We start from the raw sequence: 55474 nt of genomic DNA, 5'->3' as shown, positions 1-55474 counted from the left end.
GTGTCGAGGCGCTGCTGCGGCGGGGGGCCGGGCCGATCGTCGCGATCGTCCGGGATCCTTCGAAGGTGGCCGATCTGGCCGAGCAAGGGGTGCAGGTGAGGCAGGCGTCCTACGACGACGCCGAATCGTACGATCGCGCCCTGGTCGGGGTGGACCGGCTGCTACTGGTGTCCGGGACCGACTTCGGCTCACGGGTCGCGCAGCACACCACCGTGATCCGGGCCGCCGAGCAGGCAGGCATTCAGTTGATCGCCTACACCAGCATTCCCTACGCGACCGACAATCCGATGATCCTGGCGCAGGAGTATCGGGGCACCGAGGCGATACTGGCCGAATCCGCTGTGCCGCACACCCTGCTGCGTAACGGCTGGTACTGGGAGAACTATCTGGACCGTGCGGCCTCGGCCGTCGAGGCCGGGGTCCTCTACGGCTCCGGTGGCGACGGCCTGATCTCGGCCGCCGCCCGCGCCGACTACGCCGAGGCGGCCGCGGTCGTGCTCAGCACCGACGGGCACGCCGGGCAGGTCTATGAGCTGGGCGGTGACGAGCACGTCACGTATTCCGGTCTGGCCCAGTCCTTTTCGCAGATCTCGGGCAGGCCGGTTCGATATCGGGACGTCCCGGAGGCCGATTACGCCCGGACTCTGCGGCAGGCCGGGTTGCCCACCCCTATGGCCCAGGCCATGGCCGATGTCGACACCGGAGTCCGCAAGGGACTACTGCATGTCGACACGGGCGACCTCGCCAAACTTCTGGGCCGCCCCGCCGCCTCGCCCGCCGACGTACTGCGCACAGCCCTCGCGCGGTAGGCGGCTTTCGACGCGCCCTGCCGAGGTGCGGTGGCGATCGATCGACTCCAACACCCGAGACGCCCTCCGGATCCGAACGGAGGGTGCCCACTGTCCGCTCGCCCTCGCACAGGAATTCAGGGTGTCAGCCAATCAGCGGGCGAACCCGTTCGGCGACGAAGCGGACGAACTCGACAGGATCGGCGTCGGCGGTAGGTTGCAGGACGACCGTATGGGCGCCGGCCGCGGCGTATTGCATGACGGTCTCGGCGATCACCGAGGCATCACCCGCGACGCCGACACCGTCGAGGTCCTCGCGGCCGACGCGCCGCAGATCCGCGCGAAGGCGTTCGGCCGCATCGGGACCCGTCGCGGTGACCACGTTGACCACCACGCGATGGTTGCCGGGACGGCCGACACCGGCGCGGCCCTCCCGGATCCGGGCGACCGCCTCGTGTACCCCGTGCACCGAGGTCGAAGAGGTGAGAATGACGCCGTCGGCGAGCTCGCCGACCAGCCGCAGCGTGCGCGGACCGGTGGCCGCGGACAGCAGGTCCGGAGCCGCGACGGGCGGCCAGTCCAGCGCCACATCGTGTAACTGGATATAGCGGCCCTGCACGGTGATTCGCTGGCCCGCCAGCAGCGCGCGCAGCGCCTCGGTATATTCGCTCAGCAGGGTGATGGGTGAGGCGACGCGCGCGCCGACCTGCGCCATCCAATCCTGCACGCCGTGTCCGACGCCCCAGATCGTGCGGCCGCCGAACAGCCGCTCCACGGTCGCGATCTCCATCGCCGTGACCGCGACATTGCGCAGCGGAACCGGCAGCACGCCGACACCGACGCGCAGGCGCTCGGACCACGCGAGGGCGGCGGTGGCCATGGAGATACCGCCCTCCAGGAAACAGTCCTCCCAGATCCACAGCTCCTCGAGCCCCGCCTCCTCGGCCACGCGCACCACCGCGCGCAGGTGCTCGGGAGGGCTTTGTGGCAGCAAGACCGCACCCAGGATCGTCATGAACAATGGTTACCAGAACCTGCCGACAGGTTGTGAGACATCGTCGACCGCGCCGGGCGCGGCATTTCGCTCAGTGGTCGGTCTGGATGCGCAGGGTGGTGATGGTGCTGGCCAGGCCCTCATACTGGTTCGCCAGCAGGACGATCTCGATGAGACGGCGCTCGTCGTAATACTCGGCCAGGGCCGACCAGGTGTCGTCGTCGATATCGCGGGTGCGCACGAGCTGATCGACCGCGGTCAGCAGGGTGCGTTCCGCATCGGACCAGCCGGGCGCGTCCGGCCCCGCGCGCAGCCGGTCCAGGATGTCCGGTGTCACCCCGGCGCGCTTGCCCAGGCGGATGTGATGGTCTGTCTCGTATTCGCAGTCGCGCAGATGCGCCACCCGCAGGATCACCAACTCGGTCTCGTAGCGCCGCAGCTTGCCGCCGGGCATCAGCCGGCCGGAGAAATGCAGCCAGCCGCGGAACAGGCCGCCGGTGCGGCCGAGGGTACTGAACAGGTGCGCGTCCGGCGTGCCCGCCGCACGCGAAATCACCTGCCAGACAGTCCAGTTCACCGGACCGAGCTCCCGTAGTCGACCTGGGGCGATGCGCGGCTTCGTCGACACCATGACCTCTCCGTCAGCGGATCTGCTCGCGGTGCCGCAGTGGCACCGTGCCTCACGGTAACAGCTGGTGGATACGGTCGCTCATCGCTGAAGAACGACGCTGTTCGCAGACTCGAAGCATTCCAGCGGTTGCAGTTCGTACTACGAACTAATATGGTTCGTAGTACGAATTGAGATGGGTGAAATATGGATAGAGGGAAAGCGGATTCAGCGCTCGCTGAATACCACCGGCACGTGGTTGTCCTCGACCACCCGTGTGAGCAGCGCGGCGAGCTGTTCACGTTCCCGAGCGTCGAGCCCACCGGGCAGTTCCTCGATCCGCCGACAGGTTTCGTCGTAGAACGACTCGACGACCCCCCGCCCGGCGGGCGTCAATTCGATCCGGACGGCCCGCGCGTCGTCGGGATCGGGGACGCGTCGCAGAAAGCCGCGCTGCGCTGTCCGGTCCACCAGCCCGGTGAGGCTGGATTTCGCCAAGCCCAGCACCGCGCCCAGGTCGCTCATGCCGTAAGGCCGCGGCATCAATACGCACAGCAACTGTCCCTGCTGCGCGGTGATGCCATACTCCCGTGCCGACTCCGCGTAGACCGCGTTGACCAGAAAGGACGACCGCACCAATGCGACGACGACGTCCATCCCCCCGTCGTTACTCCTGCCCATACTGCCAGGGTAACTGATTCGCATCACGAACTAATCGGCAAGGAGTACGGCGCATGGTGAAATATGACATTCGATTCGGCGTCGGTCTGAGCACCGCGGTCGGCGACGCCGCCGAGACCCTGCGCAAGGCGGTCCAGGCCGACCGTCAGGGTTTGGACCTGGTGACCGTCTCGGATCATCCCTATTTCGCCGAGCGACTCGACGCCTATTCGATCATCGGTATGGCTCTCGGCGCGACGTCGTCGATCTCCGGCCTGGTGAGCGTCACCAACCTGCCTACCCGTCCCGCGCCGATGCTGGCCCGGACGGTGACCTCGTTGTCCACGCTGTCGGGCGGCCGGATCGTCCTGGGCATCGGTGCGGGCGGATTATGGGACGATATCGCGAAATTGGGTGTGCCGAGGTTGGGTCCCGGTGCGGCCGTGCGCGCTATGGCCGAGGCGATGCGGCTGGTGCGGGAGCTGTCCGGGGGCGGTGCGCCGGTCACCTTCGAGGGCGAGTTCTACTCCGTGCGGGATCTGGAACCGGCGGCGTCGGCCGCCGTGCCGATCTGGACCGGCGCGGTCGGCCCGAAATCCCTCGCGGTGACAGGGACATGGGCCGACGGGTGGATTCCGGGGCATGCCGCGGATTGGCTCAGCCCCCGCTTTCGCGAGTCCCGCCCGATCATCGACGAGGCCGCCGCGGCCGCGGGCCGCGCGCCGGAGGACGTAGTCACCATCTACAACCTGCCGGGAAGTATCACCGCCGCACCAGCGGCCCGCACCCGTGACGCGGACGGGCGATGGCTCGGGGGTTCGGTGCGGCAGTGGATCGACGAGCTCACCGGCGCCGTACTCGACCACGGCGCAGCGGGTTTCGTGCTGTTCGCTCCGGGCGGATCCGAACAGGACGAGACGGGGCTGGCCCGGTGGGCGCAGGAGATCGTTCCCGCGGTGCGCGAGGCGGTCGGGTAGACCGCATTCGGCGAGTTCGGGAGCGGATTTCGCCACAACGGCCGGTAGCGAGAGTGCCACCGATCGCCCCTCACGGGCGAGATCCGGCTTCCGTATGCCGAACAGTAGCCGAGAAGTGTTGCGGCCTAATGTTTCTCGGTGACGACCCGGTTTCGTTTGTTTCGGCGAAGTGAATTTCGCCCGGAATGTCCCCGTTCGGGGACCTATCGCAGCACGTAAGGCGAGATGGAGCTGCGGTGCTCGCTGATGTCCAGCGACTTGCCCAGGGGCGGAAAGGCGCGCTGGGGACAGTTGGCCCGCTCGCACACGCGGCAGCCCGCGCCGATCGGAGTCGCCTTCGGCTCGTTGAGGTCCAGGCCGTCGGCGTAGACGACGCGCCCGGCATGGCGCAGCTCACAGCCCAGGCCGATGGCGAAGGTCTTGCTGGGTTCGCCGTAGCGGGTGGCGCGGCGCTCGACGGTGCGGGCAACCCACAGATATTTGCGGCCGTCGGGCATCTGCGCGATCTGGGTCATGATGCGGCCCGGATAGGCGAAGGTCTCGTAGACGTTCCACAGCGGGCAGGTGCCGCCGGAGGACGAGAAGTGGAATCCGGTCGCGGACTGGCGTTTCGACATATTCCCGGCCCGGTCCACGCGCACGAACGAGAACGGCACTCCGCGCAGCTTGGGACGCTGCAGGGTGGACAGGCGATGGCAGATGGTCTCGTAGCTCTGACTGAAGTACGCCGACAGGCGCTCGATGTCGTAGCGGAAATCCTCGGCGACCTCGTGGAAATGGGTGTACGGCAGCACCGTCGCGGCGGCGAAGTAGTTGGCCAGGCCCAGTTTCGCCAGCACCCGCGTCTCCGCGGAGGCGAAATTGCCCTCCTCGACCAGTTTGTCGATCAGGTCGCCGCATTCCAGATAGGCCAGTTCGGCGGCGAGCTTGAACAGCCGCTGCCCGCCGGACAGATGCGGCGCGATCTCCAACCGCCGGGTCTCGGCGTCGTAGCGGTGCAGCACGCCCTCGCCGAGGTCGATGCGCTCGATGATCTGTACGTCGTGCACGGCACCGAGCCGATTCGCGATCTCACGCTGGAGCGCTCCGCCGTGAAAACGCATGCGGGTCACGAGGTCTTCGGCGGCGGTGTCCAATTCATGGATGTAGTTCTGCCGCTGGTAGAAGAAGTCGCGCACCTCCTCGTGCGGGCGGGAGATGGCGCCGGAACCGCTGCCGTCGGAGAAACGGTCCTCGGTCGCGGCGGCCAGTTGCGCGGTGGTGTTGCGGTAGCGGCGATGCATGTTCACCATCGCCCGCGCCAGGCTGGGATGCGCGGAGACCATGTCGGCGATCTCGTGCGCGTCGGCCTCGATGGCCAGTTCGGTGTCCATCGCGACCTCCTGCAACTCGGCGATCAGCCGGGTGTCGTCCTGCGAGGAGAAGAAACTGGCGTCGACGCCGAAGACCTCGCCGATGCGCAGCAGCACCGGCACGGTGAGCGGGCGCACATCGTGTTCGATCTGGTTGAGGTAGCTCGCCGAGATCTCCAGCTTCTTGGCGAGTGAGACCTGGCTCATACCCCGTTCGGCACGCAGCTGGCGAAGCCGCGCCCCGACGTAAGTCTTGGCCATATGCCCAGTTTAGAAAGGGTTCGCAGCCCTGCCAATAGTCGATTAACACCACCGCTGAGCGATATGTCACATAGTGACCGGTAACGATGCTCTTGTGCCGACTGGTGATCATGTGAACGGAATCGGGCGGGACTTGTCACACCTCGCGGCTACCGTCGGATCCATGCTGCTCGCACAGGTAGTAGACGCCTCGCAGGTCGTGCGCGCCACGTCCGCGCGCAAGCTCAAGGTCGCCGCGGTGGCCGAGCTGCTGGTCAAGGCCGCTCCCGACGAGCTGGCCCAGGTCGTGGCATGGATCTCCGGCGAGCTGACCCAGGGCAAGATCGGCGCGGGCTGGCGCACCCTGGCGGCCGTCTCCGCGGACCCCGCCGCGGCGCCGGGGCTGACGGTCAGCGCGGTGGGCGACGCCCTGGACGAGCTCGCGGCCGCGAACGGGGCCGGCTCCACGGCCCGGCGGCGCGAGCTGCTGGCGGCGCTGCTGAGCGCGGCCACCGCCGACGAACGCGACTTCCTGGTGCGGCTGCTGACAGGCGAGCTGCGCCAGGGCGCGCTGGCCGCGCTGGTGGCCGAGGCCGTGGCGCGGGCCGCGCAGGTGCCGGTCGAGCTGGTGCGCCGGGCGTACATGCTGTCCGGGCGGCTACCGGTGACAGCGGTGGCCGCGATGACGGGCGGTGCGGCGGCGCTGGCCGAGTTCCGGCTCGAGGTCGGTCGGCCGATCCGGCCCATGCTCGCCTCCCCGGGCGCCACGCTCGACGGCGCACTGGCCGAGTTCGACGGCGAGGTGAGTGTGGAGTACAAACTCGATGGCGCACGAATTCAGGTGCACCGCAGCGGATCCCAGGTGTGGGTCTTCACCAGGACGTTACGTGAGATCACCGCGAGTGTGCCCGAGCTGGTCCAGCTCGTCGCCGAATTACCCTGTACGAGCGTGGTTCTCGACGGCGAGACGCTCGCCCTCGACGATGCCGGTCGGCCGCGGCCGTTCCAGCAGACGATGAGCCGCTTCGCCACCTCGCTTCCGGGATCGGACCCAGCCTCGGTGCAGCCGCCCGCGCCATCCCCGGCGGAGGTCGTTTCGACCCGGGATCTGCTGCTGCATCCCTACTTCTTCGACTGCCTGCATCTGGACGGCGTGGATCTGCTGGACGCTCCGCTCGCCGAGCGCCGGGAATCGTTGACCGAGGTCGCTGCCGCACACACCATTCCGGCGCTCGTACGTCCCGGCGCCGAGGCGGCCGCCGACTATTTCGACACCGCGCTCGCCGTCGGGCACGAGGGAATCGTGATCAAATCGCTGTCCGCCCCCTATGCGGCCGGGCGGCGCGGGCGCGCCTGGCAGAAGATCAAGCCCACGCACACCCTGGATCTGATCGTGCTCGGCGCCGAATGGGGATACGGCCGCCGCACCGGCTATCTGTCCAATCTGCATCTGGGTGCGCGCGATCCCGACGGCGGCGAGCCGGTCATGGTCGGCAAGACCTTCAAGGGCCTCACCGATGAGCTGCTGAGATGGCAGACCGAGGAATTCCCGCGGCACGAGCGCGTCCGCGACGACTACGTCGTCTACCTGCGGCCCGAACTGGTCGTCGAGATCGCCCTGGACGGTGTCCAGGTCAGCTCGCGGTATCCGGGTGGCGCGGCGCTGCGCTTCGCCCGGGTGGTCCGGTACCGGCCGGATAAGGAACCGGCCGATGCCGACACGATCGACGCTGTGCGCGCCCTGCTGTAACCACGCGGGAGCGCCCGGCTGACAGCTTGTTCACAGATCTATCGCGGTACTTCTCGAGCTACCGGGCGCAGGATCAATGAAGTCGGGTACGACCGGCGCGGATCAACTGCCCTGATCCGTCATCCCTGCCATCGGCGGCGCTGAAATCCCTCGCCAGCGCCGCCGTTAGGCGTTTTCGGGCACGAATTCGACGAGCCCGAAATATTAGAGTGTTCTCAGGTGAATTCGGTGGTTGTTCGCGCCGTCCGGCGGCAGAATCAGGTGTCAGGGGGACAGGCCATTTTCCCGCTGCCGGTGCCGTTGAACCTTGGACGCGGCACCGGCAGCAATTTCTGTGTCCAATGGTGGTACTTCCGAGGCCGCCGGGCGCACCTCAAGGTTCGTATTCGTGGTGGTCGCTGAGATCGGGCAACCGGCAGCGCCCCGCGACCACCTCGCTGGCGAGATCGTCGTAGGCCAGGGCCAGTTCGGTCAGCCGCCGCCACGCGTCGTTGATCACCCATTCGGGCGAGCTGGTCAGCGCGAGGTAGGCCAGCGCCGAGAACTGCGCGAGCCGATCGACCACGGTGCCCACCGTCTCCGTGTGCAGCCGCACACCCCGGTGGGCGTGCGGTAACTCCCGGGCCACCCACCGATCTATCTCGTGCACCAAGTGCGCTCTGTGCCGATCGATATCGGTGACGGGGGCACCCGGGGTCGCGGCCAGACGCTGCTCGTGCAGCTCGGCCAGACGGCTCGCCGACCGCAACACGGGGTGCTCACCGTGCGACAGTCCTCGACAAGCGTCCAGGAGGAGGTTCTTCGGTGGGAGTGGTTCCACGTCGCACTATCCTGCACGCCGAATATTTCTGATTGGCAACGGGATTGGTCGAACCGGTTTCGGGCGAACCTGGTTGACGTGTCCTCAGACCAGATCCACCCGCACGCCGGCCTCGCGGATCGCCGCCACCGCCTCCGGATTCGCGGCCGTGTCGATCACCAGGATGTCGATGTCCTCGATCGGGCAGATGCGGGCCAGCGCCGTGGTCTCGAGCTTCTCGGCGGTCGCCACGACGATGACCCGCTCGGCGCGGCGCACCATCTCGGCGTTGATCCCCGACTCGTCCAGGTGGCGTCCCTGCGCGCCGCCCGCCGCGCTGATCGCGTTGACTCCGAGAATCAATGTGTCCAAATGCAGTTCGGTCATCGCCCGCTCGGCCAGTGGGCCGTGCAGTTCATAGGACTCCCGGCGCGCCTGCCCGCCGATGCAGATGGTGCGCAGGTGCGGGCGCAGCACCAGCTCGCCGGCGATGTTGAGCGCGTTGGTGACGATGGTCATCGGATTGTCCGCCGAGGTGGGCAGGTCCGGCCGTCCGGCCAGGGCCCGGGCCACCGCCGTGGTGGTGGTGCCGCCGTTGAGTCCCACTACCTCGGTCGGATTCACCAGTGCCGCAGCGTGTTCGGCCACTCGCTGCTTGGCCTCGTCGCCGGTGCCGCGATAGCGGACCGGCAGATCGTAGGAGACCGAGGTGGCCACGATGCCGCCGTGTGTGCGGGTGGCCAGCTGCTGATCGGCCAGGGAGGTGAAGTCGCGACGGATGGTGGCGGGGGAGACCGACAGGCGCTCGGCCGCCTCCTCCACCGTAAGCCGCCCGGATTCAGCCAGTAGTTGCAACAGCAGATTCCAGCGCTGGGACCGGTCGGTCACCGCGGTCATTTCACGCTTCCGGCGGTCAGACCGGCGACGAGGCGCTTCTCGATGAAGGCGAACAGGATCACGACAGGCACGATGCCGACAGTAGAGATGCCGAAGACGTACTGCCAAGCCGTGTCGTATTGCCCGATGAACTTGGTCAGCGCCACCGACAGCGGCTGATTTTCCGGCGTGGTCAGGATGACCAGGCTGGCCGCGAACTCGTTCCAGCAGGAGACGAACGCGAAGATCGTCGCGGTGACGATGCCCGGCCACACCAGCGGCAGGCTCACCCGGGTCAGGATTTGCATCCGGTTGAGCCCGTCCAGCTGGGCGGCCTCTTCGATCTCCACCGGCACGGAGGCGAAGAAGCTGTGCAGGATCCATACCGCGAACGACAGGTTGAACGCGGCGTTGACCAGGATCATCGCCAGCCAGGTGTCGTTGATGCCCAGCGCGAAGAACTCCCGGATCAGGCCGGTGACCAGGACCACCGGTTGCAGCATCTGGGTGATCAGCACGAGCCCGAGGAAGGCCAGCTTGCCCGGGAAGCGCCGCCGCGCGGTGTAGTACCCGGCCGGAATCGCCACCAGCAGCACGATCACCGTCGCGCACACCGAGATCACGATGGTGCTGACCATGTTGAACGGCAGCGGCGTCTCCGGCGTACTCCACATCGAGGAGTAGTTGCCCGGACTCCACTGGTGCGGCAGGTAACTCGGCGGGATGTGCAGGATCTCCGAGCGCGGCTTGAGCGAGCCGAGCACCATCACGACGTAGGGGATCAGGAAGATCACCGCGATGACGAGGCCGACCAGCGTGAGATCCCAGCGTCGCCGGGGCTTGCGCCGGGCGAGGGCCGTAGTGCCCTGTGCCGCAGGGGGATCGGTGACGTCCCGGATCGAGGGCGATGATTCCGGGGTGGTCGCGGAGTGGGTTGTCACCTGGTCTCCTCACCGGCGGGCCGGATCAGCTTCACGTAGATCGCGATGATCACCGCGATCAGCACGAAGTTCAGCACGCTCAGCGACGCCGCGGTGTCCAGCTGCTGGTTCTGCTGAATCAGCTTGAAGGTCAACGTCGTCGTGGTGTCGGCCGAGAATCCGGCGATGCTGCCGGTCAGCACCTGCAGGATGGGCAGGGAGTTGAACACGTTGATGATGTTGATGATGGTCGCGACCGCGATCGCCGGACGCAGTTGCGGCAGTGTGAGATACCGGTAGCGCTGCCAGGTGCCGGCCCCGTCGACCCGGCCCGCCTCGTTCAGCTCGGCCGGAATGGCTTGCAGCCCGGCCAGAATCGTGTACGTGGTGAACGGGATCGAGACGAACACCGCGACGCCGATGGCGGTCACGAACGCCGGACCGGCCTCCTTGGTGAACCCGAAACCCCGGTGCAGTACGCCGATGTCGACCAGGAACTTGTTGGCGATGCCGACATCCGGGTCGAGCATGTACTCGAACACCGTCGTGGTCATCACCACCGAGGCCGCCCACGGCACCAGGATCGCCATGCGCACCGCGGTACGGCCGGGGAAGTTCTTGCTCAGGAACTGTGCCAGCGCCGCCGACAGCACCAGGGTGATCAGCACGACCGCGATCACCCAGACCACGGTGTGCACGAAAACGCTGCCCAGCGCGTCGATTCCGAACAACCGCCGATAGTTGCCGAGCCCCGCCGGGCCCAGATCCTCACCGTAGGGCGTGAGCCTGCGGGTGGAGGTCCAGATCATGTACGCGGCGGGGAAGGCGACGATCGCGGCGATCAGCACCAGCGCCGGGCCGATCCACGGCAGCGCCCGCAGCGTTCCCATGGATCGGCTTCCGGACTTCATCGAGGTGGCTCTCCTCAACTCGCTGCCTGCTGGATCTTGCCCAGAACCGTCGCCGGATCCGCGCCCTGGGTGACCGTGCCCAGCTGCTGCTTCATCGCACCCTCGACCGCGGCCCACTTCGGGTTGTTGCTCGGGTAGAACTTGGCCGTGGGCAGGGTCGCGCCGAACGCCTTGGTGACCGGATCATCGGCCATGGCCTGCGCGCCGGAGGTGGTGACCGGGATGAAGTGCTCGGCCTCCACGAAGGTGGCGTAGGTCTTGGACTGATAGAAGAAGTCCAGGAACTTCTTGATCGCCGCGGTCTTGTCGACCTTCTTCTTGAACGCCATCAGGTGATCGGCCACGCCCAGGGTGACGGGGGCGCCGTCCTGGGTCGGGGTCGGGGAGGTGGCGTACTTCAGGCCCGGGTTCTTCTGCTGGATCATGTTGATCACCGGCGGCAGGCCCTCGATCATGCCGACCTTGCCCTGGATGAACACGTTGATCAGCGGGGTGCGGTCGGTGGAGCCCGGATTCGGTTGCGTCGCACCGGTATCGGACAGGGCCTTCATCGCCGCGACGCCCGCCACGTTCTGTGGGGTGTTCACGGTGATGTTGGTGCCGTCGGACCAGTTGCCGCCCGCGCCGAAGGTCCACAGCGAGGTCTCCGCCTGGGTCTCCTCACTGCCCAGCGGCAGGCCGTAGCCGTAGACACCACCGCCGAGCGCCTCGATCTTCTTGGCGTCGTCGGTCAGCTCGGCCCAGGTCTTCGGGGGTGCGGCGATGCCGGCCTTGGCGAACAGGTCGGTGTTGTAGAACAGGGTGCGGGTGGAGGCGAACAGCGGCAGCGCCCACTGGGTGCCGTTCATCGAGGCGTTCTTGACGAAGCTGGGCTGCAGATCGCTCAGCACCGACTGGTCCACGATCTGGCTGGCCGGGTACAGCTTGCTATCGGAGGCGTAGGTGGAATAGGCGTCGATGTTGAGGATGTCCGGCGTGCTGGACTCCGACTGCAGGTCGGTGCGCACCACGTCCGGGATCTGGGTCCACGACTCCATCTGGAGGTTCACCTTGATGCCCGGATTGGCCTTCTCGAAGTCGGAGATGATCTTGTCCCACTCCGACTTGGTGCCGTCGCTGTAGATCGGTGCGAGGAAGGTCAGGGTGTTCGGGTCGTTCGCGTCGGATTTACTGCCGCCGAACCCGCAGGAGGAGACGGTCAGCGCCAGGCCGGTGAACAGGGCAGCGCAGGAGATCGCGCTGCGGAGTGGACGTTTCACAACAGGAGCCTTTCAATGGTCACACCCCAACGGATGCGGAGCCAGTGATTCGATTGGTCCGAATCTAGCTCACAGGTTGATCGAATGTGACCGTTTTGAATGTAAAGTTGACATGAACGATCATCGGGGTGATTCTGGGTTGCGTGCCGACCTCTGCCGATCGAATCCCTGAGACCCATTTGGCCGCCGAGGTGGCCACCCAACCCGACGACTGGGCCCATGCCGCGTCGATCGCCGCCGAACACGCCGCGCTCCTGCCGCAGCCGGGTGAGCGAGTGGCCGTGATCGGATGCGGCACCTCGTACTTCATGTCCCGCGCGATCGCGTCGCTGCGCGAATCCGCCGGCGGTGGACTCACCGACGCCTGGCCCGCCGGACAGGTGCGCACCCGCGACTACGACCGATACCTGGTGATCTGCCGTTCGGGCACTACCACCGAGGTGATCGAGGCGTTGCGCGCCCTGCCGGCGGGCGTGCCCCGCGCGGTCATCTGTTCGAGTCCGGGCACGCCGGTGCTCGAACTGGCCGATCCGATCCTCATCGACAACGTCGACGAGGAGTCGGTGGTGCAGACCCGCTTCGCCACCACCGCGCTGGCGATCCTGCGCTGGCATTTCGGCGAGGACCTCGCGCCCGTGATCGAGCAGGCTCGCGCGGTATCGGCCGAGGACATCGAAGCCTCACTGGCGGGCGTGCGCTCGGCCGAGCAGATCAGTTTCGTCGGAATGGGTTTCGCAGCGGCCATCGCCGACGAGGCCGGGCTCAAACTGCGCGAATCCTGCCAGTCCTGGACCGAGGGCTATCTGGCCACCGAGTGGCGCCACGGGCCGATCAGCATCGCCGCGCCGGGCCGGGCGGTGTGGGCGTTCGGGCCGCTGCTGCCGGGCCTGGCCGACGACATCAAGTCCACCGGAGCGCATTTCGAGCACCGCGACATCGATCCGATGGCGGATCTGGTGCGCGTGCACCGGCTGTGCCAGCTGCGTTCGGCCGATCTGGGCCTGGACCCGGATCATCCACGCGGCCTGAACCGCTCGGTCATCCTCGGCTGACGGATATGACCTCCGTGGGACCGCGCGATCTGGTCCTGGCCGTCGACGTCGGCGGGACCACGATCAAGGCCGAGATCACCGACGCCGCAGATAATGTGGTGTGCTCCGGTACGGTACCGACGCCGCAGGGTGAGGCGGCCTTCGAGGCCATGGGCGAGCTGGGGGACCGGCTGCTCGCGGAATCGGCTGCATCGTCCATGGCCCAGCGAACCTCGCTGGGGCAGGGACGCCGGGTGGCGCGGGCGGCGGTGGTGCTGCCGGGCATCGTCGATCCGGTGCGCTCGCTGGCGGTGTTCAGCAGCAATATCGGCTGGCGAGATGTCAAGGTGGGCACTCGGTTCGCCGATCGCTGGCGGATGCCGGTGCTGATCGAACACGATGTCGCGGTCGCGGGCTGGGCCGAGTGGCGGTACGGCGCGGGCCGCGGGTATGACGATGTGTGCGTCCTGATCCTCGGGACCGGGATCAGCGGGACGCTGTCGATCGGCGGGCGGCTGGTGCGGGGCGCGGCCGGGCAGGCCGGGGAGTACGGGCATATCCCGGTGCGCCATCGGGACGGATTGCGTTGTCCCTGCGGCAATATCGGCTGCGTGGAGACGGTGGCCTCCGGCGCGAGCATCGCGCGCGCCTATGCCGAGCGGACCGGGCGCGAGATTTCCGGTGCGGAGGCGGTTTTCGCGGTGCTGGATAGCGATCCCGACGCGCGCGCGGTCGTCGACGACGCCGTGGACGCCTTGGCCGAGGGGCTGTTCGGCGTGATTCACGCGACCTGCCCGGAACTCGTCGTGCTCGGCGGCGGCCTGGCCCGTGCGGGCGCGGCGCTGACCGGGGCGTTACAGGATCGGCTCGCCGAACTGCTGTGTGTGGCACCGGTTCCGCGTGTGGTCCTGGGCGAATTCGGCGCTCGTGCGGGGCTGGTCGGCGCGGCTCGCTACGCCCGTGCGGGCGCACTGGAGTGAGTGGTCTGCTGAAAAATTGCTGTCGGATGGAATCTGTGACACGGTGGACGCTTCCTGGCTCGAATGAGCACACCAGGGCCTCGAAGTGAGTGAGGTTTGTCGGAAGGTATAGCGGTTGCGGTGGGTTGGCGGGTACGGTCTACCGGGGGGCTGGTGATCGAGGTGAGGGCATGACACGGGAGACGGGGGCCGACCTGCGGGGACGGATCGTCGCGCCGTCGGCGGAGTTGGACGACGGGGTGGTCACGATGGCGGGGCAGCGGATCGCTGCCGTCCAGCCGATGTCGCGGTGGCGTGCCGGGCATCCGGGCGAACAGGTTCCGGAATTCGCCGGGACGCTGATCCCGGGGCTGGTCGACATACATAATCACGGCGGGTTCGGGCATAGGTTCGACACCGCCGATCCGGATGAGGCGCGCGGCGCCGCCGCCTACCACCGGGGGCAGGGGTCAACGACGATGCTGGCCAGCATCGTCACCGCCGCGCCGGACGATATGGTGGCGCAGACCGCGGCCCTGGCCGAATTGGCCGCCGACGGGACCGTCGCGGGGATTCATGCCGAGGGGCCGTTCCTGTCGCAGGCGCGATGCGGTGCGCAGGACCCGCGGTATCTCCTGGATCCGGACACCGCGCTGATCGAGCGTCTGCTCACCGCAGCTAACGGCTCGCTGCGGGTGATGACCCTCGCCCCGGAGCGCACCGGGTTCGATTCCGCCGCAAAACTTCTCGTCGACAACGGCGTCGTGGTCTCGCTCGGGCACAGCGATGCGCACTACGAGCGATTCCGCGAGGCGCTGGCGCCCGACGGATTCGGCACGTTGGTCACCCACCTGGCCAACGGGATGCCGCCGCTGCATCACCGCGCGCCCGGACCGGTCGCGGCCGCGCTGGTGGCCGCCGCCGACCGGCGGGCCGTGGTGGAGCTCATCGCCGACGGGGTGCATCTCGAATCCGGCTTCGTCGCACTGGCCTTCGCGACCGCACCCGAGCGTGTCGCGCTGATCACCGACGCCATGCAGGCGGCCGGATTGCCCGACGGTGATTACCGGCTGGGCCCGCAGGACGTGCGGGTGCGCGAGGGTGTGGCGCGGATCGCGAACGGTTCGATCGCGGGCGGCACCTCGACCCTGCTGGACTGCCTGCGCCGGGCGGTGGGCGAATGCGGTGTGCCGCTGGCCGACGCGGTGCGCGCCGCGACCGCCACCCCGGCCGCGGCGGTGGGGCTAGCCGAGGTCGGCGACCTCGTACCCGGACGATTCGCCGACATCCTGGTGCTGGACGAGAAACTGGGGTTGCGTCGAATCCTGCGACAGGGACAGTGGTTAACGTGATTCTCACCGTGACGCTCAATCCCGCCTACGACATGACCTACCGCGTAGAGCGTTTCGATCGTGGGCGGGAGCACCGGGTGCTGTCGGTCGAACAGCGCATCGGCGGTAAGGGCATCAACGTGTCCCGGGTGCTCAACCAGCTCGGCAAATATTCGCGGGCAACGGGATTCGCCGACCACATGTTCTCCGCCGCGGCCGAGCTGGAACTGCCGGTGGATTTCGTGCACGCCCTGCCGTGGGTGCGGCGCACCGTGGTGATCAGCGAATCCGGCGACGGCACCGCGACCTCGCTGTGGGAGCCCGGCGCGCGGCTGAACGAACCCTATGCGATCGACCAGCTCAAGGTACGGGTGGCCGGCCTGCTGACCGATTCCGGCGGCATGGTCGTCTCGGGGTCGCTGCCGGGCGGGGTGGCCGATTCGGTCCCGGCCGAGCTGGCCCGCACCGCGCTCGAGTCCGGTGTGCCGACGATCTGCGATGTGGACGGGCGCGCACTCGAGCTGGCCGCCGAGGTGCCCGGTGTGGTGCTGATGCCCAACCGCGACGAGTTGGAACGGCTCACCGGATGCACGGCCGAGAGCCCCGCCGAGGTGGTGGCCGCCGCGCGCCCCCTGCTGAAGGCCGGTGTGCGCGCGGTGATCGCCACCCGAGGCGCCGAGGGCATGATCGTGGTCACCTCCACCGGGGCTTGGTCCGCGGCCTCACCCGAGCCGGTGGCCGGAAACCCCACGGGCGCGGGGGATGCCGCCGCGGCCGCGGTGATCGCCGCGCTGGCCGACGGTGAGCCCGACTGGCCCGCCGTCCTGGCCGACGCCATCGCCACCTCCGCCGCCGCCGTGGTCATTCCGGTCGCCGGAGAAATCGACCGTGCGGTGCGCACCCGGCTGTTACCGGCCATCACCGTCACCGATCTGAATATCGCGTAGGAGAGCAAGTCGTGACCTGGACCGCCGTCCCCGAGCTGATCGCCGGGGCCGCCCCCGGCGCACTGGGCGCGTTCAACGTGATCGCCCTGGAACATGCCGAGGCCATCGCCGCGGCCGCAGAATCGGCGAAACGCCCCGCGATCCTCCAGATCTCGGAGAACACCGTCGCCTATCACGGCGGCCTGAAACCGCTCGCGCGTGCCTGCCTGCAGATCGCGGCCGACAGCAGCGCACCCCTCGCGGTGCACCTCGACCACGCGACCTCGCACGAATTGATCACCACCGCGGTGGAAGTCGGCATCCGATCGGTGATGTACGACGGCTCGACCCTCGACTACGCCGAAAACGTCGCCGAGACAGCCAGAATCGCCCGCTGGTGCCACGACCGCGGCGTCTTCGTCGAGGCGGAACTGGGCAAGATCGGCGGCAAGGACGGCGCACACGCTCCCGGCGTGCGCACCGATCCGGACGAGGCTGTCGCCTTCGTGGCCGCCACCGGCGTCGACGCCCTGGCGGTGGCGGTCGGCTCCTCCCACGCCATGCACACCCGCGACGCGCAACTGGACGACGGCCTGATCGCCCGCCTGGCGCTGAAAGTTCCCGTGCCCCTGGTCCTGCACGGCTCCTCGGGCGTCCCCGACGAGGGCCTGCGCGCGGCCGTTCGGCACGGCATGACAAAGATCAACATCGCGACGCGCCTGAATATCGTTCTGGCCCAGTCCGTCCGGGCAGAGCTCTCCGCGCATCCCGCGCTCTCGGACCCCCGCGGCTATCTCGGTCCCGGCCGCACCGCCGTTCAGCATGAGGTCGAGCACCTCCTGCGCGTCCTCGGCTGAGCAGCGATCCGGCATTTCTGTCAGGGGTCGTGTCTAGCATGACGCCATGGTCAGTGTGAAGGTCGTCGACGAGACCACTTCCGGGGATCGCGACGCGGGGTGGACGTTCGAGGTCACCGAAGAGCGGTTGCCGCTACGAGAACTCATCCGGCAGCGGGTGTTCCAGGAGGCCGCCGAGTACAACGCCGCAGCCGATGGGACTTTTCGCGGTCTGGTGCGGCCGGTCGATGCCGAGCCGGTGCGTGGCGGATTCCGTACCGCCGGTCGCGTCGACCCGGAACGTCAGTGCGCGGCGGCGTTGCAGGCCTTCGAGCGCAACGGGTTCGTGGTCCTGGTAGGCGACCGGCAGATCGAGGGACTGGACCAGGTGGTGGCGCTGCCGCCCGGGGCGGAGGTCACGTTCCTGAAGCTCATCGCATTGGCGGGTGGCTGAATGTCCGATTCGGAGTACATCACCGCGGCGCGGGCCGCCCTCGCCACAGAGGACGTGGTCGCTTTCTACGACGTGTATATGAGGGCCTGTCAGGCGACCGACGACAAGTACGCGTGGCCGGCGTTGCTGGATATGGCATACGTCTTGCCGGACGAGGCCGCCGAGCGATTGGCTCGCGTGTGCGTCACCACGGCCCTACCTGATTCCAAAGACCTCCGGCACATGGTCCATACCCTGAAGGAGACGCTCGCTCCTTCCGAGCGCAAGAGGGCAGTCCTCGATGCAATCGCCGCGGACGATATGGACAGGTTGTGCGCCGAGTTGGTGCGAACGCACCAGATCGCCTGTTCACGCAGGGGCACATCCGATGCGGCACCATGGCGTGAGCTGTTCGCCAGAGTGAGTGATCTGCCGGACGCGACGACTCGGCGGCTGGTTCGCGCGTGCGTGAGCATGTTCCCGACCGCTTCGGAGCGTGAGCGGTATTCGCTGCTGGTCATGGTTTCGGCTCTTGCGCCGACCCAGTCGATCCTGGTCGAAGAACGGCGAGCAGTGCTGGAAACCCTGTCGGATCACTACGGTGGTTATTTCGATGTCGATCCATCTCTGGCTCTGGCCGAGCTGGCGTCGGGACGCACCCTGAGCCCGGAAGTCGTCGCGGCGTACCGCCGCGGGGCTTGCGAGAGGTACCACGACTGGATGGTTTCGGAGATTGCCCAGCAATGCCCTGAACCTGTAGTGAATGTGGGTGAGCAATGGGCCGACCGGGCACTGGAGCTGGCGACCGCGTCGCCGGGGTGGCACGACCTGCTGGCTTTCGCCGTCACCGCGACCATGGCCAAGCCCAACGCCCAATGGGAGAGAACCGGTAGAACGTTGCTGGCGCAGGTGGAGTCCTTCGCCGAAGAGATCGTGCCGATCTTGGCATTGGTGGGCCGACCCAGAACAGTGCCGTTGCACCGTCATAGCAATGAGGAACAACGGATCAACGACGAGTACGACCTGTTCAACGCCAACGCGGTGCGCGGGCTGCTGTGGCTGCTCACCTACCGGCCCGCGCAACCGACGACAGCCCGCGTCCTGGCCGCTCTGGTGGAGACGTCGTTGCGGCGAATCAAGGGACTGGGACCGCGGAATCCGAAGGTGGCCAACGCCGGTGTCCACGCCCTGAGCCAGGTGAGCGGCGACGCGGCGCTGGGTGAGCTGGCGCGTTTGGCGGTCACGGTGACGTACAAGGGCACGTTGAACCAGATCACCGCCGCGCTGGAAACCAAGGCACGCGCGCTCGGACTGACTCGCGCGCAGATCGAGGAGATGGCCGTGCCCGCCTACGGCCTGACGTCGGTGGGGCAGGCCGAATTCACCTTCGGCGGAGCATCGGCGGCGCTGGCCGTGAACGGCGGCAAGGCGGCGCTGAGCTGGTTCACCAACAAGCCAGTGAAAAGCGTTCCGGCCGAGGTGAAACGCGACCACGCCGACGAACTGAAGGAACTCACTGCGGCGGTCAAGGACATCGACAAGATGCTGACCGCCCAGATCGAACGATTGGACCGTCAGTTCCTGCAGCGCCGCACCTGGGATTACCCCTCGTGGCGGGAGTACTACATCGATCACCCCCTGGTGGGCACGATCGCCCGGCGCCTGCTGTGGACTATCGATGGAGTTACGTGCGGCTACTCCGACGGCGCGCTGCGTGACCTCGCCGGCGACACGGTGGACGGTGATGTTGTCGAGCTGTGGCACCCTCTGGGCCGTTCGATCGACGAGATCGTCGCATGGCGAGACTGGTTGGAGCGCAACGCCATCACCCAGCCGTTCAAACAGGCGCATCGTGAGGTCTACCTCCTCACCGACGCCGAACGCCGAACCGGCGTCTATTCGAACCGCTTCGCGGCACATATCTTGCGCCAGAACCAATTCCACGCGTTGGCAACCATCCGGGGGTGGCACAGCAAGCTGCTGTTCAACGCCGATACCGCCGTGCCGCCACCGATTCGCGAACTGCCGGAATGGGGTTTGCGCGCGGAGTATTGGGTGGAGGGCGAGGGTGACGGAGATCCGGACGATATGACGGAATCCGGCTGTTACCTCCGCCTGCGATCCGACCAGGTGCGGTTCTATCCGCTCGACGCACCCCAGAACCTAGCCAACGGCGCCTTCCGTGGTGGCTTCCACGGACCGGCCGATCCGCTGCCCCTGGCGGACGTGCCCGCACCGGTCCTGAGCGAGGTACTGCGCGATGTGGATCTATTCGTCGGGGTGACCAGCATAGGTAACGATCCGACCTGGTACGACGGCGGTCCGGCCGGAAGATTCGCCGAATACTGGAACACTTACAGCTTCGGCGAGCTGAACCAGACCGCGCAGACCCGACGCGACCTGCTCACCAGATTGCTGCCGCGGCTGGCCATCGGCCCCAAATGCACTGTGGAAGGCAAGTTCCTGCGTGTCCACGGCGCCAGACATGTGTATCGGATCCACCTGGGCTCGGGAAACGTTCTCATCGAACCGGACAACCGATACCTGTGCATCGTCCCCGCGGGGCGGGCAACCGAACCGGACTCGTTCCTGGCGTTCGAGGGCGACCGGATGCTGTCGGTGATTCTCAGCAAGGCGCTCCTGCTGGCCGACGACACACGGATCACCGACCCGACCATCCTGCGGCAGCTCGTCTCCTGAACCACCGAACCGTCGTCAGCGGGCGGCCGATATCTGCGGCTGTTCGCCGAACCGGTTGGGCCGCAGGGCGACAAGGGCGATGAGGGCGACCATCGGGATGGTCACCCCCAGGCTTACCCAGCCGGTGCCCCAGCCGAGCCCGTCGGCATGAGTGGAGGCCAGCCAGTCGGTGGTCGATGCGCCCAGCGGGCGGGTGACGATATAGGCGAACCAGAAGGTGGGGATCGGGCCCAGCGCGGACCAGCGGTGGGCGAGTGCGGGGATCGCGATGACGACGGCGAACAGGACTGCCGAGGGGAAGTAGCCCAGGTGCAGGGTGCCCGCGGTGAGGTCGCCCGCGACGGTGCCCAGCGCGAACGTGGTCATCACCGTGGCCCAGTAGAACGCCTCACGGCGAGGCGTGGTGATGCTGTGCACGGACAGCGTCTTCTCCGAGGCGTACCAGAGTCCGAAGACGACCGCGAGCAGGGTGGCGAACAGGATCGTGGACAGGGCTAGGGGGATGCCGACGACGAAGTCGACTACGTCGGCGACCATGGTGCCGCAGATACTCACCATCACCACGGCCGTCCAGTACAGCCACGGGTTGTAGCCGCGGCTGCGGAGCTGCGCGGCCAGGGCGGCGATCAGGGCCAGCCCGGCCAGGCCGACGGCGAGCATCTGGGGTGCGTGGAAGACCAGGAAGTCGGAGAACGTCTCGCCCATACCGGTGGACAGCACCTTGATCACCCAGAACAGCGCGGTGATCTCCGGGACCTTACTGGCTGGCGGGCGGGTCGAGATGTCAACTGGCGCAGGATTGATCACGCGTCCACGATGGCAGCGGACCGCTGAGATTTCGCTGTGATCCGGCGGGCCATGACGGTGACGAGCGCCACGATGACGACGCCCGCCACGAGTGTCACCGGGCCGGTTCCGAGATTCACGCCATCATGGTCGTGCGAGGCGAGCCAATCGCTGATCGACGCGCCCAGCGGCCGGGTGACCACGTAGGCGAACCAGAACGCCGGCACCGCCGCGAGGCCGAACCAGCGGTGCAACACCGCGGGCAGCGCGATGAGCAGGGCGAACAGCAGGATCGACAGCCGGTAGCCGAGGCCGAGCCTGCCCGCGGTCAGGTCACCGGCCGCGGTGCCGAGCATGAAGGTGATGATCACCGCCGCCCAGTAGAACATCTCGCGCCGGCCGGAGGTGATGCTGTGCATCGACAGGGTCTTCTCGGTGGCGTACCAGAGGCCGAACAGGCAGATGAGCAGCGCGAGGAATATGCCGACCGATTCCGGCAGCGGGACGTGCAGGCGGAAGTCGATGAAGTCGGCGGCCATGGTGCCGAAGATGCTGACCATCACCACCGCGAACCAGTACGCCCAGACCGAATATCGGCGCAGGCACAGTTGCACGATCAGGCCGACGACCAGGACCGTACCGGTCAGCGCCAGGGCGAGGTCGCGCGCCAGGAGTTTGGACAGGTAGTCCGAGCAGCTCTCGCCCATCGCGGTGGTCAGCAGCTTGACCACCCAGAACAGCGCGGTCACCTGGGGGACTTTGGTGCGGGCCGGGGAGGTGGCCGAGGCCGTATCGATCACAGTTGACAATATTGTTGGCAACTATGTGAACAATTCTGGTCCAGGCTTCGAATCCGCTGTGAGCGTGCCCATAACAGTCTGTCGGCCGCGACGACCTGTGGGAAGGCGTCTTGCCCTTGATCGAAATCGCGGGGCGACTCCGCGGATATGACATCGAAATCCTCGGTGCGCATCGACCGGTGCGCGCGTCGCCGATGGGTATGTCGGACCGGACGGTAGGGTTTGCTTCGGATTCTCCGCGACCGCGCCGAATCGCCGCCGATCCGGCCCGCTGGATGGGAGAGGTGATGGGCGACGACGGTCGCTGTCGAATGCCGCGTTCGGTGCGCGCGGCGCAGGTGATGGCGTTGGCGATGGCGCTGATCGGGTTGGTCTGCACGGCATCGGCGGGCTGGTTGTTCGGTCCGCACTCCGCCGGCTTCACCGCCTTATACTTCGTACCCAGTTGGCTGCTCGGCCTGCTCGCGCTGGCCTTCGGCGAGATCGGCGGCAGCATCCGGATCACCGCGATATTGCTGTCGGGTCTGGATATGCTCTGGACCGTGCCGTCGATCGCGACCGGACATCCGCCCGGCTGGCTGGGGCCGACCACTGCGGTCGTATTGGTCGTACTGCTGTTCCGTCGCTCCGCCTGCGACTGGTTCGATCAATGAATGCGCCCGTATCCACGTGTTCGAGTCTCGCCGGCGATGACGTGATGCGCTGAAGGATTGCGGTGCGCCCGGCGCGGCGCGATCGATGAGGCGCCCGCATATCGGTCGGCACGCGGTCGTAACATCGGTGAAACCTGGTGTGCCGAATCGCAATATCCGCGCAACCGCCAGCTCTTAGTGTGGCGGCATGAGTACAGCAGACGCGGGTACCGGGATCCATATCAGCGGTCTGAGCAAGACGTTTCGGGTCGGTCGGCGCGTGGTGCCCGCGCTGGATTCGGTGGACCTGCATACCGAGCAGGGCGCGTTCCTGTCGCTGCTGGGGCCCTCCGGCTGCGGGAAGTCCACGGTGCTGCGCATTCTGGCCGGACTGGAGACCCCGACGTCCGGCGCCGCCCGGATCAACGACGCGACACCGGCCGAGCTGCGCCGCGGCCACCGGTTCGGCATCGCCTTCCAGGACTCGGCGCTGTTGCCCTGGCGCAGTGTGGAATCCAATATCAAGCTGCCGTTGCAGGTCGCGGGGCTGCCGGTGGACAAGGATCAGATCGCGGACCTGGTCGCACTGGTCGGCCTGGAGGGCTTCGAGAAGGCCAAGCCCGCGCAGCTCAGCGGCGGTATGCGGCAACGGGTTTCGATCGCGCGGGCGCTGGTGGTCAAGCCCTCGATACTGTTGCTGGACGAACCCTTCGGCGCCCTGGACGATATGACTCGCCAGCGCCTCAATCTCGAGCTGCTGCGCATCTGGACCGAAAAGCCCGCGACCACGCTGATGGTCACGCACGGCATCGCCGAGGCGGTCTTCCTGTCCGACGTCGTCGCGGTGATGAGCCCGCGCCCGGGCCGGGTGGTGGAGATGGTGCCGATCGACCTGCCGCGCCCGCGCACCCCGGAGATGATGCGCACTCCCGAGTTCCACCAGGTGCACGACTACCTGTCCGAATTGCTGTTCGGCCGCAGCGGTCACGGCGGCATCGAGGCGCAGGCCGAAGCGGCCCTGGGTATTTCGGGAGGCACGGAATGAAACGTCTGGGCGGCCTGATCGGCGTCGTACTGCTGGTCGCGGTGTGGTGGCTGCTGGCCGACCTGCGCGTCGCCGGGGGAACGATTCCCAGTCCGTGGACCGTCCTGCACACCATGTATTCCGACGGCTGGGCGCTGTACGGACCGAACTTCCGCGTCACCGCGTGGGGTGCGCTGAAGGGTTTCCTCTGGGGTAACGGACTGGCGATCGCCCTGGCGATTCTGGTCCTGCTCGTGCCGCCGATCGAATCGCTGGCCACCCAGCTGGCGATCCTGAGTTACTGCACGCCGCTGCTGGCACTGGGCCCGATCATCCTGGTGGTCTTCGGCGGGCGCACGCCGACGGTCTTCCTGGCCGCGATGTACTGCTTCTTCACCACGATGGTCGGCACCGTGCAGGGCCTGCGCTCGGCCGACCGCACCGCGCTGGACCTGGTGCGCGCGTACGGCGGCGGCCGGGTGCAGCAGCTGTGGCGGGTGCAGTTGGTGGCGGCGCTGCCGAATACCTTGGCCGCCTTGAAGATCGCCGCGCCATCGGCCGTGCTGGGCGCGATCATCGGTGAGTATCTGGGCGGCGTGGACAGCGGGATCGGGGTCGCGCTCACCGCGGCGCAGACCTCCTACAACGTGCCGAGAACCTGGGGTATGGCACTGGCCGCCGCGGCCCTGGCGGGCGTGGGATATCTGGTGGTCGCGCTGATCGCCCGGCTGGTGGCGCCGTGGACCGGACGGGAGGCGCGCGCGTGAGCATCCTGCGCAGAATCACGAAATTCCTTTTTCCGCTGGTGATCTCGCTCATCCTCATGGTGGTGATCTGGTACGCGTTCCTCGCGTTCTTCCCCCAGGTCGGGCCGCGAGTGGGCAAGACACCGGCGGATGTGTGGGACTACCTGGTCACCGGGTCGAACGCGGCCGCCGCCAGATCGGCCATCTTCTCGGATCTGCGAATCACCCTGCGTGACGCGGCGACCGGATTCGGCGCCGGAATGCTCGCGGCGCTGGTCGCCGCCGCGCTGTTCGTCACACTGCCCCCGGTCGAGCAGACGTTCATGCCGGTGGCGATGCTGCTGAGGTCGGTGCCGCTGGTCGCGTTGACTCCGATCGTCGTGCTGATTTTCGGTCGCGGCGTGCTCGGCGTGACGGTCCTGGCCGCGATCGTGGTGTTCTTCCCGGCGCTGGTCATGATCATCACCGGCCTGCGGTCCGCCTCGGCGCAGGCGATGGAACTCGTTGCCGCATATGGTGGTTCGCGCTGGAAGCGGCTGCGAATGGTGGCGGTGCCCGCCGCGCTGCCCTCGGTGTTCGCCGCCGCGCGGATCTCCGTGCCCGGCGCGCTGATCGGGGCACTGCTGGGCGAATGGCTCGGCAGTGGAACCGGTTTGGGCGCCAGCTTGATCCGGGACATACCCATTTTCCAGTACAACCAGCTGTGGGCCTCGATCGTGTTGGTCACCATCGTGTCGGTGCTGCTGTACGCGATCGTGGGCGTGATAGAGAACCTGGTGCTGGCCCGATTCGGGTCGGAGACCGGATGAGCCGCACGAGTTTACATGTGCGATACATTCGAATCGACGAAAGCAAAGTATCGGCAATGCGAAGCAATTACCGTTCCTGCATGACTCGCGCAATACCCTCGACGGGCTTGGACCGTCGATCCTTTCTTCGTTTCTCGGCCTTCGCCGGTGTCGCGCTCGGCGGCGCCGGAATGCTGGCGGCCTGCGGTAAGAGTTCGTCCTCCGCCGCCAGCGCCAACGGCAGCTCGGCGGACGGCTCGAAATACGGCACGGTCGCCGTGCAGCTGTCCTGGCTCAAGGACATCGAGTTCTCCGGTGAGTACTTCGCCGACAGCAAGGGGTATTACCGCGACGCCGGATTCGGCCACGTCAACCTGATCGCCGGCGGGGCGGCCAGCACCTCGGTGGAGGCCGGCCTGGATACCGGCAAGATCTGGATCGGCACCTCCGCGCCGCAGACCACCGCGCCCGCGGTGCTGGGCGGGCTGCCGGCCAAGATCGTCGCGACGACCTATCAGAAGAATCCGTTCTGCATCGTCAGCGGCACCGCCAAGCCCATTCATTCGCCGCAGGATATGAAGGGCCGCAAGATCGGTGTGCAGGACACCAATCAGCTGATCTTCCAGGCCCTGCTGGCGGCGAACAATATGACCGCCCGCGATGTGCAGATCGTGCCGGCGCAGTTCGATCCGACCCCGCTGGCCAACGGTGAGGTCGACGGCTGGGTGAGCTACCTGACCAACGAGCCGATCCTGCTGGCGGCCAAGGGGTTCCAGAATACGAACTTCCTGTTCGCCGATTTCGGCCTGCCGTTCACGGCCGATACCTTCACCGTCCGGCAGGAGACCATCGACAAGGAGCGGGACAAGCTCAAGGCCTACCTCACCGCCGAGATCAAGGGCTGGAAGGACGCGGTCGCCGACCCCGCGGCCAGCGCCCATCTGGCCACGGACGTGTACGGCAAGGACCAGCGCCTGGACGTCGGCGAACAGACGAAGGAGGCCACGGCCCAGAACAGCCTGGTGGTCTCGCCCGACACCCAGGCCAACGGCCTGCTGACCATGACCGATCAGCTGATCGCCGCGAATATCGAGGCCCTGGGCAAGGCGAAGATCACTGTCAAGGCCGATCAGCTGTTCGACATGTCGGTCCTGCGCGAGGTGTACGCGGAACATCCGGAACTGAAGTGAGCCCTGAACTCACCGCGTGACCGTGCGTTACGGGGTGAGGAAGGCGGGGAACGGCCCGGTGTGGTGCGACGGCGTGCGGGAGCGGACGGCCAGGATTTCCGAGGTGATGGCCACCGCGGTCTCCATCGGAGTGCTCGCACCGAGGTCCAGGCCGGCCGGGCTGTACAGGCGAGCGAGGGATTCGGCGTCGAAACCCGAGTTGTGCAGCACACCCATGCGCTGACTGTGCACCGGTTCGGCGCCCAGCGCGCCCAGGTAGCCGAATTCGGGCAGGCGCAGGGCCGTCGTCAGCAGGGGGATCTCGAATTTGGGGTCCTGCGTGACCGTGACCAGGGCCGTGCGGTAGTCGATCATGCCCGCGGCGGATTGTGTGCTCAGGTAGTGGTGCGGCCAATCGACCACGACCTCGGCGCCCGAGAAGGACTGTTTGGCGAAGGTCTCGCGCGCGTCGCAGATGGTGACCCGATAGCCCAGGAGTTTGCCCTGGGTGGCGAGGGCGGCGGCGAATGCGTTGGCGCCGAAGATGATCAGGCGCGGCGCGGCGGCATAGGAGCAGCAGAACACATCGGATTCGGGCAGGGCGACCAACTCGGTGTTGTGCCGCCGGTCGGTGACCAGGTGCTGGCCGATCACCGTCGGATCCGAATGCCACACCACCGTGAACACCGTCACCGGTTTGTGCCCGTTGAGATCCTGGGCGATCGTGACGAATTCGGGAAATTCGTTGCGGGAGAAGGGCTCCATGAAGACGTCGATGGTGCCGCAGTCGGCGCTGTCCACGCCGGAGGAGGGATCGAAGCGCTGCAACTCCTTGCGACCGGTGCGCGCTGAGTGCACCGCCGCGTCGTAGATCGCGCCCTCGTAGCAGCCGTCGGAGACCGAACCGTGCACACGGCCCTCGGGATCGACCAGCATCGCGGAGCCGATCGGCACCGGAGTGGGCCCGAACGTCCGGACCAACGTGGCCAGGGCTCCGGTCCGACCGCTGTGCCACACCCCCAGCAACTCATCGAGGATTTCGCGCATCAAAACTCCCGATCACCGTGCGCGACTGGGCGGATAGTCGTGGTCACGTCCCGTCGCCAGATCGTCGCACGTCACGGCAACCATATCCGGTCTACTGTCCAGGAACGCCCGCGCTCCGGAATTTCCTCGTGCGGTATCGATCACGGCCGCCCAGTGTTCGTGATGTAGCACAACCGGATGGCCCGGACTGTTGTCGAACCGCGCGCGGGCCAGCCCGCTGGGGGCGTTGTACGCGGCTTCCAGCACGCGCGCGACCACGTCGGCGCCGACGTCGGGGGTATCGACCGGCATGATGGCCGCGTAGTCGGCCCGATCCGGCGCCGCCGCGACGGCGGCGAGCCCGGCGCGCAGCGAGGCGGCCAGCCCCACGGCCCAGTCGGGGGCCCAAACAGGTTGCGCGTCTTCGGGTATCGCGATGGCCGGGGATTCACACACCCACCATCGTCCGGCGGCGTCACGGCGGGCCGGACCGGTGGCGCCGAGCACCACCACTACACGCTCACAGCCACCCTCGCGCAGCGCGGTGGTCGCACCACGCAGCCACGCGCCCTCGTCCACGAGCACTTTCGGATGCCCGTATCGGGTCCCCGCGCCGGCGGCGAGCAATATGCCGTCGCAGCGTCCTTTGTCCATTCCGCCGAGAGTAGCCGCGCGGCGTGATCTTCGCCGTGTCCGTATTCAATGAAAGTTGCCGCTCAGGCATGCTCTCCGGGTGCCTTGGGCACTTCCAGGTGTGTACTTCCCAATGGAGAGCAACAATCCATAGCATCGTAAGCATGTCTGATAGAGAGAGAATGCGGGCCGTGATCGCCCGTGGTTTCGGCGGTCCCGAGGTGCTCGAACTCGTGCGGGTTCCGATCCCCGATCCCGGGGTCGGCCAGGTGCGGATCAGGGTCGAGGCGGCGACCGTCAATCCCGTGGATGTGGCGACCCGATCCGGCGCGCTCGCCGGGGCAGGTCTGATGCTCGCGCGCGAGGTGACGGGCATGGGCTGGGATGTGGCCGGTGTCGTCGATGCGCTGGGTCCCGGCGCCGACTCGTTCACGGTGGGGCAGCGGGTCATCGGGCTGCGGGATCTGCTGGACGTCTCACTGGGCGCATACGCCGAGTACATCGTTCTGGACGCCGGGGCCGTCGCCGCCGGGCCGCAGGGTGTTTCGGCTGTCGCGGCGGCGACCCTGCCGCTCAACGGGCTGACCGCGGCGCAATCGCTGGATCTGCTGAATCCGCATCCCGGCGACACGCTCCTGGTGACCGGGGCCGCGGGCGCCGTCGGCGCCTTCGCGGTCGAACTCGGTGCCCGCCGTGAGCTGCGGGTCATCGCCCAGGCCGGTCGTGGTGACGAGGAATTCCTGCGCGGTCTGGGCGCGCTGTGGTTCGTCCCGCGCGAGGAGCCCGATCTCGCCGCGGCGGTCCGCCGGATCGTGCCGGGCGGAGTTGACGGTGCGCTGCACACCGCCGGATCCGCGCCGGCCACCCTGGCGGCCGTGCGAACCCGCGGCGCTCATGTCTCCGTGGTGGGCGGCGCACCGCAGATTCCGCTGCGGGGCATACGGATTCATCAGGAATGGATCAGTGCGGACGGCCCCGCCCTCGGTGAGCTGGCGCGCCTGGATCTCACCCTGCGGGTGGCCGAGACGATGCCGCTCGAGCAGGCGGCGCGGGCGCAGGAGCTGGTCGGGAAGGGCGGTCTGCGCGGCCGGGTGGTGCTGGTTCCCTGATTACCGGAACAGGTTGTGGACGAATGGGAGGGAGTCCGGTTGGGAGGCCAGGACCGTGCCGTCGTGGTCGGTGGGGTAGGTGTGGAAGGTCAGGGGTTGCCCGTTGGCGGTCAGTACCGCGGCGAAGCGCAGGGTCTCGGGCATGATGATGTCGGTGTCGGTCAGGCCCTGGCCCATGAAGATCGGCCGGTCGTAACCGGATTCGGGGAGACCGAGGTAGTCGTGCAGCAGGCCGTGGAAGTTCGGGATATCCGACAGCGGACGAGCGAACAGTGCGCCGCCCACCACCTTGTGCGCGGAGAGGTCCTCGGCCAGCGGGCCGAGACATTCGGCGGCGGCGCGTTCGAGCCAGTAGCGGCCGGAGTCGGTCAGGTACGACTCGATGTGCAGTTCCGGATAGGTCGTGCGCAGGCCGTTGAGGATGTAGAGAGCGTAAGAGGTGGTGTCACCGCTGAGGGCCACCGGCGGCACGCCGGGACCGAGCGGGCTGATGACATCCTCGATGTACGCGGGTGTTCCGGTGGCGACCACGCCGCGGTAGTCCAGGCCGGGGCCGAGTTCGGTGGCGTACCGGGCGGTGTTGACCGCCGCGCCCGCGCCCTGCGACTGGCCGATCACGGCCCATTTACGCGCCAGGGTCGGATAGTGGCTGGTCGCCGCGCGCACCGCGTCCACCACGTTGTGCGCCTCGACCTTGCCGTCGAGATAGGGATGCCCGCCCGGCGTGCCCAGCCCGGCGTAGTCGGCTGCCACGATCGCGTAGCCCTGCCTCATCCAGGTGCCCAGGTAGTCCCAGTCGCGGTCGACCGCGGCCGGTCCGGCGATGCTGTAGGCGCACTGCTCGGCGATCCCGATGGTGCCGTGTGCCCAGGCGACGACCGGCCAGCCGCCGGCGGGCGGCGCGCCCGGCGGGAAGTAGATCGCGGCGCTGGCGACGGCCGGGCGGTCGTGCACGGTCGTGCTGCCGTAGAGGAATCGCTGCGAACCGACCGAACCGGGCAGTGTCGCGGCTGCCGAAAGCGGCTGCACCGAGTCGAAGATGCCCGAGCCGGGGTCGGCGACGGGTGCGGCCTCGGCGAGCGGCGCCCGGACCAGGCCCGCGATCACGGCGACGACCATTGCGGCGGTGACCGGCAGTGCCCGGATCGGTGATATCCGCAGCGTTCGTGTCCGCATCGTTCTCCTCGGCGGGCTCATATGGACCGGACATTCCGGTCCATCGGTATCGGAGCCAGTGTCGCAGCCGCACGGTCGTTCGGCGGTCCAGGACACAGTGTCTTGCTCGAGTGAGTGACTCCCGTCACCTATTCGTCACTCGATGGTTGTGAAGGTCGTCACAACCGGGAATGCGGACCCGCCGGGTGTCCCGTGGTATGGATCACGCTAACAGTACGGGCGTTATGCAAAAACCGCACGTCAGGCCTACCCGCGAGTAGATCAAGATCGCGCAATCAGCGCGCTAATTTCGCATAGTTAGCAAATGGCGAGGTAAAGCTAGCCAAGATTTACAGTTGCAACAGGTAGACGGCACTTTTTACTTGTGCAATCGTGTTGTAGTACCCCCGATGGGCATAGCAAGCCTGCAAATATCCGCTCCAGCAGAATTCGGACATCGTGCCCGCCGCCGACCCGCTCGGCACGCGAGGAACAGTCCGGAGATGGGGCACCGAAACGAATCGGAGCAGAGATGTCGACCACCGGCACCCCCAAGACCGCCGCGGAAATCCAGCAGGACTGGGACACCAACCCCCGCTGGAAGGGCGTCACGCGCAACTACACCGCCGAGCAGGTGTCGAAGCTGCAGGGCACCGTCGTCGAGGAGGCGACGCTGGCCCGCCGCGGCTCGGAGATCCTCTGGGATCTGGTCACCAACGAGGACTACATCAACTCCCTGGGCGCACTGACCGGCAATATGGCCGTGCAGCAGGTGCGCGCGGGCCTCAAGGCCATCTACCTGTCGGGGTGGCAGGTCGCCGGTGACGCGAACCTGTCCGGCCACACCTACCCTGACCAGTCGCTGTACCCGGCCAACTCGGTCCCGGCCGTGGTCCGGCGGATCAACAACGCGCTGCTGCGCGCCGACGAGATCGCCGCGGTCGAGGGCGACACCTCGGTGAAGAACTGGCTGGCCCCGATCGTCGCCGACGCCGAGGCCGGCTTCGGTGGCGCGCTGAACGCCTACGAGCTGCAGAAGGCCATGATCGCCGCCGGCGCCTCCGGCGTGCACTGGGAGGACCAGCTGGCCTCGGAGAAGAAGTGCGGCCACCTCGGTGGCAAGGTGCTGATCCCCACCCAGCAGCACATCCGCACCCTGACCTCCGCGCGCCTGGCGTCCGACGTCGCCGACGTCCCGTCGGTGATCATCGCCCGCACCGACGCCGAGGCCGCCACCCTGATCACCTCCGACGTGGACGAGCGCGACCGCCAGTTCCTGGACGGCACCCGCACCGCCGAGGGCTTCTACGGCGTCAAGAACGGCATCGAGCCCTGCATCGCCCGCGCCAAGGCATACGCCCCCTACGCGGACCTGATCTGGATGGAGACCGGCACCCCGGACCTGGAGCTGGCCCGCAAGTTCTCCGAGTCCGTGCGCAGCGAGTTCCCGGACCAGCTGCTGGCCTACAACTGCTCGCCGTCCTTCAACTGGAAGCAGCACCTGGACGACGCCACCATCGCCAAGTTCCAGCGCGAGCTGGGCGCGATGGGCTTCAAGTTCCAGTTCATCACCCTGGCCGGCTTCCACTCGCTCAACTACGGCATGTTCGACCTGGCCTACGGCTACGCCCGCGAGGGCATGTCGGCCTACGTCGAGCTGCAGGAGCGTGAGTTCGAGGCCGAGGCCCGCGGCTACACCGCCACCAAGCACCAGCGCGAGGTGGGCGCCGGCTACTTCGACCTGATCGCCACCACAGTGGACCCGAACACCTCGACCGCGGCCCTGAAGGGGTCCACCGAAGAGGGCCAGTTCCACTGATGAATCGTCGTCCCGCCGCCTGACCCGTCGCATCACAACCGACACCGGGCGGCGGGACGGCTCTCAGCTTTCCGACTGTCCGCGTTTCAGCGGACGGGCGGAAAGCCGTTGGAGTCGGGGATCCGTGGCGGCGATGCGAACCCAGCGAAGTGGTTGTCGCGCCGAAAGGGCCTGTGGAACGGGTGTTTACGGTGACCGCCGGTCCGCCCTGCCGAACAGACCCGGCAGGTAGGGCCACACCCCGCATTCCGTATACCGTGAATGAGCAGAAGTCCCGGACACCCTCCGGACTTCACCCCTATGGACAACCGCCGGACAACCAGCAGGAGCGGGACGTGAGCAGCGAAAAGATTCAGCGCGTCGGAATCATCGGCGCCGGACAGATGGGCGCCGGAATCGCCGAGGTCTGTGCCCGGGCGCATGTCGATGTGCTCGTGTTCGAGCCCACACGGGAGCTGGCGGCCGCCGGGCGTGCCCGCATCCTGCGCTCGCTCGATCGCGGCGTGTCGAGCGGCAAGATCACCGAGCGCGAGCGTGAGCAGACAGCCTGGCGGCTGCGGTTCACCTCGGATCTGGGCGACTTCGCCGACCGCCAGCTGGTCGTGGAGGCCGTGGTGGAGAGCGAAGAGGTCAAGACCTCGATCTTCGGCGAACTCGACAAGGTCGTCACCGACCCCGACGCCGTGCTGGCCTCGAACACGTCCTCGATCCCGATCATGAAGATCGCCGTGGCCACCACCCAGCCCGAGCGCGTGGTCGGCATGCACTTCTTCAACCCGGTGCCCGTGCTGCCGCTGGTCGAGCTGGTGACGACGCTCAAGACCAGCGAGGCCGTCTCCAAGCGCGCCGAGGAGTTCGCCACCGAGATACTGGGCAAGCAGGCCGTGCGTTCGGCCGACCGCTCCGGCTTCGTGGTCAACGCGCTGCTCGTGCCGTATCTGCTCTCGGCCATCCGGATGGTCGAATCCGGTTTCGCGACCAAGGAAGACGTCGACAAGGCCATGGTGCTGGGCTGTGCCCACCCGATGGGCCCGCTGGCGCTGACCGATCTGGTCGGCCTGGACACCGTCAAGTCGATCGCCGACTCCATGTACGCGGAGTTCAAGGAACCCCTGTACTCCGCGCCGCCGCTGCTCATGCGCATGGTCGAAGCCGGTCTACTTGGCAAAAAAGCGGGCGCGGGCTTCTACGAGTACAACCGCTCCTGATCACCGATGGCACCCCGCGCTCGTCCCGCACTCGTTGTCTCGGGGCGGCGGTGGGTGCCTGTTCATACCGGACGTTTCACATGGGCGCTCAGTGCGTCACGTTCAGCTCCCAGGCCTTTCCGCGTATACAGGGGGTTGCTGCCAGCGTAACAACAACCTTTGTGAGCCACGGCAAGCTGCCGGGCACGCCCAAGGTTGATGTCATATCTCAACCGCCGCCACGGATGCTCAACGTTGGACGGCTCTACATCTTCCGCTGAAACGCGGAGAGGCGGGAAGGAGCAGGTCGCGATGGTCAATGTGGTGGACGGGTTCGGGTCCAGCATTCTGGGTTACCCGAGGATCGGGCCGCATCGTGAACTCAAGCGGGCCCTCGACTCCTACTGGCACGGCGGCATCTCCAGGGAGAAGCTGCTGGCGGTCGGGCGGGACATCCAGGAAACGCAGTTCAACGAGCTGGCCGCGACCGGGCTCACCCAGGTGCCCGGCAACTCCTTCTCCTTCTACGACCATGTGCTGGACAACGCGCTGTTGTTCGGCGCGGTGCCCAGGCGGTTCGAGCCCTATCGCGAGGACTCGTCCGGCGAAGCGCTGGACCCGCTGGACTTCTACTTCCTGATGGCGCGCGGCCGTCCGGATCTGCCGCCGCTGGAGCTGGTGCGCTGGTTCGGCACGAACTACCACTACCGCCAGCCCGAGCTGGACGCCGACACCCGGTTCTCGCTGCATCCCGAGGCGCTGCTGGACGAGTGGGACCGGGCCAAGGCGCGCGGCATCGAGTTGCGCCCGGTGGTGCTCGGCCCGCTGTCGCTGCTGTTGCTGTCCAAGACCGGCGGCACACCCGGTGAGACCGAATTCGACAAGCTGGAGCTGCTGGACCGGCTGCTGCCGGTGTACGAGCAGCTGTTCGAGATCCTGGCCAAGCGCGGCTCCACCTGTGTGCAGTTGGACGAGCCGTGTTTCACCAGCGAGCGTTCGCCGCGCACCGTCGAACTGTTCGAGAAGGCGTATCAGAGGTTGTCCAAGGCGCCGCTGCGGCCGCGCATCCTGGTCACCGGCCAGTACGGCGATCTGGGCGATGCCCTGGCCGCGCTGTGCCGCACCGGGGTGGAGGCGATCGGCCTGGACCTCGCCAGCTACCGGGTGCCCCCGCAGGAGCTGGCCGCGATTCCGGGCATCGCGCGAAAGCGCTTGTACGCGGGCGTGATCAGCGGAACCAATGTGTGGCGCGCCGATCGCCACATCACCCTGAACTATCTCAACGAGCTGGCCGAGGTGTGCCCGGACCTGGTGGTGTCCACCGGCAGCACGCTGCTGCACCTGCCCTACGACCTGCTGGTGGAGTACGACGTCGACGGTAACGTGGCGGACCGGCTGGCCTTCGCGAAACAGAAGGTGCTGGAGGTGGTTTCGCTCGCCAAGGCGCTGACCGAGGGGCCGTCCGACTCCTGGCGCAAGCGGCCGAGCCAGGTGCATTTCAAGCAGAAACACGCTGTGCGGCAACGGGTTTACGCGATCACCCAGCGGATGCGCGAGCGCGCGCCCTACGCGGTCCGGCGTGAGGCGCAGCGCGAGCGGCTACAGCTGCCGCCGGTGCCCGCCACCACCCTGGGCTCCTTCCCGCAGACCGACGGTGCGCGCCAAGCCCGCCACGATCTCGCCGAGGGAAAGCTGTCCTACGAGGAGTACCGCACACGGATCGAGGCCGAGATCTCCTCGACGATCCGGCTGCAGGAGGACATCGGCCTGGACGTGCTGGTGCACGGCGAGCACGAGCGCAACGACATGGTGCAGTACTTCGCCGAACTGCTGGACGGCTTCGCCACCACGCATTTCGGCTGGGTGCAGGTGTACGGCTCGCGGTGTGTGCGCCCGCCGATCCTCTACGGCGATGTGGCGCGGCCGAAGCCGATGAGCGTGGAGTGGACCGCCTACGCGCAGTCACTCACCGACAAGCCGGTGAAGGGCATCGTGACCGGCCCGGTCACCATGGTGGCACGCTCGTTCGTGCGGCAGGATCAGCCGCTGTACGAGACCGCGGACCAAGTGGCACTGGCGATTCGGGACGAGCTGGCCGACCTGGAGAAGGCCGGGGTGGCGATCATCCAGGTCGACGAGCCCGCCATCCGTGAACTGCTCCCGCTGCGCCCGGACGGCCGCCGCGAGTATCTGCGCTGGGCGGTCAACGCGTTCAAACTGGCGACCTCCGGGGTCGGCCCGGCGACGCAGATCCACACGCACATCGCGTATTCCGCGCGCGCGGAGATCGTCCAGGCGATCGAAGAACTGGACGCCGACGTCACCGCGGTCGTGGCGACCCGCTCGATCGAGTGGGTCCTCGAGGCGCTGCACGAGGACGCCGAACACGGTCAGGGCCTCAGCCACGGCGTAGGACCGGGCGTGTACGAAAGCCGTTCGGCCCGAATCCCCGACATCGACGAGCTGGACGAACTCCTCACCGCGGCGGCCGAGGCCGTCACCCCCGAACGACTGTGGGCCAACCCGGACGGTGGTTTGAAGACCCGGCACTACTGGCAACTCGAACCCGCGCTGCGCAATATGGTCGCCGCGGCCCGGCGTGTGCGCCGGCGCGTGGAGGCCGACGATCAGGACGCGTGATGGGCGCCTAATCGCATCCTCGCGCGACATCGGCCGGATCGAGGGCCTGCTCGACGATTTCGATCACCGCGGGGGAGCGGGGTAGGTCCGAGTGGTCGACGGTGTCCTTCGCGCACACGTTCTGCACCCAGACGTTGTCGACCACCGCGCGGGGGCCCGGGCGCAGGAAGGTGGACTCGGGTGGGGTGGTGACCTGGTCCAGACGGCTGGCGATCACCGTGTAGTCGACGCCGGGCTCGGTGTCGCCGCCGGCGTTGAGCCGCCGGAGGAATTCGCTGCCGACGACCTGCTGTGCGGCCGCGACACCCAGCACCCGCGTCACGACGGATTTCACCGGACTACCGGCACTGCCGGTGCTCACCAGATAGCCCATGTCCCGATAGGTGGTGCCATGGTTGGTCGCCCCGAGGGTGATCAACCTGCGCACCGAATTATGCTGTGGGTCAGCGTGATCCACGCCTCCATCGAAGCGCATATACTGCCGGGCGACAATACCGCCCTGCGAATGCGCCACCAGGTCGACGTGCGCGCCGTGCGTCGCGGCACGAACCTTGTCGACGAATTCCGCTAGCTGCCAGGCCGATTCGCGGATGTCGCCGGTGCCGTACACGCCCGGCCGCGCCCCCGTGACGCTGGCGGTATCGCGGCCGTAGTTGAGCGAAAAGACGCAATATCCTTGGTCTTTCAGCTGCGGGGCCAGAACGTTCCAGTTGTTCTGATTGCCCCACGTGCCGTGCACGAGTACCACCGGATCCGGATGTTCGTGGGGCGGCGCACAACGCCAGTCGTTCGCCCCGGGCGGCGCGGAGCTACCGTCCAGCATGCTCGAATCGGCCGCGGCTCCACCGCTCCCACAGAGTACGCAAAGACCTATCACGGCAACCAGCACAGGCAAACGCATCAGCTATCCCCTCTGCAACCGAAGAGAAGTAACGAAACATTTGCCCAAATATTAAATGGTGATCATGAAGGGAACCGGCAGGCAAGCGTGGAAACGCCAGTGGGGCCATGTCGAGCATCGCCCCACTGTCCGGAATGTCCGTCTGTGTGCGCCGCTCCGCTATCCCGGACTACCTGGCCGGAATCGTTCGGAGTCGGCGGATTACTGGCCAGGCTGGTCTTCGGGCCGCTCGGTGGGCCGGCTGCCGGACTGCTGGTCGTGCATGGCCTTCTTCGCCGCATTCTGCGCCGAGTCGACCTGATCGGAGAATTTGCCACCGGTCTTCTCGTTGACGAATTGGCCCGCCTTGTCGACCATCGGATCGAGCTTGTCGGCCTGCGTACCGATCAGATCCTTGGCCCTGTCGGTCTGTGAGCCCGCCATCCCCCTGGCTCGGTCGGCTGCTTCCTTGATTTTGTCGAACACTCCCATGACGACCTCCTGGTCTCGGAACAGTGCTGCTCCCACCAGCTAACCCGATATGGCAATAGTTTGGCTACCCCTTGTCGGCGAATGGTCCGCGACCTGCGGATCCTGGTCCGGCACTACGCCCCGGCCGCACGCCGCCCCTGCTCGAAGAAGGCGTACACCCCGTCGGCGTCCCCCAGCTCCGCCAGGGTGCGGGCGGCGCCGAACGACTGATTCCAGAACTCGCCCGTACGCTGCGTCCACGGGCCCACGTACGCGTACGGCTCCGCGATGGCCGCGTCGCCCGGGGACACGCCGAAGTTGACCTCGTCGTTCGAGCATCCGAGGTCGAAATGTTCGGGCCACAGCACCGGGGTCTGCCCGGGCAGCAGCCGGCGCAGGGCCTGATCCCCCGCCTCGAACGTCCGCGCGATCAACCCGGCGGCCGCCGGATCTACCCGGATGGTCTCATCGGGTGCGACACCGGAATCGTCCGAATACACCCCCACCGGAGCGCCGAGGTCGATGCCCGCCGCTGCGGCGAGCCGCGCGTACGTGGTCCCGTCCAGCTCGGCGACCCGCTGTCCTCCGGCGAGCAGCCACTGCCCGTCCACGGCCAGGCTCGGCTGCCGCACGGTCGCGAATCCTCCTGGCGCGGCGGTCAATCGGATCGTCTCGCTGCTGCGGAACTGCGGTCCGGCCATGACCGATTCGGCGATGCCGTGCAGGCTGCGCCGAGTGTCGAGATAGTCTTTCTGGTCCATATCCGTCCTGTTCCGATGATGGGCATGCGCGCTGGGAAGCGCATTCGAGAACAAAGTATGACGGCCGCCGCGGGTCGGCTCCGAGAGCCCGCAACGCCGCTACCGTCGGTGTCGTAGCCCCACACGATTCCCGCGCCGAGGAGATGAAGGCTGTGTATCACGACGGTACCCTTCCGCCGGATGACGTCCTGGCCGAGCGCCTGCGCCGCGGCGACGACGACGCGTTCGAACTGATCCTGGACGCCTGGTCACCTGCGATGCTGCGGCTGGCCCGGTCGTTCGTATCCTGCGGCGCGTCGGCGGAGGAGGTCGTGCAGGACGCCTGGCTCGCGGTCGTTCGCGGCATCGGCGGCTTCCAGGGCCGGGCCTCGCTACACACGTGGGTATTTCGCATCCTGGTCAATACCGCGAAGAAGCGCGGTATTTGCGATCGGCGCCTCGTCCCGCTCGGCAGCATGCTGGACGAGGAGTCCAGCGTGGCGCCGAGCTGGCCCGGGCGTGCGCCGCAGCGCTGGTCCGAACCCGAGACCGCCGCTCAGGACGCGGAAATCCGGCGAGTGATCCGGCAGGCGATCAGCGAGCTGCCCTACCGCAGCCGTGCCGTGCTGCTGCTGCGCGATATGGAGGGCTACAGCTCCCAGGAGGTGTGCGCGCTGCTGGACATCTCTCCCGGAAATCAACGGGTGATCCTCCATCGGACCCGTGTGCTGGTGCGTGGCCGACTGGCCGCGTACTTCGCGGAAGACCACAGCGCCACCGTGATCCATACGATCGCCAGTGCGATGCCCAGTCCCAGTGGATAATTCCGATCAATCACCGTGGAATTTCCGAAGGTGTTGTGCGGCACCAGAACCGGAATAGCCAACGCGACTAGCACGACCGTCAGGGTTGCCCCGTAGGCCAGCGGCGCCCACCACGCGCGCGGCAGCAATCTGCGCCCACCCAGACCGATCGCGGCGCACAGCGGAGCGAAAACACCGTCGTGCAGCAGGATTCCGCCGGCGAACCACATCACCACCGAGAGCAGATCCGCCGGACGATACTTCAGGATCATCGATATGCCGTAGTAGGCGCACCACACGCCGCCCGCCGCCAGGATCGCCCGAATCGACCACAGCGCAACCCGATACATCACAGCACCTCGATTCGTGACAGCCATTTGGTCTGCAGCACCCCGGGCCGGGTCGGCGCGATCAACCGGCACGGATAGCCGTGATCCAGATCCAGCGCCTCGCCGTTCAGGGCAAGGGCGACAAGGGTTTGCGCATCCACCGCATGCCGCCGCGGCAGTACGGTGACCCGATACAGCCCGCCGGTCTCCAGCGAGGTGAACCGGACGTCCCCATCCCATCCGGGATGCGCGGCGGCCAGCAGCTCGCGCAACCGAACTCCGGTCCAGTGCGCGGACACACTCCAGCCCTCGACGCAGGCGATCGGAAGAACAGCCGTGGTCTGCGGCATGGCCAGCAGGTCGGCGCGCGTGAGTGTGCGGGTGCGCCCGCCCGCGGATACGGTCAGGCGATAGGCCGGATCGATCGCGCTCGTCCGCACCCCGGCCGCCGCACTCGTGCGGTTGACCGGCAGGGCCTGCGGCCCCTTCCCGCTGCGCGGCGCCAGCACCGAGAGCCCGCGCAACCACGGCACGCTCTGTCCGGCGACCGTCAGCCCGGCCACGACCGCCGACACCCCCGCGACGCCGAGCACGGTACGCCGCGAAATCCGCTGGCGCTCCGAGGATTCGGTCTCATCCACCGTGTCGGCGGCCTGCGGCTCCGCCCGTTCGACCGGACGACTCAACGCCTCCCGCACGACCGGCAGCTTGACCGCCAGATGCACCATCAGCGCACCGAACGCCACATAGGCCATCGCATAGTGCGTGCTGGTGAAGAAGAATTTCCACGGATAGAACTGCGCGATGTTGAACAGCCCTGTCGTCAGCTGGAAGACCACCGCCCCGACCAGGACCAGGATGGATCCCCGTTCGAGCAGCCGCAGCAACGATCCGACCACCGGTCGCTCGATCAGTTTCGGCATGACCGACCACAGCTTGACCAGCAACAGCGGAATCGACATGACGCCGGTGATGACATGCGTGCCCTGGGTCACCCGGTACAGCCAGGGCGGATTCGCGGGCCAGTAGAACCAGCTCGGGGGATGCTGAATCCAGTGGCTGATCAGCCCGGTCGCGAAACAGATCGTGATCGCGATACCGAGTGCGATGCCGACCCGGCTGGCGACCTCGGGTCCGCGCGCCGCGCTGATCGCGGGAATTCGCCCGCTTGCCGCGAGCCGTCGCTCCACCTCGGCGATTCGCTCCTTCGCCGCGGCCCGCCGCCGATTCGCCGAATCGAACCACCGTCGCATCGCGTCGGCCTTCCGCTTCACCGGAGCGGGCCGCTGTTTCACCGCGCGCATGGATCGAAGACTTCCGGTCTTGCCGGGGCTTCGCGGTCGCTGTATCTCACCCAGCACAGTGCTCGCGAGACCGACAAGCGTTACACCGGTGTCGCCGCGGAGATCGTGCGCAAATCGTCGGGGAACGGCGGGGCAGTCGCGGCGGCGATACGCTGGCAGGTATGGGTCGGTCCGTAGTGGGCCCGTACGGTACAGGAAAAGAGGCGCGTCATGGTCTGCGAAGAATTCGTCGACCTGATCACCGCCTGGGCCGAGGGGGAGATCGACGGCGTCACCGAGATCGCGATGCTCGAACATCTCGCGCAGTGTCCGGACTGCGCCGCCTACCTCGATCAGATCCGTCGCACCACCCGCCTCATCGGCGAGCTGCGCGCCACGGAATCACCTACTCTCACACTGCGATCGCGGCAGCTGCTGCGTGAGGCGTTCCGCGAGGCGCATCGCAGCGACCCGGGACGGGGGTAACCCCGGGACGGGTTCAGTCCTCGCGCTCGTCCTTGATCGCACGGACCACGGTGGCGATCTCGGTGTTGATCATGTTGATCAGGCGGTTGGCGTCGGTGCCGTAGGCGGCGGCGGGGGAGGTGCGGGTCACGGTGTAGCGGCCGTCGTCGATCAGGTCGCGCCAGCCCAGCCTGCCTCGGGTGATGCCACGCGGGCCGAACCGGGAACTGCCCTGGCTGATGACGATTCGGCCGACGCGCTGTGCCGGACTGCTGCGCAGGTACTCGACCAGGGCCGAGTCCTCCTCGCCGGATTCCACGACCAGATCGGACATCGAGTACGGGTCCATCTCCGCGCTGGACAACGAATCATACTGGTGCAGTGGGATATTCGAGTACCGGCCAGCGGTCTCCTCGGGCAGTTCCCGAACGACCGCGCCGGCCAGCTCCAGCGCCTGGCAGCCGGTGACGACGAATCCCCCACTGTGCCAAATGGTTTTGCCGGGCAGCTGGCGCACGATGTATCCGTGCTCACCGCATCGGGCGGCGTAGATGCGGATGCTGCCGCTGGCCAGTTCCGGATCGGTTCCGTCGTGGGCGTGCACGGAGATGTGGATGTCCGGATGCGTCAGCACCGACAGCATCATGTCCACGCCGCTGTTGCGCACGGCGTTCAGCTGCTCGCGGGTATCGAATTTGACCCGGTCGAACTGGGTTCTGTCGCGAAGGTCGGTGGCGAAGGTGAGCGGCAGCGGGAGCGTGTCGTTGCCGGTCTCCTCCCACAGCACCAGGAATTCGAGATCGGTCAGTGTCCAGGTCCAGGTCATATCTGATCCGCCGGCTTGGAGGTGATGGGTACGTCGACAACGGATTTCGTGGCGCGAACGTTGCCGATCGCGTCGTCGAGGTTTTCCGTGGACTGCAGGTTCTCGGCGGTCTTGTGTTCCTTGCTCGCACCGCCGCCGCGCCCGGCTCCGGCCCCGCCCATCGGCATGCCGCCCATGGGCGAACTCTCGGAGGCGCCGGCGCCGGTCGTGCTGTCTCCCGTGGTGCCGACGGGATTGTCCGCGGTGTACGCGGCGATCGAGGCGCGCGGGAACAGGTTCGACTGGGGTGACTGATACGCGGGCGCCTCGGGGGAGAGCAGCTGCGAGCCGCCCCCCTCGGTACCGCCGCTGCCGGACCCCAGGCCCAGCTTCGACATGAGATCGGACAGCTCGCTGGACTTGGACGGATCGGCGCCCTTGGCGTTCAGATTCTGCAGGAGCTTCGAGGGGTCGCCGTTCTGGAACAGCTGCTGGAAGGAGCTGGCCCCCTGCTGCAGGAGTGCGGGCAGCTGCTGAAGCAGCTGTTCCAGCTCGCTCAGCAACGACGAACTCGCGCTCGAGCTGGCGCTGTAGCCGGTCCCCGCCGCGCTGGTGCCGGTGCTGGTGTACACGCCGCTGCCCCAGGCGCTGGCGCTGGTCGAACCGCCTGCGCCCGTGGAGGAACCGGTGCCGATCGAACCGCTCCCCGAGACCGAGGACGCCATGCTGCTGCTGGTATTCGCGGATGTGGCGGTACTGCTGCCCGTGGAGTAGGAGGTGGAGCCGCCGGAACCGGTGGTGCCCGCGGTGCCGGCGCCACCGCCGTAGTAGGAGGAGCCGGTGGCGCTGACGCCCGAGCTGGCGCCGCCGGTCGACGCGGGACCGGCGCTCGGAGTGGCGGTTCCGGTCCCCGAGCCGGAGTAGGTGGAGCCCGAGGAGCCCGCGTTGTTGCCCGCGGAATTGTCGCCACCGCTGGTGCCCGAACCGCTGGAGGAGGTCCCGCTGGAGGTTGCGGTCGAGGTGGCGGTCGAGCTTCCGGTGCCGGAGCTGCTGGTGCCGCCGCTCGACGTGCCGGTGCCTCCGGTCGTCGAGCCGCCGCTGCCGTTGCCGTTTCCGTTGCCGCTGCCAGGGCTGGGCGCCAGCGGATCGGTCGGATTGCTCGGCTGCGGAATCGAATTCGACGCGCTGGTCACCGCCGGGTCATAGGTGTTGTTGATGATGTTGATGCCGTTGTTACGCGCCGTGGTCGCGGTGTCGTCGTTCTTGCCGTCCCACTGCGCGAGTGCCGCCGCCATCTGCGAAATCGACTGGTCGATCTGGGCGGCAGCGTACTGCAGGGACTGTCCTACGTAGCCCATTTCGGTCGCCAACTGCTGCACCGACTTGCTGTAGGCGTTGACCGCCGACATCGCGTTGGTCTTACCGGTTCCACTCCACCCCGAACTGCCGCTGGTTATTCCGTTGACGAAGGCGGCGGCGGCCTTGGACAGACTCTCGGACAGCCAGGACCATGTCTCCCCCTGCTCATAGGCCAGGGTGTTCATCTCGTGTTGCCCGAAGGTCTTCATATCGCCCAGGCTCAGCGAGGCGCCCGGTTCGGCGGATACCGGGGCGTTGTCGAGCGTCAGACCGTTGAGGTCGTTCGATGACGGGGGCTTCGTGTCGGCCGGGATGGTCGGGTTGGCGTTCGCGCCGAAGGAGGGCTGGGTGAAGCTCGAGGTATCGGATTTGGCGGCGTTCATGATCGACTGGAACTCCTGCGACGCGGAGTCGTCGGCGTTATGGTATGTCTTCTCCGCCTGGATGAACGCGGGTCCCAGGGCGCTGAGGATCGTGTTGTGGTCGGTGAGCACCTGCTCCAATTGGCTTCCCGCATTGGAGAACTTGGCCGCCAGTGCCGATCCGGAGCCCAGTGAGCTCAACGATTGGACGTTGCTCAGATTCGTCGACTGGGCGGCCTGCTGGGCCGTCTCGACTGTGGCCAGCAGCTCGCCGACGACGTTGGCCAGCGCATTGCCGGTACCATCCGTCAGCTGAACCGTGCCGTTGGACAGCGTCGAACCCGGATTAGAACTGCCCACAGTCCATCACTTCCACGAGCTTCCATCAGATCGAGCACCGACCACCGAAAACCATACTCGGGTAAGGATCTCACGTTCTTCCTGCGACTTCACATCAAACGTAGCCGTATCTCGCCCGGGCGGCGCGAACTCCATGCTCGGTCATCTTCGTTGATATGGCATTCGTTAACTGCCGGTCACGCTCACGCGCGCGCGACCGGCAGCTCACCGCAGCTGCTCGGATCGGGGTGCTACCTGTGAATCACATTGTGGCCGCGTCGATTACGAACCGGTACCGCACATCGCTGGCAAGTACCCGCGCGTAGGCGTCGTCGATTCGGTCCGCCGAGATGACCTCGATCTCCGCGCCGATGCCGTGTTCGGCACAGAAGTTCAGCATCTCCTGAGTCTCCGCGATACTGCCGATCGTCGAACCGGCCAGCGAGCGCCGGACCCCGACGACCGTGAACGGCTGCACCGTGAGGGGGCTGTCGGGCAGGCCGAGTATCACCAGCGTGCCGTCCAGGTTCAGCAACCGCATGTAGTTGTCGATCGGCAGTGGGGCCGAGACCGTGTTCAGGATCAGGTCGAAGCGCCGGCGCAGATCCTTGAAGGTCTGTTTGTCGCTCGTGGCGTAGTAATGGTGCGCACCGAGGCGCAGGCCGTCCTCCTGCTTGCTCAGCGACTGGCTCAGCACGGTCACCTCGGCGCCCATGGCCGCGGCGAGCTTCACTCCGACATGGCCGAGCCCGCCCATGCCGACGATCGCGACCTGCTTGCCGGGCCCGGCGTTCCAGTGCCGCAGCGGGGAGAACAGCGTGATGCCCGCGCACAGCAGCGGCGCGGCGACATCCAGGCCGATGCCCTCCGGAATCGACAGCACGAAGTGCTCGGTCACGACGACCCGGGTGGAATATCCGCCGAGGGTGTGGCCGCCGGGCTGCACCGACTCCGGGACCACGGAGTTGTAGGTCATGGTGTTGCCGCCGGTGCAGTACTGCTCCTCACCGGCCACGCAGGAGGCGCACTCGCCGCAGGAGTCGACCATGCAGCCGACGCCGACCCGGTCGCCCACCTTGTGCTTGCTCACCGCCGAGCCGACGGCGGCGACGATCCCGGCGATCTCGTGCCCGGGGACCGCGGGATATCGGGTGCCGTGCCATTCGTTGCGTGCGATGTGGATATCGGAGTGACAGATGCCCGCGTATTTGATGTCGATGAGCACGTCGTGCGGGCCGAGTTCCCGGCGTTCGATCGTTGTTTTCTCGAACCGCCCGTCCGGGGCGGAGACGGAATATGCCGCAGCAGTGGTCATGTATGTATGCCTACTCCCGCATTCTTGCCATTGCAAAATGTTCGCTCTGCGCACGAACTCGCCGGTCGGGAATGAGCGGGACCCGTCGCGCCATGGCAGATGCTGGACCGATGGCGATCATATTGGCCCTGGTGTCGATGTGTTCGACGCTGGTGGGCGGGCTCATCGCGGTGCGCGTCGGTGACCGGAAACACGCCGTTCTCGGACTGGCTGCCGGGGTGATGCTGGGTGTGGTGCCGTTCGATCTGCTGCCCGAGGCCCTGGAACAGACGCCCGGGAAGGTGGCCGGGATTCCGGTCGCGCTGGTGGCCTCGGTAGTCGGCTTCCTGACCATTCACATCATCGAGCGCGGCGTGGCCATCCATACCGGGCACGAATACGAATTCGGCGAGCACGCACACGGTTTCGAGTCGGTGGGCCTGCTCGCGGCGTGCGGGCTGATCTTCCACAGCACCCTGGACGGCGTCGGCATCGGGGTCAGCTTCCAGGCCGGGACGAGTGTCGGCATCGCGGTGGCGATCGCGGTGATCTGCCACGACTTCGCCGACGGCTTCAACACCTTCACCATCAGCAGCCTGTACGGCAACGCTCGCCGCCGCGCCCTGCTGCTGCTGACCCTGGACGCCCTCGCGCCCGTGGTGGGCGCGGTCATCGGCACGCTGATCCATGTACCGCCCGAGGCGACCGGGATCTACCTGGGCTACTTCGCCGGATTCCTGCTCTACCTGGCCACCGCCGACATCCTGCCGGAGGCCCACGCCGGTCACCCCTCTCGGCTGACCCTGGCGGCCACCGTCGCGGGCACCGCCTTCATGTTCGGGGTCGCGGTCCTCAACCACTAGTCCGCCTCTCCGCGACTTTTGCGCATGGCTGAGAGCCGTTCGTCGTTGTGTATGCGTGTCGGCGGTGGGCAGCCCAGCCGATTTCGGGCGTCCCCGGCAGCTTGCCGCCGTCTCGACCGCAGTGGTCTCGTTGGCATCGTGCAGCGTAGAGCCGGAGCATTCTGCCTGCTGATTTGTGCCGAGTTTGGTACACATGAATAAGAAGAGTGTGCGCCGGGCCTGTCGGGAGGTGGCGGAGTATGGACTCTGAACGGCCCGATGACGACCGATCCACTCCCGTACGTGTGCGCAGGACGGGGGCGATCGGCCGGACAACGATCGGCGTGGTCGTCGTGCTGCTCGCGGTGGTCGCCGCGCTGGGTCTGCAGGGCGGGTTGCCGCACTGGGGGATCGGCCCCGGCACCGCGTCCCCCGGCCCGACGCTGCCGCCGATGAATACGGTCGCGGTCGCGGCGAAGGTGGAGCCCGAGCTGGCGAACGTCACCGTGTCGATCGAGCCGATCGGGCTGGGCGCGGCCGGTTCCGGCATCGTGCTCACCGGCGACGGTCAGGTGCTGACCAGCCATCATGTGGTCAAGGGCGCGGATGTGATCACGGTCGCCGATATCGGCACCGGCGCGCAGTATCCGGCGACCGTCCTGGGATACGACTCGGCCGCCGATATCGCGCTGCTGTCCCTGACCGGGGCCCGGGGCCTGCCGGTCGTGCGGATCGGCGACTCGGACGCGCTGGAGCCCGGCGACGACATCATGGCCATCGGCAACGCCGGGGGCACCGGCCGCCCCACCGCGGCATCCGGCACGGTGACCGGACTGAACGCCTCGATCGTGGCCCGCGACGCCGCCGACCTGACCCGCAAGGCCCTGTCCGGAATGCTCGAGGTGGACGCGCCGGTGGAGTCGGGTCAGTCCGGGGGCGCGGTGGTGAATCGGGACGGCGCGGTGGTCGGTGTGATCACCGCCGCGTCGGGGGATCCGAGCCGGTCGCAGGGGCAAACGCTCGGGTATGCGGTGCCGATCGATACCGCGATGACGATCGTGCGTCAGATCCGGTCGGGCACACCGACGACCGCGGTGCATATCGGGCCGACCGCCACCCTGGGCGTGCTCGCCGACGACGCCAGCCCGCGCGGCGCGCGCATCGAGGTGAGCGTCTACGGACAGGCCGCGTCCGACGCCGGACTGTCCGCGGGCGAGGTGATCACCACGGTCGACGATCACCCCATCGCCTCGGCGAAGGCGCTGTCCGCCGCGTTGGATGGCTACAAACCCGGGGACGCGGTGCGGGTGGGCCTGGCCGGCACCGACGGCTCCCAGCGCGAGACGACCGTTGTGCTCGGATCGGGTCCGCCGCGCTGAAACGCGCATGCCCTGCTCGGAATTCGCGTCCGGGCAGGGCATGCGGTAGTCGGAGCCGGGATTACACCAGCGACATCCAGTAGGTCTGGAATCGCAGGAACACCAGCAGCAGCACGATCGCGTAGAACACCACCACGAGGGTCCAGCGCCATTCGGCGAGTATCCGCAGCGGGCCGCGGGAATTGCCCCAGAGCTGGTCGATGACCACCGCCAGCATGATCGGCGTGAACGTCCACACCACCATGCAGTACGGGCACAGCGCGCCGATCCGGTACAGCGTCTGGAAGATCAGCCAGCAGATGAACACCATGCCGAGCAGCAGCCCCAGGCCCAGCCCGCCCCAGAACCAGCGGGGGAACGCGAATCCGGAGACCGCGAGCACCGCGATGGTGACCGCCACAGAGAAGCCGACCACGCCGATGATCGGATTCGGGAATCCGAAGACCCGCGCCTGATGGGTGGCCATGACCGAACCGCAGGCAATGATCGGGTTGATATTGCAGGACGGCTGATAGGCCGGATTCATCAGCAGCTTGAAATCCTCCACGGTCAGCACGACCGCGGAGATCCAACCCGCGAGGCCGCCGATCAGCAGCAGCCACGCGGAGCGAACAGGTGCGGCGATCACTGTGCGGCAGCCTCGATCGCCGGCTTGATGCTGCCGGGGACCGAGAGCAGTTCATTCGAGAGCGGGATGTTCTTACCGTTCACGAAGATCGTCGGGGTGCCCTGGACCTGGGGGTTGCTGAACGCGTCGGTGGTCGTCTTGTGCACGAAGCCGTCGTACTTGTCGCTGGTGATGCACTGAGCTATCGACGGATCGGTATACCCGGCGTCCTGCGCGATCTGGACCAACTTGCTGTCCGGCAGACCGGTACTGCCCTCGGCCGGCTGCTGCTGGTACATCTCGGCGAACCACTTCTGGAACTTCGTCGGATCGGAGGTGCCCACGCAATAGGCCGCGTTCGCCGAGCGCGAGGAGTACCGCGTACCGCTCGAGGACTGATCCAGGAACGCGATGAAGTTGTAGTCGACCTTCGCCGTTCCGTTGTTCACCGCGTCCACGAGAGTCTGACCATTGGCCGTCTCGAACTGCTTGCAGATCGGGCACTGGAAGTCGGAGATCAGGCGCACGGTGACCTTGGCGCTGGGCTTACCGATCAGCAGCCCCCCGTCGCCGGCCATCGACCCGGTGATCCCGTCCGCGGAGACCGGTGCGGTGGCGGCGATGGCCGGGTGCGCCCCGACATCGTTCTTCTTGTTGTGCTTGAGGGCGATGCTGATGCCGATCCCCGCGATCAGCGCGATAAGGACCACGGCCACGGCGACCTGAATCAGGATCGTGCGGGTGCGATCGCCACCCTTCACCGCGGCCAGTGAGTTCTTCCCACGCGGGTTCTTGCTCACCTGGAGTTCACCACGCCTTTCGTGTGTAGGTTCCGACACCCGTGTGCCGCCCCGATCGTACGGGCAGGCACCGGAATAGGGTGTCCCGGTAGCACATGATCGCGGGTGAACCTGAGATCAGCTCGAGATTTCTCAGCAGCCGTTCAGGCGGCGGCGTTGTTCCTCGACGTCGAACTGCGCCTTCGGCCAGTCCAGTTCGAGCCGTGTCAGCGCATCGATCAGCAGCTCGGTGACCGCGAGCCGGGAGTACCACTTGCGATCGGCGGGGATCACGTACCAGGGCGCGTGCTCGGTGCTGGTCTGGTCCAGGACGGCCTGATAGGCCTGCTGATAGGCGGGCCAGAACTCGCGCTCGTCGATGTCGCCGGGGTTGAACTTCCAGTACTTGTCGGGCCGGTCCAGGCGCTGTGCCAGTCGTTTGCACTGCTCGTCCGGGGAGACGAACATCGCCACCTTCACCACCGTGGTGCCCGACTCGGCGAGCTTGCCCTCGAACCGGTTGATCTCGTCGTAGCGTTTACCCCAGACCTCGGGTGGCACCAGGTTGTGCACGCGCACTACAAGCACATCCTCGTAGTGCGACCGGTCGAACACGCCGATCTGCCCGCCGCGCGGCAGTTGCTTGCGGATCCGCCACAGATAGTGATGCCCGCGCTCCTGTTCGGTCGGCACGCCGAACGCGGCGGCGGCCACGCCCTGCGGATCCACCGAACCGATCACATGGCGCACGATGCCACCCTTGCCCGCGGTGTCCATACCCTGCAGCACCAGCAGAATGTTGCGCGGATCGCCGGACCGGCCGTTGGCGTAGAGCTTCTCCTGCAACTCCGACAGCACCGTGCGCCGTTGTTCCAGCAGGAGTTCACCGGCCTTCTTGCCACCGCGGAAGCCGGGGGTCGCGCTGGTGTCGAGGTCGGCGACTTTTACCCCGTCGGCGTGCAGTGCGGTGGTGACCGGAACGGACCAGGGGGATTTGGGCATATCGCAGTATCCGACGATACGACGGATGTGTGTCGGGTTTTTCAGGCGTGTCGGATAAGCAATGGTTCCGGGGTCCGTTGGGGCCAAGACCGGGCGCCCTTGACCGGCCTTGGCGAGCGGCGCGACTCTCGCCGCGCCGCCGTCCATCCCCCGTGAGTTGGTCGCGATCGCCGTGATCTCCGGAACCTGCGGAGTGGATGATCTCAGCGCTTCGGACTCACTGTCCTCCCTCGGCGCCCCGTGCTCAACACGAGCCGCCCGTTAGCTGGCGACCACCCCGCGACCGGCCGCGACGGCGACCAGGCGACGAATCTCGGCGTTGAACTCCCCGGCCGCCTCGATATTCACCAGGTGGCCGGTGGGCAGGGTGGCCACACGGTCCAGGCTGCCGGACTCGGCGAGCAGGTCGGCGATCTCCAGTGAGTGCACCGGCGGCAGCAGTTTGTCGTATTCACCGGCGATCACGCTGGTGGGCACCGTGATCGCGGCGGCGGACGAGCCGAGATCCAGGGTGGCCAGTTCGCGGGCGACCGCGCCGCGCGCCGTGGGGCGGCACGACCGCACGATGGACAGGCCGAAGTCGACCTCGTCGGCCGAGCAGTCCGGCCCCATGATGCGGGAGGCGAACAGCATGCGCGCCGCCGCCAGGCCCGGCAGCGGCACCGGAGCGCCGAAGACCGTCTGCGCCACCCAGACCGGGGCGGGGACGAGGTCGCTGATCAGCGGAATCACCTTGGCGCGGGCCGGAATTTGCCGGGCGGCAGTGGTCGCGAGCAGCACCGCCGCCGCCCGCCGCGCCACCTGCTCCGGATAGTGCCGCGCCCACGCCTGGATCGTCATACCGCCCATGCTGTGGCCGACCAGGATCGCGCGCTGCCCGGGTCGCAGGGCCGCGTCGAGGACGGCGGACAGATCGTCGGCCAGCTGATCGGCGCCGAACGGCCGGGTTCCCGGCTGGCTCTCGCCATGGCCGCGCTGATCGTAGGCGACCACCCGATACTCGCCGGAAAGCTCGTTGATCTGTGGATTCCAGTACTCGATGCAGCAGGACCAGCCATGGATCAGCACGATCACATCACCCTGCTCGGGCCCGTAGGCGTGCACCCGCAGGCGGGCGCCGTCGGAGGTGACGACGGGCACGATCTCGGGAGCCGGATGGGCATTGAGCGAGGCGGTTCGATAGGTCCGCGAACGCAGCTGCGCGCGGTATGCCGCGGTCAGCGCATCGGCGCCAGAACGAAGTCCGGCCACCGTATCGGGCAGCTTTGCCAGCATGAGCACTCCTTTGTGTCCAACCGCACCGTACCGCGCTAACAGCCCTGCTTGCTAGTGCAAGCAGCGCCCCGGTCGGGGGTGGTCTCACTCAGCAGCGAACCGCCCGCAAACCGACGCGTACCGCATCCGGCAATAGCTGAATACCCGTTCCACCACAACAACATTCATCCCCCCGGAGGTGAAAAGAATCTATACAAGCGATATCGCCTGCGCCGTCTCGATCGCTACGTTCTCGCCCGGTAACGAATTGTGAACAATCGTCCAGTTGGGCCGGGAGCATTCGGGCCGACCTTCCTACGCGGTGGCCTCCCGCGCGGGGTATGCCGATTCCAGCACGCGCGACAGTTCGGCATTGAAGGCCGGATACGCCTCGACCGACCCCAGATGGCCGGTAGGCAGGACGGTGAACCGATCCAGCACGCCGGATTCGGTGAGCATCTCGACGAGCCGTTCGGAGTGGACGACCGGGGTCAGATTGTCGAAGCGACCGGCGATGACGGTGGTCGGCACGGTCAGCCGTTTCGCCGCCTGCCCCACGTCGAGACCCGCTAGCAGCGCGCCGAACCGGCCGCGCACCCGGGGCGGGCACGCGCGCACGACCGCGAAGGCGAAGTCGGCGACATCACCGACGGCCGCCAGCGTCATCACGCCGCGCCGCAGCCCCCACTGCATCGGGGCAACCGGCGGGAACGGCAGCAGCGCACTCAGCGCGAGCTTGCCGACGAGCAGTCGCAACGGCAACGGCAGCAGCCGAAGCAGGGGGACGAGGGTGGTCTCGGCGATCAGATTCCCGGCGGCGGTATTGGTCAGCACCACCGCGGCCGCGCGCTCGGCGACCTGATCCGGATACCGCGCGGCCCAGGCCTGGATCGTCATCCCGCCCATGCTGTGCCCCACCAGCACCGCGCGCTGCCCGGGCCGCAGCACCGCGTCGAGCACCGCGCGCAGATCGTCGGCGAGCAGATCGGTGGTCAGCGGACGGCCGCCCAGTTCGCTGTCGCCATGGCCGCGCTGGTCGTACGCGACGACGCGGTAGTCCCCGGCGAAGGCGTTGATCTGCGGGTTCCAGTACTCGACGCAGCAGGTCCACCCGTGCACGAACACGATCACGTCGGCGGAGTCGGGCCCATATACGCACGCCCGCAAGGTGGTCCCGTCCGGCGTGGTGATCGGCACGCTGCGACCGGGCCGCACCGGCCGATTGAACGCGATATCGGCATAGCTCCGGCCACGCAGGGCCACGCGACGCGCGCTCAGCCGCCGTCCAACCAGCCCCTTCGCACCCGTCCTCGAGGTAGGCGTCATTGCCCGCATCGGACACTCCTTTGTGTGTAACTACTAGCCACACTAACCCAACCGGGTCGGTGCTAGCTATAGCAAGCACACAAAAATCCCGCCCGCGGACGGTGCGAGGTAACAGCCCTCCGAGCGTCTCTTATTACCAGCGGGGGCCGCGTTGGATCTCGTCCACCTTCGGCCGCACATCGGCGAGATAAACGCCGGTGGCGACGACGCTGGCGATGAGGCCGATCATGCCCAGGCTGAAACCGGCCACGAACGGCAGGATCAGGATGAGCGTGGCGACGGCCAGAATCGTCACCCAGATCGGCTTGGTCAGCTTGTCCACCGCGGTGAAGGCATCCCGACGCTGCCGGATGGCGTGAACCAATGCGAACAGGCAGGCACCCAGCGCGGCGAGCTCGACCAGAAGCATGGTTATGCCGATCAGAGAGTACACATCTCCATGATAGGAGCAACGCCCCCGCGCAGCTGGTCAGTGCGCGGAGGCGTTGCGTAGAGAAAGGCTTTTACTTCTTCGCGGTGGTGGTCGCGGAGGTGGTGGTGGCCTTCTTCGCGGGAGCCTTCTTGGCGGCGGCCTTCCTGGCCGGCTCGTCGGCGGACTCGGCGTCGGCCGGGGCGGCCTCGGAGGTTACCCCTACGACCTCGGCGTCGACGATCGGATCGGACTCGATCTTCTCGCCCGGGGTACCCAGCAGCTCGCGGGCCTGACCGGACACCTTGCCGATGACGTCCTCGGCGCGGGTCACCACATCGGAGTAGATGCCCTCGACCCGCTCGAAGCCCTCTTCGAACTGCGGGTTGCTCGACCGCAGCCGTCCGACGGTCTCCTCACCGCGTGCGGCCAGGTCCTGGTACAGCTCCACGAGCTGGTGGTAGGCCTGATCGGCCGCCTTGCGCAGCTCCTCGGGGGTCAGCTTGTCGCGCAGCTCGGCCAGGTCCTCGGGCAGTTCGGCGGACAGGCCGGTGAGCCGCTCGCGCAGCGACTCGAACTGGCCCTGCGCATCGGTGGGCAGGTTGGCCAGGCGCTCACGGGCCTCGTCCACACGGCCCGTCACGTCGGCGAAGCCGCTGCGATCGCGCACCTTTCCGAACAGGTCGTTGACGGCGGCGTACAGGGCGTCACCCGCACCGACGGTCGCGTAGAGGGGTTTGGTCACGGTGGCGGTGGATGCGGTGGGTGCAGTCATGTTGGATTCTCCTGGCGTGGCGGGACTTCAGGGTTCCCCGCGTTCTCGCGGCGGAATGATTCGTAGATGTCCAGCAGGACCTGCTTCTGCCGTTCGGTGATCTCCTGATCGGCCAGCAGGGCGTCCCGGACCGGGCTGTGCGGCCTCTGCTCGAGGTAGCCGGCCCGCATGTACAAGACCTCCGAGGACACCCGCAGACCCTTCGCGATCTGCGCGAGCACCTCGGCGGACGGGTTACGCAATCCGCGCTCGATCTGACTGAGATACGGATTACTCACCCCCGCCAGCTGCGCGAGCTGACGCAGCGAGACTTGCGCGGCTTCTCGCTGCGACCGGATGAAGCTCCCGATGTCGTGCGCCGCGTTGGCTACGCGGGCGACTTTTTCACCGAGATCCGCTGATTCCTCGGCGGATTCCTCGGTGTTCGGCACACCGTCGTACCGATCGACACCCTCGGGATCCTGTGCCATCACACACCTTCCGGCGGTTGTACGGGTAGTCTAAAACAGGGTGCTAGCTATTGCAAGCACCTTGTTAGCAGTAATTCGGCTAACTTCCAGCACTACATCAGCCACCCCGGGAACAACAGATGGGATACGGCGTAGATCACCAGTCCGGCCAGCGAACCGACCACCGTTCCGTTGATACGGATGAATTGCAGATCGCGCCCGGCTTGCAATTCGATCTTGCGACTCGCCTCGTCGGCATCCCACCGGGCAACCGTATCGCTGATCAGGGTGGCGATCTCGGACCCGTAGTTCGACACCAGATATCGCACGCCGCGTTCGAGCCAGCCGTCCACTTTGGTCCGCATCTCGGGCTCGCTCACCAGACGCTGCCCGAGCTGCTGGACGTTCTCGGTGACCTTGCGCCGCAGCGTGCTGTTCGGATCGTCGGCCGATTCCAGTACCAGTCGCTTGGCCGCGCGCCAGGTCGCCCGGGCCATTCCGGTTATTTCCTCGCGGCCCATGATCTCGGCCTTGATCCGTTCGGCCTTGGCGATCATGGCCTCGTCGTGCTGCAGATCCTCGGCGAATTGCTCGAGGAACCGGTTGGCCGCCAGCCGCACCTCGTGATCGGGCTGGGAGCGGATCTTCCAGGTGAACTCCACCAGTTCCCGGTAGATGCGCTCCGACAACAGCAGGTTGGCGAATTTCGGCGCCCAGGACGGCGCGTCGCGCAACACGATCCGGTCGAGGGTCTCCTGCGAGCCCAGCGCCCACTGATGCGCCCGCTCGGCCAGCAGGTCCAGCAGCGGCGCCTGCCGATTCTCGGCCAGCAGTTCGGCCAGGACCCGCCCGATCGGCGGCCCCCACTGCGGGTCCGCGATCCGCTTGACGATGGTCTGGTCGATCACCTGCTCGATATCCTCGTCGCGCAGCGCGTCGATCGCCGCCCGCAGGATCGTCGAGGACTCCTCCGACACCCGCGCCGCATGCTGGGCATCGGCCATCCACCGGCCTAGACGCAGCGATATCTGGGCCGAATTCACCTTCGTCACAACGGTATCCGGCGACAAGAAGTTCGTGCGCACGAAATTGCCCAGGCTGTCGCCCAGCTGATCCTTCTTCTTGCGGATGATCGCGGTGTGCGGAATCGGCAGGCCGAGCGGATGACGGAACAGCGCCGTCACCGCGAACCAGTCGGCCAGTGCGCCGACCATTCCGGCCTCCGAGGCCGCACGCACATAGCTCACCCAGGCGCCACCGGCGTGGTGTGAACCGATCCAGCCGCAGGCCAGATAGATCAGCGTCGCCGCGACGAGGAAGCCGGTCGCGACGAGCTTCATCCGGCGCAGATCGCGGCGCTTGCCGGTCTCGTCCATCAGGTCGGCGAACGACGAAGGTTGCGGATGATCTGTGTTGTTTCCCACGCCGGGTTCGGAATCGAGGATTCGATGACCGTTGATCGCGCCGTTGCCGACACGGGCAGGGGGCGTCGCGCCCAGGGCGGGCCGCGGCGCCGAACCTGGCACGGCGGGGTCCGGCCCGGTCGATACGGTCGAATCCGCCCCGGTGGGGACGGCTTCGGTCCCGCGCGGGGCACTGCCGGGCGATTGCTCCATATTTCCATTCTGGTCCGCCCTGTCGACCTGCCCGGCCCGACCC

General features: G+C 67.2%; 53 protein-coding genes. 23 read left to right on the top strand and 30 right to left on the bottom strand.

What is annotated here, in order from left to right:
• Positions 1–809, top strand: an 809-nt coding sequence (locus JZ791_RS21860; RefSeq protein ID WP_216897035.1) for an SDR family oxidoreductase, incomplete at its 5' end; no start/stop codon positions are given.
• A 124-nt stretch (positions 810–933) separates the two neighbouring features.
• Here the strand turns inward: JZ791_RS21860 and JZ791_RS21855 are convergent.
• From JZ791_RS21855 to JZ791_RS21845, 3 genes are all read right to left on the bottom strand, one after another.
• Positions 934–1803, bottom strand: coding sequence for an LLM class flavin-dependent oxidoreductase (locus JZ791_RS21855; RefSeq protein WP_216897034.1), 870 nt, complete (start codon positions 1801–1803; stop codon positions 934–936).
• Positions 1804–1873: 70 nt separating this feature from the next.
• Positions 1874–2413, bottom strand: coding sequence for a carboxymuconolactone decarboxylase family protein (locus JZ791_RS21850; RefSeq protein WP_216897033.1), 540 nt, complete (start codon positions 2411–2413; stop codon positions 1874–1876).
• Between the two features lie 204 nt (positions 2414–2617).
• Positions 2618–3070: a MarR family winged helix-turn-helix transcriptional regulator gene (locus JZ791_RS21845; protein WP_216897032.1), complete on the bottom strand. Its 453-nt coding sequence runs from the start codon at positions 3068–3070 to the stop codon at positions 2618–2620.
• A 53-nt stretch (positions 3071–3123) separates the two neighbouring features.
• On the opposite strand from JZ791_RS21845, the gene JZ791_RS21840 reads away from it, so the two are divergent.
• On the top strand, positions 3124–4026 hold the full coding sequence (locus JZ791_RS21840) for an LLM class flavin-dependent oxidoreductase (RefSeq protein ID WP_216897031.1): 903 nt from the start codon (positions 3124–3126) through the stop codon (positions 4024–4026).
• A 203-nt stretch (positions 4027–4229) separates the two neighbouring features.
• Here JZ791_RS21840 and ramB read toward each other — a convergent pair whose 3' ends face one another.
• Positions 4230–5639: an acetate metabolism transcriptional regulator RamB gene (ramB, locus tag JZ791_RS21835; protein WP_216897030.1), complete on the bottom strand. Its 1410-nt coding sequence runs from the start codon at positions 5637–5639 to the stop codon at positions 4230–4232.
• A gap of 163 nt (positions 5640–5802) precedes the next feature.
• Between ramB and JZ791_RS21830 the strand changes: the two genes are divergently transcribed.
• On the top strand, positions 5803–7368 hold the full coding sequence (locus tag JZ791_RS21830; RefSeq protein WP_216897029.1) for an ATP-dependent DNA ligase: 1566 nt from the start codon (positions 5803–5805) through the stop codon (positions 7366–7368).
• Positions 7369–7741: 373 nt separating this feature from the next.
• Here JZ791_RS21830 and JZ791_RS21825 read toward each other — a convergent pair whose 3' ends face one another.
• The 5 genes from JZ791_RS21825 to JZ791_RS21805 all read right to left on the bottom strand — a co-directional run bounded on the left by JZ791_RS21825 (position 7742) and on the right by JZ791_RS21805 (position 12133).
• On the bottom strand, positions 7742–8119 hold the full coding sequence (locus JZ791_RS21825) for a DUF4254 domain-containing protein (RefSeq protein ID WP_308163029.1): 378 nt from the start codon (positions 8117–8119) through the stop codon (positions 7742–7744).
• Between the two features lie 153 nt (positions 8120–8272).
• Positions 8273–9064: a DeoR/GlpR family DNA-binding transcription regulator gene (locus JZ791_RS21820; RefSeq protein ID WP_216897027.1), complete on the bottom strand. Its 792-nt coding sequence runs from the start codon at positions 9062–9064 to the stop codon at positions 8273–8275.
• Complete coding sequence (locus JZ791_RS21815; RefSeq protein WP_308163028.1) at positions 9061–9984, bottom strand: carbohydrate ABC transporter permease; 924 nt, start codon at positions 9982–9984, stop codon at positions 9061–9063. Before JZ791_RS21815 ends, JZ791_RS21820 begins: the two co-directional genes overlap by 4 nt.
• A complete protein-coding gene (locus JZ791_RS21810) occupies positions 9981–10874 on the bottom strand; it encodes a carbohydrate ABC transporter permease (RefSeq protein ID WP_254206080.1) in 894 nt (297 codons plus the stop codon). The genes JZ791_RS21815 and JZ791_RS21810 overlap by 4 nt, the downstream gene beginning before the upstream one ends.
• Positions 10875–10888: 14 nt before the next feature.
• Entirely contained in the window at positions 10889–12133 is a 1245-nt protein-coding gene (locus tag JZ791_RS21805) for an extracellular solute-binding protein (protein WP_216897026.1), read from the bottom strand.
• Positions 12134–12276: 143 nt separating this feature from the next.
• On the opposite strand from JZ791_RS21805, the gene JZ791_RS21800 reads away from it, so the two are divergent.
• The 7 genes from JZ791_RS21800 to JZ791_RS21775 all read left to right on the top strand — a co-directional run bounded on the left by JZ791_RS21800 (position 12277) and on the right by JZ791_RS21775 (position 20349).
• Positions 12277–13185 carry an SIS domain-containing protein gene (locus JZ791_RS21800; RefSeq protein WP_216897025.1) on the top strand — a complete coding sequence of 303 codons (909 nt, stop codon included), beginning with the start codon at positions 12277–12279 and terminating at the stop codon, positions 13183–13185.
• A gap of 5 nt (positions 13186–13190) precedes the next feature.
• A complete protein-coding gene (locus JZ791_RS21795) occupies positions 13191–14144 on the top strand; it encodes an ROK family protein (RefSeq protein WP_216897024.1) in 954 nt (317 codons plus the stop codon).
• Between the two features lie 170 nt (positions 14145–14314).
• Complete coding sequence (locus JZ791_RS45180) at positions 14315–15475, top strand: N-acetylglucosamine-6-phosphate deacetylase (protein ID WP_254206079.1); 1161 nt, start codon at positions 14315–14317, stop codon at positions 15473–15475.
• Complete coding sequence (locus JZ791_RS21790) at positions 15472–16401, top strand: hexose kinase (protein WP_308163027.1); 930 nt, start codon at positions 15472–15474, stop codon at positions 16399–16401. Before JZ791_RS45180 ends, JZ791_RS21790 begins: the two co-directional genes overlap by 4 nt.
• Positions 16402–16412: 11 nt before the next feature.
• Positions 16413–17237 (top strand): class II fructose-bisphosphate aldolase, encoded by an 825-nt coding sequence (locus JZ791_RS21785; protein WP_216897022.1) that lies wholly within the window; start codon positions 16413–16415, stop codon positions 17235–17237.
• A 46-nt stretch (positions 17238–17283) separates the two neighbouring features.
• The gene (locus JZ791_RS21780) at positions 17284–17670 is read left to right on the top strand and encodes a hypothetical protein (protein WP_216897021.1); all 387 of its coding nucleotides are present in this window, start codon (positions 17284–17286) and stop codon (positions 17668–17670) included.
• Positions 17671–20349, top strand: coding sequence for a DUF4132 domain-containing protein (locus JZ791_RS21775; RefSeq protein ID WP_216897020.1), 2679 nt, complete (start codon positions 17671–17673; stop codon positions 20347–20349).
• Positions 20350–20364: 15 nt separating this feature from the next.
• On the opposite strand, the gene JZ791_RS21770 is transcribed toward JZ791_RS21775, so the two are convergent.
• Together JZ791_RS21770 and JZ791_RS21765 are read right to left on the bottom strand one after the other, a co-directional pair.
• A complete protein-coding gene (locus JZ791_RS21770) occupies positions 20365–21156 on the bottom strand; it encodes a COG4705 family protein (RefSeq protein WP_308163026.1) in 792 nt (263 codons plus the stop codon).
• Positions 21153–21935 carry a COG4705 family protein gene (locus JZ791_RS21765; protein ID WP_308163025.1) on the bottom strand — a complete coding sequence of 261 codons (783 nt, stop codon included), beginning with the start codon at positions 21933–21935 and terminating at the stop codon, positions 21153–21155. Before JZ791_RS21765 ends, JZ791_RS21770 begins: the two co-directional genes overlap by 4 nt.
• A 287-nt stretch (positions 21936–22222) precedes the next feature.
• On the opposite strand from JZ791_RS21765, the gene JZ791_RS21760 reads away from it, so the two are divergent.
• From JZ791_RS21760 to JZ791_RS21740, 5 genes are all read left to right on the top strand, one after another.
• Positions 22223–22588: a hypothetical protein gene (locus JZ791_RS21760; RefSeq protein ID WP_216897019.1), complete on the top strand. Its 366-nt coding sequence runs from the start codon at positions 22223–22225 to the stop codon at positions 22586–22588.
• A 187-nt stretch (positions 22589–22775) separates the two neighbouring features.
• Positions 22776–23612, top strand: coding sequence for an ABC transporter ATP-binding protein (locus tag JZ791_RS21755; RefSeq protein WP_216897018.1), 837 nt, complete (start codon positions 22776–22778; stop codon positions 23610–23612).
• A complete protein-coding gene (locus JZ791_RS21750) occupies positions 23609–24358 on the top strand; it encodes an ABC transporter permease (RefSeq protein ID WP_216897017.1) in 750 nt (249 codons plus the stop codon). Before JZ791_RS21755 ends, JZ791_RS21750 begins: the two co-directional genes overlap by 4 nt.
• Positions 24355–25146, top strand: coding sequence for an ABC transporter permease (locus JZ791_RS21745; protein ID WP_216897016.1), 792 nt, complete (start codon positions 24355–24357; stop codon positions 25144–25146). The genes JZ791_RS21750 and JZ791_RS21745 overlap by 4 nt, the downstream gene beginning before the upstream one ends.
• Positions 25147–25226: 80 nt before the next feature.
• Entirely contained in the window at positions 25227–26315 is a 1089-nt protein-coding gene (locus tag JZ791_RS21740) for an ABC transporter substrate-binding protein (protein ID WP_216897015.1), read from the top strand.
• A 27-nt stretch (positions 26316–26342) separates the two neighbouring features.
• Here JZ791_RS21740 and JZ791_RS21735 read toward each other — a convergent pair whose 3' ends face one another.
• Complete coding sequence (locus JZ791_RS21735; RefSeq protein ID WP_216897014.1) at positions 26343–27341, bottom strand: XdhC family protein; 999 nt, start codon at positions 27339–27341, stop codon at positions 26343–26345.
• 12 nt (positions 27342–27353) lie between these two features.
• Positions 27354–27974 (bottom strand): nucleotidyltransferase family protein, encoded by a 621-nt coding sequence (locus tag JZ791_RS21730; protein WP_216897013.1) that lies wholly within the window; start codon positions 27972–27974, stop codon positions 27354–27356.
• A 143-nt stretch (positions 27975–28117) separates the two neighbouring features.
• On the opposite strand from JZ791_RS21730, the gene JZ791_RS21725 reads away from it, so the two are divergent.
• Complete coding sequence (locus JZ791_RS21725; RefSeq protein ID WP_254206078.1) at positions 28118–29062, top strand: NADP-dependent oxidoreductase; 945 nt, start codon at positions 28118–28120, stop codon at positions 29060–29062.
• Here JZ791_RS21725 and JZ791_RS21720 read toward each other — a convergent pair whose 3' ends face one another.
• On the bottom strand, positions 29063–30238 hold the full coding sequence (locus JZ791_RS21720; protein ID WP_254206077.1) for a lipase family protein: 1176 nt from the start codon (positions 30236–30238) through the stop codon (positions 29063–29065). It abuts the gene before it with no gap.
• Between the two features lie 511 nt (positions 30239–30749).
• On the opposite strand from JZ791_RS21720, the gene aceA reads away from it, so the two are divergent.
• The 3 genes from aceA to metE all read left to right on the top strand — a co-directional run bounded on the left by aceA (position 30750) and on the right by metE (position 35863).
• Complete coding sequence (gene aceA, locus JZ791_RS21715) at positions 30750–32036, top strand: isocitrate lyase (RefSeq protein ID WP_216897011.1); 1287 nt, start codon at positions 30750–30752, stop codon at positions 32034–32036.
• Positions 32037–32371: 335 nt separating this feature from the next.
• Positions 32372–33244 (top strand): 3-hydroxybutyryl-CoA dehydrogenase, encoded by an 873-nt coding sequence (locus JZ791_RS21710; protein ID WP_216897010.1) that lies wholly within the window; start codon positions 32372–32374, stop codon positions 33242–33244.
• 291 nt (positions 33245–33535) lie between these two features.
• Positions 33536–35863, top strand: a complete 2328-nt coding sequence (metE, locus tag JZ791_RS21705) for a 5-methyltetrahydropteroyltriglutamate--homocysteine S-methyltransferase (protein ID WP_216897009.1) — start codon at positions 33536–33538, stop codon at positions 35861–35863.
• Between the two features lie 7 nt (positions 35864–35870).
• On the opposite strand, the gene JZ791_RS21700 is transcribed toward metE, so the two are convergent.
• The 3 genes from JZ791_RS21700 to JZ791_RS21690 form a co-directional block, all read right to left on the bottom strand.
• Positions 35871–36686, bottom strand: coding sequence for an esterase/lipase family protein (locus tag JZ791_RS21700; RefSeq protein ID WP_254206076.1), 816 nt, complete (start codon positions 36684–36686; stop codon positions 35871–35873).
• Positions 36687–36965: 279 nt separating this feature from the next.
• Positions 36966–37235 (bottom strand): antitoxin, encoded by a 270-nt coding sequence (locus JZ791_RS21695; protein WP_254206075.1) that lies wholly within the window; start codon positions 37233–37235, stop codon positions 36966–36968.
• A gap of 113 nt (positions 37236–37348) precedes the next feature.
• Positions 37349–37975 carry a hypothetical protein gene (locus JZ791_RS21690; protein WP_216897007.1) on the bottom strand — a complete coding sequence of 209 codons (627 nt, stop codon included), beginning with the start codon at positions 37973–37975 and terminating at the stop codon, positions 37349–37351.
• Positions 37976–38118: 143 nt separating this feature from the next.
• On the opposite strand from JZ791_RS21690, the gene JZ791_RS21685 reads away from it, so the two are divergent.
• Positions 38119–38778: an RNA polymerase sigma factor gene (locus JZ791_RS21685; protein ID WP_254206074.1), complete on the top strand. Its 660-nt coding sequence runs from the start codon at positions 38119–38121 to the stop codon at positions 38776–38778.
• A 328-nt stretch (positions 38779–39106) separates the two neighbouring features.
• On the opposite strand, the gene JZ791_RS21680 is transcribed toward JZ791_RS21685, so the two are convergent.
• A complete protein-coding gene (locus JZ791_RS21680; protein WP_254206073.1) occupies positions 39107–40390 on the bottom strand; it encodes a molybdopterin-dependent oxidoreductase in 1284 nt (427 codons plus the stop codon).
• A gap of 210 nt (positions 40391–40600) precedes the next feature.
• On the opposite strand from JZ791_RS21680, the gene JZ791_RS21675 reads away from it, so the two are divergent.
• Complete coding sequence (locus JZ791_RS21675; protein WP_216897006.1) at positions 40601–40855, top strand: zf-HC2 domain-containing protein; 255 nt, start codon at positions 40601–40603, stop codon at positions 40853–40855.
• Positions 40856–40868: 13 nt separating this feature from the next.
• On the opposite strand, the gene JZ791_RS21670 is transcribed toward JZ791_RS21675, so the two are convergent.
• From JZ791_RS21670 to JZ791_RS21660, 3 genes are all read right to left on the bottom strand, one after another.
• A complete protein-coding gene (locus tag JZ791_RS21670) occupies positions 40869–41660 on the bottom strand; it encodes an ESX secretion-associated protein EspG (protein ID WP_216897005.1) in 792 nt (263 codons plus the stop codon).
• Complete coding sequence (locus tag JZ791_RS21665; RefSeq protein ID WP_216897004.1) at positions 41657–43720, bottom strand: hypothetical protein; 2064 nt, start codon at positions 43718–43720, stop codon at positions 41657–41659. Before JZ791_RS21665 ends, JZ791_RS21670 begins: the two co-directional genes overlap by 4 nt.
• A gap of 241 nt (positions 43721–43961) precedes the next feature.
• Positions 43962–45014, bottom strand: a complete 1053-nt coding sequence (locus tag JZ791_RS21660; protein WP_216897003.1) for an NAD(P)-dependent alcohol dehydrogenase — start codon at positions 45012–45014, stop codon at positions 43962–43964.
• Positions 45015–45124: 110 nt separating this feature from the next.
• Between JZ791_RS21660 and JZ791_RS21655 the strand changes: the two genes are divergently transcribed.
• Together JZ791_RS21655 and JZ791_RS21650 are read left to right on the top strand one after the other, a co-directional pair.
• Positions 45125–45856, top strand: a complete 732-nt coding sequence (locus tag JZ791_RS21655) for a ZIP family metal transporter (RefSeq protein ID WP_216897002.1) — start codon at positions 45125–45127, stop codon at positions 45854–45856.
• Between the two features lie 239 nt (positions 45857–46095).
• On the top strand, positions 46096–47214 hold the full coding sequence (locus JZ791_RS21650; protein WP_216897001.1) for a S1C family serine protease: 1119 nt from the start codon (positions 46096–46098) through the stop codon (positions 47212–47214).
• Positions 47215–47275: 61 nt separating this feature from the next.
• On the opposite strand, the gene JZ791_RS21645 is transcribed toward JZ791_RS21650, so the two are convergent.
• The 9 genes from JZ791_RS21645 to JZ791_RS21605 all read right to left on the bottom strand — a co-directional run bounded on the left by JZ791_RS21645 (position 47276) and on the right by JZ791_RS21605 (position 55191).
• A complete protein-coding gene (locus JZ791_RS21645; protein WP_216897000.1) occupies positions 47276–47842 on the bottom strand; it encodes a vitamin K epoxide reductase family protein in 567 nt (188 codons plus the stop codon).
• Entirely contained in the window at positions 47839–48621 is a 783-nt protein-coding gene (locus JZ791_RS21640) for a DsbA family protein (protein ID WP_216896999.1), read from the bottom strand. Before JZ791_RS21640 ends, JZ791_RS21645 begins: the two co-directional genes overlap by 4 nt.
• Before the next feature lie 132 nt (positions 48622–48753).
• Positions 48754–49602 carry a polyphosphate kinase 2 family protein gene (locus JZ791_RS21635; RefSeq protein ID WP_216896998.1) on the bottom strand — a complete coding sequence of 283 codons (849 nt, stop codon included), beginning with the start codon at positions 49600–49602 and terminating at the stop codon, positions 48754–48756.
• Between the two features lie 261 nt (positions 49603–49863).
• The gene (locus JZ791_RS21630; protein WP_216896997.1) at positions 49864–50877 is read right to left on the bottom strand and encodes an alpha/beta fold hydrolase; all 1014 of its coding nucleotides are present in this window, start codon (positions 50875–50877) and stop codon (positions 49864–49866) included.
• A 294-nt stretch (positions 50878–51171) separates the two neighbouring features.
• The gene (locus JZ791_RS21625; RefSeq protein WP_254206072.1) at positions 51172–52191 is read right to left on the bottom strand and encodes an alpha/beta fold hydrolase; all 1020 of its coding nucleotides are present in this window, start codon (positions 52189–52191) and stop codon (positions 51172–51174) included.
• A 124-nt stretch (positions 52192–52315) separates the two neighbouring features.
• A complete protein-coding gene (locus tag JZ791_RS21620) occupies positions 52316–52591 on the bottom strand; it encodes a DUF2516 family protein (RefSeq protein ID WP_216897038.1) in 276 nt (91 codons plus the stop codon).
• Positions 52592–52685: 94 nt separating this feature from the next.
• Entirely contained in the window at positions 52686–53366 is a 681-nt protein-coding gene (locus JZ791_RS21615) for a heparin-binding hemagglutinin (protein ID WP_216896996.1), read from the bottom strand.
• Positions 53363–53836 (bottom strand): helix-turn-helix domain-containing protein, encoded by a 474-nt coding sequence (locus JZ791_RS21610; protein WP_254206071.1) that lies wholly within the window; start codon positions 53834–53836, stop codon positions 53363–53365. The genes JZ791_RS21615 and JZ791_RS21610 overlap by 4 nt, the downstream gene beginning before the upstream one ends.
• 92 nt (positions 53837–53928) lie before the next feature.
• The gene (locus JZ791_RS21605) at positions 53929–55191 is read right to left on the bottom strand and encodes a DUF445 domain-containing protein (protein ID WP_216897036.1); all 1263 of its coding nucleotides are present in this window, start codon (positions 55189–55191) and stop codon (positions 53929–53931) included.
• Positions 55192–55474 lie beyond the last annotated feature (283 nt).

This window comes from Nocardia alni (assembly GCF_019038435.1).
Lineage (GTDB): Bacteria > Actinomycetota > Actinomycetes > Mycobacteriales > Mycobacteriaceae > Nocardia > Nocardia alni.
Note: the sequence above shows the minus strand (reverse complement) of the source record. Positions and strands in the feature narration are given on the sequence as shown.

Excerpts from the sequence above, each read along its gene's own strand:
- JZ791_RS21855 (WP_216897034.1), bottom strand. The coding sequence starts at position 1,803 with ATGACGATCCTGGGTGCGGTCTTGCTGCCACAAAGCCCTCCCGAGCAC.
- JZ791_RS21850 (WP_216897033.1), bottom strand. The coding sequence starts at position 2,413 with ATGGTGTCGACGAAGCCGCGCATCGCCCCAGGTCGACTACGGGAGCTC.
- JZ791_RS21845 (WP_216897032.1), bottom strand. The coding sequence starts at position 3,070 with ATGGGCAGGAGTAACGACGGGGGGATGGACGTCGTCGTCGCATTGGTG.
- JZ791_RS21840 (WP_216897031.1), top strand. The coding sequence starts at position 3,124 with ATGGTGAAATATGACATTCGATTCGGCGTCGGTCTGAGCACCGCGGTC.
- ramB (WP_216897030.1), bottom strand. The coding sequence starts at position 5,639 with ATGGCCAAGACTTACGTCGGGGCGCGGCTTCGCCAGCTGCGTGCCGAA.
- JZ791_RS21830 (WP_216897029.1), top strand. The coding sequence starts at position 5,803 with ATGCTGCTCGCACAGGTAGTAGACGCCTCGCAGGTCGTGCGCGCCACG.
- JZ791_RS21820 (WP_216897027.1), bottom strand. The coding sequence starts at position 9,064 with ATGACCGCGGTGACCGACCGGTCCCAGCGCTGGAATCTGCTGTTGCAA.
- JZ791_RS21810 (WP_254206080.1), bottom strand. The coding sequence starts at position 10,874 with ATGAAGTCCGGAAGCCGATCCATGGGAACGCTGCGGGCGCTGCCGTGG.
- JZ791_RS21795 (WP_216897024.1), top strand. The coding sequence starts at position 13,191 with ATGACCTCCGTGGGACCGCGCGATCTGGTCCTGGCCGTCGACGTCGGC.
- JZ791_RS45180 (WP_254206079.1), top strand. The coding sequence starts at position 14,315 with ATGACACGGGAGACGGGGGCCGACCTGCGGGGACGGATCGTCGCGCCG.
- JZ791_RS21780 (WP_216897021.1), top strand. The coding sequence starts at position 17,284 with ATGGTCAGTGTGAAGGTCGTCGACGAGACCACTTCCGGGGATCGCGAC.
- JZ791_RS21775 (WP_216897020.1), top strand. The coding sequence starts at position 17,671 with ATGTCCGATTCGGAGTACATCACCGCGGCGCGGGCCGCCCTCGCCACA.
- JZ791_RS21760 (WP_216897019.1), top strand. The coding sequence starts at position 22,223 with ATGGGCGACGACGGTCGCTGTCGAATGCCGCGTTCGGTGCGCGCGGCG.
- JZ791_RS21755 (WP_216897018.1), top strand. The coding sequence starts at position 22,776 with ATGAGTACAGCAGACGCGGGTACCGGGATCCATATCAGCGGTCTGAGC.
- JZ791_RS21750 (WP_216897017.1), top strand. The coding sequence starts at position 23,609 with ATGAAACGTCTGGGCGGCCTGATCGGCGTCGTACTGCTGGTCGCGGTG.
- JZ791_RS21740 (WP_216897015.1), top strand. The coding sequence starts at position 25,227 with ATGACTCGCGCAATACCCTCGACGGGCTTGGACCGTCGATCCTTTCTT.
- JZ791_RS21735 (WP_216897014.1), bottom strand. The coding sequence starts at position 27,341 with ATGCGCGAAATCCTCGATGAGTTGCTGGGGGTGTGGCACAGCGGTCGG.
- JZ791_RS21730 (WP_216897013.1), bottom strand. The coding sequence starts at position 27,974 with ATGGACAAAGGACGCTGCGACGGCATATTGCTCGCCGCCGGCGCGGGG.
- JZ791_RS21725 (WP_254206078.1), top strand. The coding sequence starts at position 28,118 with ATGTCTGATAGAGAGAGAATGCGGGCCGTGATCGCCCGTGGTTTCGGC.
- JZ791_RS21720 (WP_254206077.1), bottom strand. The coding sequence starts at position 30,238 with ATGCGGACACGAACGCTGCGGATATCACCGATCCGGGCACTGCCGGTC.
- aceA (WP_216897011.1), top strand. The coding sequence starts at position 30,750 with ATGTCGACCACCGGCACCCCCAAGACCGCCGCGGAAATCCAGCAGGAC.
- metE (WP_216897009.1), top strand. The coding sequence starts at position 33,536 with ATGGTCAATGTGGTGGACGGGTTCGGGTCCAGCATTCTGGGTTACCCG.
- JZ791_RS21700 (WP_254206076.1), bottom strand. The coding sequence starts at position 36,686 with ATGCTGGACGGTAGCTCCGCGCCGCCCGGGGCGAACGACTGGCGTTGT.
- JZ791_RS21695 (WP_254206075.1), bottom strand. The coding sequence starts at position 37,235 with ATGGGAGTGTTCGACAAAATCAAGGAAGCAGCCGACCGAGCCAGGGGG.
- JZ791_RS21690 (WP_216897007.1), bottom strand. The coding sequence starts at position 37,975 with ATGGACCAGAAAGACTATCTCGACACTCGGCGCAGCCTGCACGGCATC.
- JZ791_RS21685 (WP_254206074.1), top strand. The coding sequence starts at position 38,119 with ATGAAGGCTGTGTATCACGACGGTACCCTTCCGCCGGATGACGTCCTG.
- JZ791_RS21680 (WP_254206073.1), bottom strand. The coding sequence starts at position 40,390 with ATGCGCGCGGTGAAACAGCGGCCCGCTCCGGTGAAGCGGAAGGCCGAC.
- JZ791_RS21675 (WP_216897006.1), top strand. The coding sequence starts at position 40,601 with ATGGTCTGCGAAGAATTCGTCGACCTGATCACCGCCTGGGCCGAGGGG.
- JZ791_RS21670 (WP_216897005.1), bottom strand. The coding sequence starts at position 41,660 with ATGACCTGGACCTGGACACTGACCGATCTCGAATTCCTGGTGCTGTGG.
- JZ791_RS21660 (WP_216897003.1), bottom strand. The coding sequence starts at position 45,014 with ATGACCACTGCTGCGGCATATTCCGTCTCCGCCCCGGACGGGCGGTTC.
- JZ791_RS21655 (WP_216897002.1), top strand. The coding sequence starts at position 45,125 with ATGGCGATCATATTGGCCCTGGTGTCGATGTGTTCGACGCTGGTGGGC.
- JZ791_RS21650 (WP_216897001.1), top strand. The coding sequence starts at position 46,096 with ATGGACTCTGAACGGCCCGATGACGACCGATCCACTCCCGTACGTGTG.
- JZ791_RS21635 (WP_216896998.1), bottom strand. The coding sequence starts at position 49,602 with ATGCCCAAATCCCCCTGGTCCGTTCCGGTCACCACCGCACTGCACGCC.
- JZ791_RS21630 (WP_216896997.1), bottom strand. The coding sequence starts at position 50,877 with ATGCTGGCAAAGCTGCCCGATACGGTGGCCGGACTTCGTTCTGGCGCC.
- JZ791_RS21625 (WP_254206072.1), bottom strand. The coding sequence starts at position 52,191 with ATGCGGGCAATGACGCCTACCTCGAGGACGGGTGCGAAGGGGCTGGTT.
- JZ791_RS21620 (WP_216897038.1), bottom strand. The coding sequence starts at position 52,591 with ATGCTTCTGGTCGAGCTCGCCGCGCTGGGTGCCTGCCTGTTCGCATTG.
- JZ791_RS21615 (WP_216896996.1), bottom strand. The coding sequence starts at position 53,366 with ATGACTGCACCCACCGCATCCACCGCCACCGTGACCAAACCCCTCTAC.
- JZ791_RS21610 (WP_254206071.1), bottom strand. The coding sequence starts at position 53,836 with ATGGCACAGGATCCCGAGGGTGTCGATCGGTACGACGGTGTGCCGAAC.
- JZ791_RS21605 (WP_216897036.1), bottom strand. The coding sequence starts at position 55,191 with ATGGACGAGACCGGCAAGCGCCGCGATCTGCGCCGGATGAAGCTCGTC.